This window comes from Pyxidicoccus fallax, from assembly GCF_012933655.1.
Taxonomy (GTDB): Bacteria; Myxococcota; Myxococcia; order Myxococcales; family Myxococcaceae; genus Myxococcus; species Myxococcus fallax.
In genome coordinates this window covers 1-57671 of the sequence record NZ_JABBJJ010000009.1, presented here as the reverse complement: position 1 = coordinate 57671, position 57671 = coordinate 1, and the positions used below count along the sequence as shown (strand labels likewise).

Genomic DNA, 57671 nt, shown 5'->3' with positions numbered 1-57671 from the left:
CATGGCGCGGCACGCACGGCGCTGCACCTTGCCGCTGGAGGTCTTGGGCAGCCCGCCGGGGGGGATGAGCACCACGGTGCCCACCGCCACCTCATGCGCGCTGGCGATGGCGCGGCGGAGGGCGTCGATGGCCTCTGCGGGCTCCGCGAGCTGTTTGCGGTCGACCTCCATCACCACCACCAGCCGCTCCTCGCCCTCGGCCTCCACGGAGAAGGCCGCCGAGCAGCCCGGCCGCATCGCCGGATGGCTGCCCTCCGCGGTCAGCTCCAGGTCCTGCGGGTAGTGGTTGCGCCCGCGCAGGATGACGAGGTCCTTGATGCGGCCGGCGACGAACAGCTCCCCGTCCGCGAAGAAGCCCAGGTCGCCCGTGCGCAGGTAGGGCCCCTCGCCGGTGTCGGCGCGGCGCGCGTGGAAGGTGGCCTGGCTCTCCTCGGGCCGCTCCCAGTAGCTGCTGGCCACGCTCGCGCCGCGCACCCAGATTTCTCCCAACCGTCCTACGGGTGCGGGCTGGTGAGACTCGGGGTCCACGATGAGCAGCTCCTGGTCCAGCACGCTCTGGCCGCAGCCCACCAACGTGCTCACGCCCTCCGTTCCCGGCTGAGCGGCCTCGGCGCGGCCCTGCTGGATGGACTCACGCGAGTACATCCGCTCCACCGGCAGTGCCGCCTTGCGGCCCCCGGAGGCAATCAGCGTGGCCTCGGCCAGCCCGTAGCACGGGTAGAAGGCCTGCTTGCGGAAGCCCGACACGGCGAAGGCCTGGGCGAAGCGCTCCATCGTCTCCGCGCGCACCGGCTCGGCGCCGTTGAAGGCCACGTCCCAGGTGCTCAGGTCCAGCGCCGCGCGCTGCTCCGGCGTCGTCTTGCGGACGCACAGGTCGTACGCGAAGTTGGGCCCGCCGCTCGTCGTCGCCTTGTGGCGGGAGATGGCCTCCAGCCACCGCGCCGGGCGCTTGAGGAAGTCCAGCGGCGACATCAGCACCACCGGGAAGCCACCGGCCAGCGGCTGCAGCACGCCGCCGATGAGCCCCATGTCATGGTACGGCGGCAGCCAGATGACGCCGCGGCTTGCCTCCGAGTGCTCGAAGCACCGGTGGATGGCGAACGAGTTGTGCAGCAGGTTGCCGTGGCTGAGCATGACGCCGCGAGGCGTGCCCGTGGAGCCGGAGGTGTACTGGAGGAACGCCAGCGACTCACGCGTGGCGCCCGGGTCCTTCCACCCGTCCGCGGCCGAGTCCTCCAGCGAGTCGGTGGCCACCCACGTCAGCCCCGCGAGTGCGGCGGACTGCTTGGCCAGCGACTCCGCGACGGACTGGATGAAACCGGTGGTGAGGGCGAAGCGCGCCCGGGCGTCCTGGATGACGGCTTCGAGGCGGGGCAGGGTGCGCGCCACGCGCATCGGATCCGGCGGGTAGGCCGGTACGGCGACGGCGCCCGCGTAGAGGCAGCCGACGAAGGCGGCCACGTAGTCCAGACCCGGCGGGTAGAGCAGCAGCACGCGCTCACCCCGGGCGCCCAGGCCCTGCAGGAAGCCGCCGATGGTTCGCGCCCGCCGGTCCAGCTCCGCGTAGGTGAGGTGCGCTTCCTCTGCGTCACCATCCACCAGGAACGTGTAGGCGCGCTGCTGCGGGTGTTGTTCCGCCCTTCGCCGCGCGAGTTCCACCAACGAAGAAGAGTCGTGAAGCAGGATCATGAAGGCGCGTTCACACGTCCCGGCGAGGGACGCACGGCGGCGGCGAGTGTACCGCACCGGATTGTTGAGACACTAGGTTGGTCGTCATCAGGCCAAATGTTTCGGCTGCATCAGCACTCGCCGGGACTACCTCGGCGGGAGGAAATCGTGGCGCTCCAGCAGCCAGTGCTCGTTGGGCCCGAAGTCGCCGGCTGAAAGAAGGAACGACGGCGGCACGGTTGGATAATCCCTGACGCCGTCGCGTCTTCCCGGACGAGTTTCTTACTTGCGCACAATCCGGAAGCTGAACGTCGTTCCTTCTTCCTGGGTGGACGTGACGTCGAGCGTGCTGAGACGCAACCCGAACGAGATGACGACACAGCCCTGCCTGGAGTGAGGGGACTCGAGCCAACCCACTTTTCTGGCGTGGTATGAAATGCCAGGAAATCAGGGCCGGGAGCGCTGCATGTTGCTGAGATGGCTGTTCCTCCTTGTGTGGGTGGTCCTGCCGGGGTGCAGCGGGCCCACCCGGGTGGTGCGCCTCGACACGGGCCGGGGCTCGCCCACCGTCCACGTTCCCCGCTCGGACCGGGCCTCCGAGCCGGTAGTGCTGGACGAGGATGACGTGAAGGAGGCTGTGGCGCGGTTGGCGCGGACCCTCCGCCCATCCCAGCGGCCCGAGGAGGCGGCGCGGCGCCTGTTCGAGGTGGACTCCCGGAGCGGCTCGTACCTCTTCGACGTGAGGAGCCGGCGCATCACCCCACTCAGGCCCGGTGAGCATCTGGCCGCCGAACTTCCCCAAGCCGAAATCGAACTGACGCGAGCCTACCTGCGCTGGTGTGAGCGGACCGGGCGCGGAGGGGACTGTCTGGGGCTGCTGAAAGAGGGCCCCAGCGTCACAGGGGGTGCGCGCTTCACGCTCGCCTTGTCCCTGGCGAAGGGCGCGGTGCTGGATGAACTGTGGGAGGCCGTGAAGGACATGGCCCACCCGGAGGCGCTGATGCAGGCGGCGCTCTGGACGGCGGCCACCTACGCGTTGCTCTGGACGGTGCCAGAACCTGCGACCAAGGGCGTGGCGGCGGTGCTCACGGCGGCGCTCATCGTCTACGTGGGGGTGGACACGTTCTGGGGGCTCATCCAGGGCTTCCGGCAGTTGATGGCGGAGAGCGACCAGGCCGTGACGTTCGATGCGTTGCGCGAGGCGGGGGAGCGCTTCGGGCGGGTGATGGGCCGGAACGCGGCGCGGGCGTTCGTGATGCTGGCGACAGCGGCCATCGGGAGTACGGGCGCGACGCTAGGGGCGAAGCTGCCGGGGCTGCCCGGGGCCGCTCAGGTCGCGGTGAGGGCCGAGGCGCAAGCGGGTGTGACGTACGCTGGGGTAGCGCAGGTGGAGACCGTTGCCGTGGCTGCGGACGGCTTCACGTTCGCCCTCGCGCCAGGAGCAGTGGCCATGTCGTCGCGTGGCACTCGCGGTGGCGGGAGCACCCCGGGGGGATACCAGGAATGGCAGACGCACGGTGGCCTCTACAAGGGAAGGGGCAGTGCGGGCCCGGGCAGAGAGTGGCACCACATCGTGGAGCAGACGGAGGGGAACGTTCGTCAGTTCGGGCCCGAAGCCATCCACAATACGGAGAACGTCATTGCCCTCGATAAAGCGCTGCATGACCTTGTGAGCGCGTTCTACTCGTCCAAGAGACCACGGATTACGAACTCCAACCTGACCGTGCGTGAGTGGCTGAGCACTCAATCCTACCAGGCGCAACGCGACTTCGGACTCCTGGCCATCGAGAACATCGGGAAGGGGATATGGCGATGACGCTTGAGTCTCTCGTGCAGGAATTCGCAGCGAATGTGACCGCGCAGACCGAGGCCATTCTCCGAGGGGATGCCAAGACCGGCAACAAGCATGCAGACCGCTACATGGCAGCTTTTCGAAAGCTGCGTGCTCATGGGGATGAGGGACGAGAAGCCCTGGCTGTGCTCCTCAAACATCCGAGCGTAGACGTGAGGACGATGGCCGCTGCGTACCTGCTTCGTTACCGGACCGCAGAGGCCAAGGCAGTGCTTGAGGAGGCGGCGCGCGGCGAGGGGGTGATTGCCTTCGAGTGCCAATACACCCTCAAGCACTGGTCCGACGGAACCTGGGCGCTCGACCCGGAGTAGCGCTATACTATACCGGACCCGCAGGGACGCGAACAAGGAGTACCTCCTCCAAGCAGCGCATCGCCTGTGGCCAGGTCGTTCGTGAGTGGCTTTGCGCTCAGTCTTACGATCAACAGCGGGAATTCGGGCTCCGGGTTCTCAAGCAATTCGGTGCCATTCCATGAATGAAAACTGGAAGAAGCTGACCACGGAGGAACTGGTCGGTCGGTACAGGGAGAACTCCGCGAATCACGGCCGCTTGCTGGATGCGCGCAAGACACGGGCTGCGAACAAAGAATACGACCGTGCTACCGCAATCGAAGCAGAGCTGAGATTACGCGGTGCAGAGGCCAATGAGCGCATCTTGAAGCTGCTGGATGACCCAGAACCAGGAACACGCTTCTGGGCTGCCTCGGCTGCGCTGAGGTTCGCGCCCGAGGAGGCAGCGCGAGTGCTTGCCGAGCTTGCAAAGCCTCCAATGAGCATGGTTGGGCTCAGCGCCACCATGACACTGGAGGATTGGCAGGGCGGGACGTACAAACCGGAGTGAGGAGCAGCGGCGTTGCTCGCAGGGGGACTCGACGGCACGGTTGGCTGACCCGTGCCGTCGTCGCGTCTTCCCGTCCGAATGTCCTACCGGGACTTGATCCCGGTGACTACTTCAGCAACTCGCCCTTCTCGGCCTTACCCACGAGCGATGCGGATGGTACGAGGTACTTTCCGGGTCGCTCTACCAGCTCGCGTGCGCGCAGAACGAAGCCGCGAGGCCTCGTGCCGGTCCGCCCCTCGTAGCCGTTGATGTACTGCACCGCGCCCCGGTAAAGGCTTTTGCAGACGTCTGTAAGGTGATGTCCGTACCTCCCACCATGGGGCGCGACTGACTCAGCAGCGGCGGTGGCAGTACTTCCGGTACATTTGTAGCCGCGTGTTTCCTGTCATGCCTGCCCATGAGGAAATGCGACGCTGCTTCGAAAGGAGCGGCCGTGCGGCACCCACAAGGCCGTTTACGAGGAGAGCAGTGACTTGAGACGACACGGCTTCGCAATCTTGCAGAGCGCGCTCGCGGTATGTACGGCCGCATTTCTCTTCACGGCCATGGGGTGTGGTGCGCCCGAGCCCATGGCTGATGAGGGAGGTGCTGTCGCCTCGGCGCGTCAGAAGCTTTCCTCCGTGAGAGTGCCCCAGTCCGTCGCGACCGGCGCCTATCACTCCTTGTTCCTGAAGAAGGACGGAGAGGTCTGGGCGTGGGGGCAGAATGTCGTCGGGCAACTGGGGACTGGCAGCAGCAGTAGCACTCCTCAGCCCCACCCCTCGAAGGTGAATGGCCTCCCGCCCATCAAAGCGATTGCCGCGGGAATCGCCCACTCGGTGGCGCTCGACGTGAGTGGTGATGTGTGGGTGTGGGGGCAGAATGCCAACGGCCAGGCGGGCCTCGGCAGTGCTGGGGGACTGGTGCTGGTGCCGACGAAGGTGGCGGCGCTCTCCGGCATTCAAGCCATCGCGGCCAATGGTAACTACTCCCTCGCGCTGGATGCGAGTGGGCGGCTGTGGGCCTGGGGGCAGAATACGTCCGGGCAGATGGGGACAAGCACCACCAGCACCTCTGTGCCCATGCCTGGAATGGTGCCGGGTTTGCCTTCCCTGCGTTCCATGGTTGCGGGCGTCAATCACGTGCTGGCGCTCGACGAGGAGGGCAGGGTGTGGGGGTGGGGCCTGAATACATCCGGCCAGGTGGGTACTGGAAGCACCAGCGCCGCGGTGCTGGCGCCGGTGCGAGTGGAGAGTCTCCCGCTCGCAAAGGCCGTCGCCGCCGGCGCGGGGCATTCCCTCATCATCGATGAGCAGTTCGGAAACGTGTGGAGCTGGGGGCAGAACACCTTCGGTCAGGTGGGCAAGGGAATTGCTTCCACCACGCCAGTACTGTCTCCTACGCCCGTGGAGGGCGTGTTCGCGGCAACAGCCATCGCCGCTGGCCACAACAGTTCCCTGGTCATCATGGGAGGCGGCTTTGTGAAGGCGTGGGGCCACAATGTCTCTGGCCAGCTCGGCAATGGCACCACGATGAATAGCGCCTCGGCCGTGAATGTGACGGAGCTCGCGGACGCACTGGCCATCGCGGCGGGCGCCCAGCACGCGTTGGCGCTGCGCCCAGGCTGCCCGGTGTGGGGCTGGGGCCACAATGGCCAGGGGCAACTCGGCACCGGTGCCACCAGCACTTCGCCGACGACGGCACCCGTCTCCACGCAGATCGTCAACACCTTCTACTTCGACGGGGACATGGATGGATTCGGAGATGAGTACCTCACCGAGCAAGGGTGCGAGCCGTCTCCAGGCTTCGTAGAAGAGCTCGACTGCGACGACTACACGCCGTCGACCTACCCGGGCGCGCCGGAGCTGTGCAATGGGACGGACGACAGCTGCGACGAGGTGGTGGACGAGGGCAACCCGAGCGGCGGCGAGAACTGCGCGACGGGAAAGCCGGGCGTCTGTGCGGAGGGGACGACGGCCTGCGTGGAAGGCAGTGTGGCCTGCCAGCAGAACGAGGCGGCGTCCGCAGAGCAGTGCGACAGCCTGGACAATGACTGTGACGGGGAGGCCGATGAAGGCAACCCGGGCGGCCTGCAGGCGTGCGAGACGGGACAGCAGGGGGTGTGCGGGGAAGGGGTGACGTACTGCACGCACGGCGCCCTTGAGTGCGCGCCGGTGCGGGGGCCTTCGGCCGAGGTGTGCGACAGCCTGGACAACGACTGCAATGGACAGGCGGACGATGGACTGGCCTTCCTGGACTGGTACCGCGACGGGGATGGAGACAACTACGGTCTGACCTCCCAGTCGGTGCAATCCTGCACCCAGCCCTCCGGGCACGCACCGACTGCGGGGGATTGCAATGATGCAAACGCGAGCATTCACCCGGGCGCTCCGGAGGTTTGCGACGGCGTGGACAACGATTGCGACACCCAGGCGGACGAGGGCCTACCTACCTCAACGTGGTACCGCGATGCGGATGGAGACGGCTTCGGCAACGCGGGACAGGCTGTCCAGAATTGCCGCCAGCCTGCGGGCTATGTCTCGAATACCAGCGACTGTAATGACGCCGATGCGAGCATCCACCCTGGTGCCGCAGAGGTGTGTGACGGCGTGGATAACGACTGTGACACCCAGGTGGACGAGGGCGTGTCGCTCTCCTTCTTCCGGGACGACGACAGCGACACCTACGGCACCGGCCCAGCAACCGCCGCCTGCACCGCGCCCTCGGGCTATGTCCAACGTCCCGGTGACTGCAACGACGGCAATGCGAGCATCAATCCTGGTGCCGCAGAGATGTGCGACGGCGTAGACAATGACTGCGACACGCAGGCGGATGAAGGACTGCCCACGTTGACGTGGTACCGCGACGCGGACGGCGACACGTACGGCACGTCCGCTAGCCCTCTGCAGAAGTGCAGCCAGCCTGCGGGCTATGTGCAGCGCGCTGGCGACTGCAACGACGGCAACGCGAGCATCCACCCCGGTGCCGCAGAAGTTTGTGACGGCGTGGACAATGACTGTGACAGCCAGGTGGACGAGGGCGTGCAGTTCACATTCTACCGTGACGCCGACAGCGACACCTACGGTACGGGTCCGGCGACCGCTGCTTGCACCCAGCCCTCGGGTTATGCCCAACGTCCCGGTGACTGCAACGACGGCAACGCGAGCATCCACCCTGGAGTTACGGAGGTGTGCGACGGTGTGGACAACGACTGCGACGCCCAGGCGGACGAGGGGTTGCCCACGTCGACGTGGTATCGCGACGCAGACGGCGACACGTACGGCACGTCGACGAGCCCCCAGCAGAAGTGCAGTCAGCCTGCGGGCTATGTATCGAACGCCAATGACTGCAATGACGCCAACGCGAGCATCCACCCTGGAGCCACGGAGGTGTGCAACGCAGTCGACGACGACTGCGATGCTCAGATGGACGAGGGCGTGAAGCTCACCTTCTACCGTGACGCGGACAGTGACAACTACGGTAGCAGACAGACGACAACCGCCTGCACCGCGCCTGCGGGCTACGTGTCGAACGCCAGTGACTGTAACGACGCCAACGCAAGCACCTACCCTGGAGCCATGGAGGTGTGCAACGACGTCGACGACGACTGTGACGCGCAGGTGGACGAGGGGTTGCCCACGTCGAGGTGGTACCGCGACGCAGATAGCGACACGTACGGCAGTTTGGCGAGCGGCGCCCAGCAGAAGTGCAGTCAGCCTGCGGGCTACGTGTCGAACAACAGTGACTGCAATGACGGCAACTCGAGTATCCGCCCTGGGGCCACGGAGGTGTGCAACGACGTCGACGACGACTGCGACTTTCAGGTGGACGACGGCCTACCCAGGTCGACATGGTACCGCGACGCAGACGGCGACACTTTCGGCACGTCGTCAACAAGCAACCAGTTTAAGTGCTATCAGCCTGCGGGCTACGTGTCGAACAAAGGCGACTGCAACGACGCTAACGCAAGCATCAATCCGGGGGCGACGGAGGTGTCCGACGCTGTGGACAACGACTGCGACGCTCAGGTGGACGAGTACTGCGGGATGTGGTCGGTCACGGGCCGCCTTTCCACTCCTCGCGAGGCACATGTAATGTCGCTGCTTCCCTCTGGAAAGGTACTGGTGGCAGGCGGGCGTAATGATTCATATGCGGACCTCGCCACTGCGGAAGTCTATGACCCGGGAACAGGTGTCTGGTCCCCAACCGGCACCATGGCCACAGGCCGGATACAAGCTACTGCGACGCTTCTGCCTTCCGGCAAAGTTTTGGTAACGGGCGGCAGTAGACTGGTGGTTAACGGCCCATATGTTACTCAACGTACCGCAGAGGTTTACAATCCGAGTACGGGCACTTGGTCCAGCACCGGCAGCATGGCTGTGCCCCGCAGTGATCACACAGCCACACTGCTACCGTCGGGCAAGGTGCTGGTAGTCGGCGGGGGCAACACAGCGTTTGTTGCATCGGCGGAACTGTATGACCCGGCAACGGGTACGTGGTCCCCAGCCGGCACCATGGCCGCGGCCCGTTCACTCCACACAGCCACGCTGCTGCCGTCGGGCAAGGTGCTGGTGGTTGGTGGGGTCACCACCGGTGGAACCAATGATACTTCGGAACTGTATGACCCGGGAACAGGAACCTGGGCTTTCGCAGGCCTCCCCTCCTCAAAGCGTTACCACCATACAGCGACGTTGCTGCCGTCGGGCAAAGTGCTGATTCAGGGGGGCCCATACTCCGACGAAGAGAACCTTCTTTACGACCCCGGGACGGGGACCTGGACCTCGGTTGGCCACAACACCACGGGTGCGACAGAGCAAACAGCCACGCTTCTGCCGTCGGGCACGGTATTGGTGGCAGGCGGTTCATCTGCGGGTGTCCGCTTGTTCGACCCTGGGACACGTACCTGGGCGCATACTTTCAGCCTTAGTTCGCGCCGCGGGCGCCACACAGCCACGTTGCTGCCGTCGGGCAAGGTGCTTGTAGTAGGCGGGTACGGTAGTAGTAGCAACGGCACGCTCGACACGGCAGAGCTGTATACACCCTGAGTATGTCACATGCCGGATGGCACGGATGGCGAGATGCGCCAAGAGTTGAGCGAGTGGCAGTATATCGTATCTCTTCGCCGTGCCTCGTGCCGGTGCAGGCCTGACCTCGCCGGGGCGTCCGGCGGGCGCGAACGTCAGTCAGTCCTGGCGCTAGACCCTGTCTGATGGGAGCGCGCGCGCCGGTTGTTGCCTCCGAGAGGAGGCGAGCGGGTGTGATGCGCTACGAGTTGAACGAGCGGCAGTGGAGGGCGCTTGAGCCCCTGCTGCCGCACCAGGGCCGGGGCGGAGCCTGGAAGGACCACCGCACCATTCTCAAAGGAATCCTCTGGCGGCTGCATACCGGGGCGCCCTGGCGCGATTTACCCTCGCGCTATGGCCCCTGGCAGACCGTCTACTCCCGCTTCGTGCGCTGGAGAAAGGACGGCACCTGGTTGCGCCCGATGCGCACGCTCCAGACGCAGTTGACGCGAAGAGACGAACTGGACCAAGAGGTCCTCTTCGTTGACTCCTCGGTGGAATGTGGGTCGCGCGCTGCCGCGGGAGGTGGAAAAAAAGCAGCCCAAGCGAGCCCCGAGACCATGCCTTGGGCTGCTCCCGAGGGGGCTTCTCCACCAAGTTCCACCTGACCTGCGAGCGCCATGGTCACCTTCTCAGCGTGGCATTGACGGCGGGGTAGGCCAGCGAGGGCGTCTTCTCCGCGCTGGACAGCGTGCGGGTGCAAGGTACATGGTGTCGAAGACAGACGAGAGCGCGGCAAGCAGCGCGTCCGCCAGCGCCTTGATTCGTCGGATGGGATGGCCCAAAGCTGTAGGCCTTGTCCCCCACCAACACATCCGGGCGCTGGCGAGGACGGCCTTGCGGACCTTGGCCAGGGGCCGCCGATCATTTCGCCCGAGGTGCTGCTCAAGGCCTGCCTGCTCATCGCGCTCTATAGCGTCAGAAACGAGCGGCAGTTCTGCGAGCGGCCGGAGTACGACCAGCTCTTCCGCTTATTCCGGGACATGGGGTTGGTGGAGCCGGGCTTCGATGCGTCCAGCTTGGCGAAGAATAAGCAGCGCCTGCTGAAGGCCGACGTGGCGCGGCGCTTCTTCGAGGGAGTGGTGGGGCAGGCCAAGGGCTAGGTCTGGGCATGAGGCCTCCTCACTTCCGCGCCTCCAACCGGCATATCTGGTTGGAGTTCAGCAACTCGGTTCGACAGCTCCCAGAACGAATGGGGGCGGGAGATGGGCCGTGCCGACCCGCCGCCGACTGGACCGGCGGAGCTGGTGCGTGCCTTCCCGTCTGGTAGGATGAGTTCTGGAGAACCTACCACCTTGTCTCCTGGCTCGGTCACCTGGTCATTGATTCTGGCGTGGTGCCTGTTCGTCGCGGTGGAAGCGAGGGCCCAGTCGCGTCCGGCCGACAATGAGCGCGAGGTGGTCCTTCCCGAAGCGCCCCAGGCTGCGGCGCCCGAGATTCGCTTGCCGGCCTGGGGCACCGTCATCCGCTTCCTCGATGCGAGCATCAACCCGGGCACCATCGAGCTGGAGGGGAAGGGGACGCGCGTTGACCTCTTCGACAAAGGCGAGCGCTCGCTCATCGTGGTGCCCGTAGCGGGCCAGGGCGGTTCGGGACAGCTGCGCCTGGTCGTCGAGTTCACCGGCGGGGACTCCCCCACCCATGCGGCTTTTACACTGGTCCTCGGTGCCCCGGAGGCGGACGAACGCGTCGCGGTGGTGCGGCGGGCACAATCCGCCTCGGTCCTTGAGACGCGTCTGCGCGAAGTGCGCACCCAGCTCGCGGCCCGCGAGGCGGAGCTTCAAGCCTGCCTCACGCGCTCCGAGGCGACCGGACCCGCGGGGCTCGCGCTCCAGGACACTCTCGATGAACTCGGCGTGGTGGGAAAGCCTGCCGTGCAGGTCCTCAGCCAGGACGGGCTGAAGGGTAGGGCTGCCATCAGCTTACGTGCGGCCGCCTGGACGTTGGTCGCTGTAACGGTCAGAAACGACGGTGGGGAGCCCTGGACCCCCACTCAGGCGCGGCTGGTGGACGCAGGGAGGGGGCGGTCCGTGCGCGTCCTCGGGATTCGCATGAAGGTCCCTCGGATTGTGCCCGGGGCAGAGGCGCGGGTGGCGGTCGAGACCGGTGCGCCTGACTGGCTCCCAGGGACCCGATTTCACCTGGAGCTGCAGGACGCAGCAGGCAGGCGCCTTCTCATTCGTGACATGGAACTATAGAAGGGGCTGCCGTGCTGAACCTTCCCCATCCGACCACCCTCAAGCGTGGCGACCAGGTCGATGGTTGGACCGTGTTGAAGCCACTAGGAGCGGGGACCTACGGCGCGGTGTTCCTGGTGGAGAAGGGGGGCCGCCGCTTCGCCCTGAAGTTCGCCATGCACCGGGCGAGCAGCGGGGACCCGGCGCAGACGGCCGCACGGGCGTTGCGCGAGCTGATGTGCCTGCTGCGGGTGGGGCCGCACCCTCATGTCGTCGCCATCCACGGACATGGCCACTGGCCGGACCCGAGAAGCGGCTGGTTCTACATCGTCCTGGACTACGTGGACGGCTACACGCTGGCCGGTTGGGTGGGCAGGACGCACCCCACGGCCCGGGAGGTGGTGCGGCTCTTCGTGAAGCTCTACGACGCCCTGGCGCACCTGCACATGTGCGGCGTCTACCACCGGGACCTGAAGGTCACCAACATCATGGTGGGAAAGGATGGCGAGCCTGTCATCCTGGACTTCAGCACGGGCGACTACACATTCTCGGACGAGCTGACGGACTCGCCGCTGCCCCCGGGCACTGCCCGCTACCGGTCTCCCGAGGCGACGCGCTTCTTTCGCGACAACAAACAGAACGCGGATGCGCGCTATGAGTTCAAGGAGGGTGACGACGTCTACGCATTGGGGGTGTGCCTCTATGACGTGCTGACGTCGCCCTTTCCGGAGCAGCGCCACCAGCCCCTGGTGGCGAGCCTCATGCCCCCCGCCGCCTGCGACGTGAACCCGCGTGTCCCCGTGCCGCTGAGCAACGCGGCCATGACGCTGATTGCCCGGAGCCCGGAGCAGCGGCCTCCGACGGCGGAAGCGGCCCGGCGGATTCTGGAGGGGCTGGCCCAGGAGCCGGGCGACGCGTGGAAGATGCCGCTGCACAGGCCCGAGGAGGCGGTCCAGGCCGAGCCGCAAGCGGCATCCGTGGTGCGCCTCCCTCTTCGTCGGCCCGTCGAAGACACGCCGGCACGGACAGCCCGCTCGCGGAGATGGCGCGTATCCGGGGGCCTGTTGGTGGCTGCGCTCGTGGCAGCGGTGTGGGCCGCTCTGGCCCAGCATGGCCCCCCTCCCTCACAGGCGACACCTGAGCGGCCCGTTGTTTCCGCGGCGCCCGGCCGCCCCCCTCGGGCCGAGATTCCCGAGGCCCCCTCTGCGAACCCCTCGCCCCAGCCAGTCCCACCGCCCGTCGTCTCTCCTCAGAAGGAACCCCTCACCGTGAAGCCCGAGCCTGCTCCTCCGAATCCCCCCGCTGCCGTGACCAGGAAGAAGCCTGGGCAGCCTCCAGCGGCCAGCAAGAGCCCATCCTCCCCCGTGATGAAGCCCCAGCTCGAACTCTCTGCGGCCCTCCTCAAGCAGTGCGCGACCGCGACGGCCGCCGTCGCAATGGCGCTGGGTTGCACCGGTGCCCAGCTCCGACCCGAACCGGCGGATTGCGCCCAGGAAGCGCTCGACATGATGTTCACCCCCCGCAGGGACGGTGGGTTGGGCATCTTTCAAGGCACGGCCCCTTCGATTTCCATCGACAGACACAGGCGGTGGAGAGAGTCGGACCCGCTCATCATCTTCACGGATGGCTACATCGAGAGCTACGTCGAGACGGCGAGAGGGGGCATGCCCGAAGGCACCATTCTCAAGGGGCGGCTGTGGACGGGTACGGGCGCGTTGGTGGGCCGTTACTACGAGGCACAGCTGCCGGACGGGCGTAACGTGCCCGTCTGCATGGTCCTGGGAGGCAATCGAGCAGGCGTTCCCCTCGCGGGCGAGGAAGGCTCCAAGCCCGGTGCGGTGGTCTTCTTTTCCAGTGCCTATGCGTTCGTCGTAGACCGGTATCCCTGAGAGGGGTGTATCGGTCCTTTACGTTCAGCTTCACTGTTGGTGAATGGAATTCGCTGCGACGCAGAACCTGTGACGTCGTTCACCCCGGCATTGCTCGGGAAGTAGGGTCCGTCTGCCTTTGCGCAATACCTCTCGCGCGGGCATCCAGGAGCCACATCCATGTCCAGCGGTCAGGGTTCACGCCCTGTGGAAGGCAGTGTCCTCTTCACGAATGGCGACACCCGCTACGAGTTCATTCAGGACCTGGGGACAGGGCGCCACGGGGAGCTCCTCCTCGTTGTCCGGCCCCGCACCCCGGCGGGTGCTCAGGCCCAGGTACTTCTCAAGTGCCTCGCGCTTCCGGCGCTCGCGAGCAGCTCGGAGAAGTACCAGCGGACGCGCGCCCGGTTGGAGGAGGAGGTGCGGCTGGCCCGGTACCTCCGGCATCCCGGCATCGCGCGCGTCCACGGCCTGTTCGAGATGGGGCACGGGCTGTGCGTCGCGGTCGAGAGCGTGGAGGGCCTCTCGCTGAACACACTGTTGGCCATCGCCCAGACGCGGGGCCGCTACTTCTCGGACGCCTTCGTGCTGTACGTGGCGGCGCAGGTGGCCGAGGCACTTGCCTACGCCCACGCACGCACGGACGAAGCAGGCATTCCCCTGGGCATTGTCAACCGCGACATCAACCCGGACCGTATCCGGCTCGAGCCTGGCGGCGGCGTGAAGCTGACCGACTTTGGTGTGGCGTTCTCTCGTCTGGCGGGGCGGCTGAACACCACACTGCCCCGGCCTCAAGGCGAAGTGATGTACGCCGCACCCGAGGCTCTGCTGGGAGCAGTCGTGGACGCTCGCGCCGACCTCTTTTCCCTGGGGCTGACGCTGCTGGAATTCTCGACGGGCCGCCACCTCTACGACCCGGCCGACCTGAGAATCGAGGAGCTGGAGGCACGGCTCTCGAAGGAGGAGCGGGAGCAGGTGCTCGCGGCCTCGGTGGCGTCCATGGTGACGGAGCTGCCTCCGTCCGCAGAAGACGCCATCTGGTGCGCCATGAGCTACCGCTCCGAGGACGTGGAGCGCGCGGCGGCCGGGCTCTCTGTTCCACTCCGCGACATCCTCCACACGCTCCTGCGGCGCAACCCTGCGGAGCGCTTCGCGACGGCCGCCGAGCTGGAGGCGGTACTGCGCACGGCGCTGGCCCGGTTCGGCGCCTACGGAGGCGAGGAGGCGGTGCGGGAGGTCCAGCTGGCGCTCGTGGAGTCGGGGGAGAGACTGGCCGAGCTGGAGTTGCCCGGCGGCGAAGGAGGAATCTCACTCCCACTCGGCATCAACTTGGGTGGGCCGGACGCCATTCCGACACGGGATGCGACCCCGGAGCCCCGCCCAGACGTCGCCCGGTTCGTGAAGCGCAATCCGGATGAGGTGACGACACAGCCCTCCTCGGAGTGACGGGACATGAGCCAGCCAGCTTTTCTGGCGTGGTATGACATGCCAGGGAAATCAAGGCCGAGAGCGCTGCATGTTTTCGAGAGTGGCTGAGCACGAAATCCTACGCAGCTCAACGCGACTTCGGCTTGCTCGCCATTGAAAACATCAAAAAGGGAGTCTGGCGATGACTCTGGAGGAACTGGTCAGAGAATTTGCAGAGAACGTCGCGACACAGACGGATGCGATCTTCCAGGCAGGTGCGGATCCGGAAGACAAGCACGGCGACCGATACGTCGCAGCGTTTGAAGAGCTTCGTGCCCGTGGTGATGAAGGAAGAGCTGCGCTATGCGTCCTCTTGAAGCATCCCAGGGTGGATGTACGGACCACGGCTGCAGCGTTCCTGCTTCGTTACCGCACTGCCGAAGCCAGAGCAGTATTGGAGAAGGCGGCCAAGGGAGAGGGACTTGTCGCCTTTGGGGCCCAACAGACATTGAAGGGGTGGGAAGAGGGCACGTGGGAGCTAGACCCTGAGTAGCTTCATGCCCGAATCTGGCGCCGGTGAATGGGAAGGGTTTGCATGCCCTGAGACGCCGGCTGAAAGAACGACGGCGGCACGGTTGGGTGACCCGTGCCGCCGTCGCGTCTTCCCGTCCAGATTTCCTACGGGGACTCAGGTCCCCGTAACTACTTCAGCAGCTCGCCCTTCTCGGCCTTCGCCACGAGCGACGCGGGCGGCAGGAAGTGCTTGCCGTACCGCTCCGCCAGCTCGCGCGCGCGGAGGACGAAGCCGCGAGGCCCCGTGCCCGTGGGCCCCTCGTAGCCGTTGATGAACTGCACCACGCCGCCCGTCCACGCCGGGAAGCCGATGCCGAGGATGGAGCCCACGTTCGCATCCGCCGCCGAGCGCAGCACGCCCTCGTCGAAGCAGCGCACCGTGTCGATGGCCTCCGCGAACATCATCCGCTCCTTCATGTCCTCGAACGGAATCGTGTACCCGGGCTTCGTGAAGTGCTGCGTCAGCCCCGGCCACAGGTTCGTGCGCTTGCCATCGACGTAGTCGTAGAAGCCGCCACCCGTGGAGCGGCCCTTGCGGTCGTGCTTGTCGATCATCGCGTCCATGACCGCGTAGCTGCCGTGGTCATCCCACTGCTTGCCGGCGGCAATCACGGCGGCCTGCGTCTCCTGGCGGATCTTCCGGGGCAGCGTCAGGGTGAGTTCGTCCATCAGCTGCAGCGGCGCCGCCGGGTAGCCGGCCTGGAGCCCCGCCTGCTCGATGGACGCGGGCGAGATGCCCTCGCCGACCATGGCGATGGCCTCATTCAGGAACGTGCCAATCACCCGGCTGGTGAAGAAGCCGCGGCTGTCGTTGACGACGATGGGCGTCTTCCCAATCTGAGCCGCGATGTCCATGGCCTTCGCCAGCGTCGCGTCGCTCGTGCCCTTGCCGGCGATGATCTCCAGCAGCGGCATCTTGTCCACAGGCGAGAAGAAGTGCAGGCCGACGAAGTCCGCCGGCCGCTTCACGCCCTCGGCGAGCAGGGTGATGGGCAGGGTGGAGGTGTTGGACCCCAGCACCGCGTCCGGAGCCACCACGTCCTGAATCTCCTGGAACACCTTGTGCTTGAGCTTCACGTCCTCGAAGACGGCCTCGATGACCAGGTCGCAGCCCTTGAGCGCGGCGGCATCCGCGGCGGGGGTGATGCGCGCCAGCAGCGCCTCGCCCTTCTCCTTGGTGACCTTGCCCTTCTCGATGCCCTTCTCCACCAGCTTCACCGAGTACTGCTTGCCCTTCTCGGCGGCGGCGAGGCTCACGTCCTTGAGCACCACCTCGATGCCGGCCTTCGCGCACACATACGCGATACCCGCGCCCATCATGCCCGCGCCGAGCACGCCGACCTTCTTCGCCGTGTGCTGCGGGTATCCCTTCGGCCGCCCACCACCCGAGTTGATGTGCTGCATGTCGAAGAAGAACGCCTGAATCATGTTCTTCGCGACCTGGCCCGTGACCAGCTCGGTGAAGTAACGCGACTCGATGGTGAACGCGGTGTCGACGTCCACCTGCGTGCTCTCAACGGCCACGGCCATGATGGCGCGCGGCGCCGGCATGTTCGCGCCCTTGAGCTGCTTGCGCAGGTTGGCGGGAAACGCGGGCAGGTTCGCCGCGAACGCCGGGTGCGTCGGGGTGCCGCCCGGAATCTTGTAGCCCTTCTGGTCCCACGGCTGCTGCGCGCTCGGGTTCGCCTTCACCCACGCCTTGGCCGCGGGCAGCAGCGCCTCCACCGAGTCCACCACCTCGTGCACCAGGCCCAGCTCCTTCGCCTCCTGCGGCTTGTAGCGCTGGCCCTGCATCAGCACCTTCATCAGCGCATCCACGATGCCGAGCATCCGCACCGTGCGCACCACGCCGCCGCCACCGGGCAGCAGGCCCAGCGTCACCTCCGGCAGGCCCACCTGCGCGCCCTTCACGTCCGCGATGATGCGGCGGTGGCACGCGAGCGCGATCTCCAGGCCACCGCCCAGCGCCGCGCCGTTGATGGCGGCAACCACGGGCTTGCCCAGCGTCTCCAGCGCGCGCAGCTGCGCCTTGATCTCCTGGCCCATCTCGAAGACCTGCTTGGCGTGTTCCTTCTTCACGTCGCGCAGGTCGTTCAGGTCGCCGCCCGCGAAGAAGGTCTTCTTCGCCGAGGTGATGACCACGCCCGTGATGCTGGCCTTCTCCTTGACGAGGCGGTCCACCGTCGCGCGCATGGACTTCATGTACGCGGCGTTCATCGTGTTGGCGGACTGGCTCGGGTCATCCATCGTCAAGACGACGATGCCGTCGGCGTCCTTGTCCCAGCGGATGGTGTTCTGTTCGCTCATGGGTTCGCTCGAAGCTCGTTCAATGGAAGTAGGGGAGGACAATCAGACGCGCTCGACCAGGGTGGCCACACCCATGCCGCCGCCGACGCAGAGGGTGATGACCGCGCGACGCGCCTTGCGACGCTCCAGCTCGTCCACCACGGTGCCCAGAATCATCGCGCCCGTCGCGCCCAGCGGGTGGCCCATGGCGATGGCGCCGCCGTTGACGTTGAGCTTCTCGTCCGGAATGGCGAAGTCCTTCTGGTACTTGAGGACCACCGAGGCGAAGGCCTCGTTGAGCTCGTACAGGTCGACGTCCTGCGGCTTCACGCCGGCGATGTCGAGCACCTTCCGCGTGGCCGGCGTGGGGCCGGTGAGCATGATGGTGGGGTCCGCGCCGGACGTGGCGGTGGCGACGATGCGCGCGCGGGGCGTCAGGCCCAGCTCCTTGCCGACCTTCTCCGAGCCAATCAGCACCAGCGCCGCGCCGTCCACGATGCCGGACGAGTTGCCCGGCGTGTGCACGTGGTTGATGCGCTCCACGTGGTGGTACTTCTGCAGCGCCACCGCGTTGAAGCCGCCCATCTCACCGATGCCGGCGAAGGACGCGTTGAGCTGGCCGAGCGACGCCACGGTGGTGTCCGGGCGCATGTGCTCGTCGCGGTCCAGGATGGTGAGGCCGTTCTGGTCCACCACGGGGATGATGGAGTTCTTGAAGTACCCGCCGGCCCACGCCTTGGCGGCCCGCTCCTGCGAGCGCACCGCGTAGCGGTCCACGTCCTCGCGGGTGAAGCCCTCCATCGTCGCGATGAGGTCCGCGGAGATGCCCTGCGGCACGAAGTACGTGTCGTAGTTGGTGGCGGGGTCCATGGCCCACGCGCCGCCGTCCGAGCCCATGGGCACGCGCGACATGCTCTCCACGCCGCCCGCGATGACCAGGTGCTCCCAGCCCGAGCGCACCTGCTGTGCGGCCATGTTCACCGCCGTCAGGCCCGAGGCACAGAAGCGGTTGAGCTGCACGCCGCCGGTGGTCTCCGGCAGGCCCGCCGCCAGCACCAGCGTCCGGGCGATGTCCGCGCCCTGGTCACCCACGGGGGACACCACGCCGAGCACCACGTCGTCGATGCGCTGGGGGTCCAGGTGGGGGTGCCGCTTCTTGAGTGCGTCCACCAGCCCCACCAGCAGTGAAAGGGGCTTGGTTCCGTGCAGCGAGCCCTTCTTGCCCCTGCCGCGGGGGGTGCGAACGGCGTCGAAGATGAATGCTTCCTGGCTCACCGGGAGCCTCCTTGGGAGAGTCGGTTGAGGGTTACAGGGAACGGGCGACGAGCTCTTTCATGACCTCGTTCGCGCCGGCGAGGATCCGCAAGACGCGGGTATCGGCAAAGAGGTGGGCAATGGGGTACTCCTTCATGTACCCGTAGCCTCCAAACAGCTGCAGGCATCGATCCGCGACGATGCACGCCTGGTCGGTCACCCAGTATTTGGCCATGGCGGCGGTCGTCACGTCGAGCCCTCCTTTGAGGTGGGACTCGATGCAGTCGTCGATGAACGACCGGCAGACCCGCCGCAGGGTCGCGCACTCGGCCAGCTCGAAGCGCGTGTTCTGCAGGGCGAAAAGCGGCTTGCCGAAGGCGTGCCGCTGCTTGGTGTACTCCACCGTCAGGTCCACGGCCCGCTCCAGGCTCGCCATGGCGATGAGGGCGGTGCTCAGCCGCTCCTGGGGGAGCTGCTGCATCAGCTGGATGAAGCCCTGGCCCTCCTCGCCGCCCAGGACATTGGTGGCGGGGATCTTCAGGTCGTCGAAGAACAGCTCCGTCGTGTCCTGCCCCTTGCCTCCGAGCTTGTCGAGGATGCGGCCCCGCTCGAAGCCGGGCGTGGTGTCGGAGACCTCGGCACACAGCAGGGAGATGCCGGCGTGGCCCTTCGCGTCTCCCGTCCGCGCCGCGATGATGAGGAAGTCGCACACGCGGCCGTTGGAGATGAACGTCTTCGACCCGCTCACCCGGTAGAAGTCGCCGTCACGCACCGCGCGGGTGGAGATGGCCTGGAGGTCCGAGCCCGTGCCCGGCTCCGTCATCGCGATGGCGCCCACCCACTCGCCGCTCGCGAGCTTCGGCAGCCACCGCTTCTTCTGGGCCTCGGACGCGTACGCGAGGACGTAGTGCGCGACGATGGTGCAGTGGACCGCGAAGCCCATGGACGGGTCTCCGGCGCGAACCTGCTCCTCGATGAGCACCGCCTCATGGGCGAAGGTGCCGCCACCGCCGCCGTAGGCCTCCGGGATGGACATGCACAAGAGCCCCAGCTCGCCCGCCCGACGGTAGAGCGCCTTGTCCGGATATCCCTGCGCCACGTGCTTGGGGACGTTGGGGAGGACTTCCTTCGTGAAGTAGCTGGCCGCGAGGTTGCGCACCTGCTCGAGCTCGTCCGAGCTCCATCGTGAACGTGCCGCCGTCATGTCTGTCTCCTTCAGAGCCCGAGCGTCTTGCCGATGATGTCGCGCTGGATTTCGCTGGTACCGCCGTAGACGGTGGAGATGACCGTGGCGCGCAGGTGCGACTCCATGTCGTATTCGAGCGCGTAGCCGTAGCCGCCCATCATCTGCATGCCTTCGAGCGCCACGCGCTTGGCCGTCTCGGTCGCCTTCAGCTTGGCCATGGAGGCCTCGCGCGGGAGCATCCGCTCCGGGGCCTCGTCCGCCATCGCGGCCACGCGGTAGAGGAGCAGCTCGCAGCAGTCCAGCTCCATGGCGAGGTCCGCGATGCGGTGCTTGAGCGCCTGGAAGGAGCCCACCGGCTTGCCGAACTGCTTGCGCTCCTTCACGTAGGCAACGGCGTCATCGAACGCGCGCCGGCCCCGGCCGAGCATCGACGCGGCGAGGATGAGCCGCTCGCTGTTCAGCCCCGCCATCAGCTGCGGCCACGCCTGGTCCACGGCGCCCACCACGGTACTCTCCGGCAGGAAGCAGTCGGTGAAGTAGACGTCGTTGACCTCCTTGCCGCCCAGGGTGGGGATGCCGCGAATCTCCATGCCCGGCGTGCCCGCGGGGACGCAGAACATGGTGAGCCCCTCGTGCCGTGAGCCCGAGTTGCTCGTGCGCGCCACGAGCAGCAGGTGGTCCGCGAGGTGCGCGTTGGAGCACCAGGTCTTCTGCCCGTTGATGACGAAGCCACCGGACGTCCGTGCCGCGCGGCAGGTGATGGCCGCGGCGTCCGAGCCGGCGCCGGGCTCGGAGATGGAGATGGCCTCCACGCGACCCCGGATGATGCCGCCGAGCACCTTCTCCCGCTGCTCCCTGGTCCCGAACTTCATGTACGGGCCCGCGGCGACCGCCGTGGTGACGTAGCCGCCCACCGGAGCGAGCCCGTACGACGTGCGCTCGGCGAAGAGGCAGATGTCCGTCATCCCGCCGCCCGAGCCGCCGTACTCCAGCGGGATGCCCACGCCGAGCCAGCCGAGCTCGGCCATCTGCGCATAGAGCGGAGGGCTGTGGGCTTCGGTGCCGTTGCGGGTCAGGGCGTCGCGTTGCGCGCGCGTCCCCGTCTTCGCGCGGCAAAAGGCATCGATGGCCGCCGCGAACGCGGCCTGCTCCGGTGTTCTCGCATGCATGTGGAGGCTTCCTTGAGGACCTGGCGGTTGAGGCGTCAGGCGTTGGCGTAGAACCGCTCGATGCGGTCGGCGTACCGGTCGAGGAGCACGCGGCGCTTGAGCTTGAGGGTGAGCGTGATTTCCCCCGTCGCGGGGGACCACGCCTCGGGCACCGTCTCGAAGCACTTGATCTGCTCGGCCCGCGAGAGCCGGGCATTGGTCGCGGCGACGAGCGACTCCAGCTCGGAGAGCACGGCCGGATCGCGCGCGAGGTCGGCCAGTGACTTCGCGGTGATGCCCCGGGCACCGGCCCAGAGCGGCGCGACCTCCGGGTCGAGCGAGACGAGCGCCGTCACGTAGGGGCGACGGTCACCAATGGCCATTGCCTGGCCGACGAGCGGGTGCGCGCGCAGCATCCCTTCGATCTTGGAGGGCGCGATGTTCTTCCCGGTCGACGTGATGAGCAGCTCCTTCTTCCGGTCGGTGATGGAGAGGAAGCCATCGGCGTCCACCGTGCCGACGTCGCCGGTGGCGAGCCAGCCCTCCCGGTCGACGGCGCTGGCAATCTGGCCGCTCTCGTCGAGGTAGCCGAGGAACACGATGGGCCCGCGGACGAAGATCTCCCCATCCGCCGCCAGCCGGATGTGGACTCCGGGGAGGGGCCGGCCCACGGAGCCCAGGCGGAAGTTCGAGGGCAGGTTGATGGTGGCACAGCCCGTCGTCTCGCTCATGCCCCAGACCTCCAGCACCTTGATGCCGAAGCCTCCGAGGTACTCGAGCACCTCCACGGGAATGGGCGCCGAGCCGCTGCTCGCCCACTCGGTCATGTCCAGGCCGAACGACTGGCGCAGGGGCCTGAGGACGCGGGCCTCCGCCTCCGCCGCCTTCTGCTGGAGCTCCGGGGGCACGGGCTTGCCGGCGCCCTCCAGTCGGAAGGCCTCCATCGCCACCGCGTGGGCGGCCAGGATGGGGTCGCGCCGGGCGGGTTCGAGCGCGGCCAGCTTCGCCTTCAGGCCTCCGGCGAGCTTCTCCCAGAGGCGCGGTACGCCGAAGAACGCGGGCGGACGCACCTTGCCCAGCAGCGGCATCACCCCCGCCGGGTCGTTGCAGACGTGCACGTGCAGCGCCTTGTAGAGGGCGCGGTAGATGCCCAGCTCGCGCTCCGCGATGTGCGCCAGCGGAAGGTAGGCGATGGACGCGGTGCGCATCGGCACGGGGACGGCGAGGTCCACCGAGATGGCTTCATAGAAGACGTTGCGGTGGCTCAGCACCACGCCCTTGGGCTCACCCGTGGTGCCCGACGTGTACATCATCGCGACGGGGTCCTCGGGGCGGATGGCCTTCCAGCCGTCCTCGAAGACGCCGGGCGCCTCCTGGTGCAGCGCGCGTCCCGCGGCCTCCACCCGGGCGAACGGGGTGAAGAGCGGGTCCCCCGTGGGGATGGCCGCCGCGTCGAGGACGATGATGCGCCGGAGCGCCGGCAGCGTGTCGAGGATGGGCCGCCACCGGGTGACTTCGTCCGCGCCCTCCAGGACGACCACGGTGGCGCCGCTGTGCCGCGCGACGTAGCCCACCTGCTCGGTGCTCAGTGTCTGGTACGCGGTACAGGAGATGGCGCCCAGGTGGGCCGCGGCGAGGTCGATGAGCCAGTGCTCGGGGCGGCTGGACATCATGATCATCATCCGCTCGCCACGCTTCAGCCCGAGCGTCCCGAGCCCTCGCGCGAGGGCGGCGGTCCGCTCTCGCATCTGCGCCCAGGTGAGCGTCGTGTCTCCGGCACTCAGGGCAGGGGAGGTCGCGTATTCCTCCGCATTGCGCTTGAGGAGCAGCGGGACGGTGAGCTTCTCCGCCTGAGATTGGCACTGCGCTTCCAGCTCAGCGAGCAACGGACCCATGGGCACACCTCCTCCGTTTCTGTTGCCAGACGTGCTTTTCGTGCTGTGTGCTGCTTCCTCGTCAGGGGTCGACGTAGAGGTCGAGCAGGACGTCCGGTCCGCCCCCGTAACGGCTGAAGTCGGTGAGGCCCTCGGCGCGCAGGACGTCCTCGTCGATGAACGTGTGTCCGGTGCAGTCGCGCGGCGGGCGCTGGAGGATGGCCATGGCCGCGTCCGCCATGATTTCCGGCGCGCGGGCCCGCTGCATCGAGTCGTCACCGCCGAGCAGGTTCTTCACGGCGGCGGTGGCGATGAGCGTGCGGGGCCAGAGGGCGTTCGCGGCGATGCCCGCCTCGGCGAACTCCGCGGCCCAGCCGAGCGTCAGCAGCGTCATCCCGTACTTGGCCATCGTGTACGCCGGGTGCCGCCCCATCCAGTGCGGCGCGAGGTTGACGGGCGGCGACAGCGAGAGGATGTGCGCGTGCGGCGAGCGGTACAGGTGCGGCAGGGCCGCGCGCGTCAGCAGGAACGTCCCCCGGAGCTGGATCTGCTGCATCAGGTCGAAGCGCTTGACGGGCAGCTCCGCCGTCTTGAGCGGGGCGAGGGCGCTGGCGTTGTTCACGCAGAAGTCGATGCCGCCGAAGCGAGCCACCGTCTCGTCCACGGCCCGCTGCACGTCCGCCTCGTCCCGCACGTCACCGACCACCGCGAGCGCCCGGCCGCCCGCGGCCTCGATTTCCGCGGCCGCCGTGTGCACCGTCCCCGGCAACCGTGGGTCCGGGGTGTCCGTCTTCGCCAGGAGGGCCACGTTGGCGCCGAGCCGGCCCGCCGCCACGCCAATGGCGAGCCCGATTCCGCGGCTTCCTCCGGACATCAACAGGGTGCGTCCCGCCAGCGGCCTCGGTGTCATCACTCGTCCTTTGTTCGCTTGGGTCCGGTCCGCGGGGCCTTGGACTCGTCGGGCTCGGTGCGGGCGGGTTGGAGTTGGGGGAACACGTCGCGCACGATGGTGATGAGCGCTTCGCTCAAGAGCAGGTGCGCGTCCTCTCGGGACAGGGTGCCGCCGCGAATCCACTCGCGGATGGTGGCCTTCACCAGGCCGCCGTAGGAACGCATCATCGCCCGGTGCCGCGCGTCGCTGCCGACCTCGACCTTGAGGCCGAGGAACTCCAGCGTCTTCGCGGCGGCCACGTCGTCCGCCGTCGCGATGATGCGCTCGACCTCCGGGTCCGCGCCGATGCCTCCCGGGCCGGTGACGGCCACGTACATCTTTCCGTGGGTCGCCACCGTGTCGAGGTACCACTCGACGCTGCGCTCCACGCGCTGTCGCAGCGAGCCGGTCATGGGCACACGCTCTTCCAGTCCTGGCATGAGCAGCATTCTCTTGACGACCTTCAGGTAGAGGTCGCGCTTCTGCCCGAAGTAGTGATTGAGCAGTCCCCTGGCGACACCTGCTTCCTGGGCGATGTCCGTGGTGGAGACTTCCGCGTAGGGGCGCTCACCGAACAGCCGCATGGCGCACTCGAGAATCTGTTCCCTGCGGGTGTCGGGTTCGAGTCGCTTCCTGCTACGAGGGGAGGTCGCTGAGGTCATGGCGTATGCTCACGCCAGGGCAGGAACGTGGGCAAGTCCTGCCGCACCGTCCGGGTGAACCGGGCCGGTCGCTTCTCCATGAAGGAAAGGATGCCCTCCAGGGCGTCCGCGTTCTCTCCCAGGCTCGCGATGAGCTTGCTGTCGAGCGCGAAGGCGGGCTCGGGCGAGGGCAGGGCGCTCATCCGGTAGAGCGCCTGCCGGATGACGGCCACGGACACCGGCGCGGTGGTCTCCACCAGGTCGCGGGCCAGGGCCTGGGCGGCGTCGAGCAGGGCGTCGGGCTCGTGGAGCGACTTGACCAGGCCCGCTTCCAGCGCCTCCTGAGCGGGAATCAGCCGGCCGCTCACCATCCAGTCGAGCGCGCGCCCCATCCCGACGATGCGCGGCAGGAACCAGCAGGAGCCCGCCTCCGGGTAGATGCCGCGGCGGCTGAAGACGAAGCCGAAGCGGCTGTCCTTCGCGGCGAGCCGGAAGTCCGCGGGGAGGATCATCGTCGAGCCCACGCCCACCGCGGCGCCGCGAATGGCCGCGATGACGGGCTTGCGCAGGTTGAACATCTGACGCGCCACCCGTGTCGCAGGCTCGACCCAGTCATTGTCCGAAGCGGGGGTGTTGGACACCTCGAAGGAGCGGCCGCTCAGGTCGGCGCCCACACAGAAGTCCTTGCCGGCCCCGGTGAGGATGACGACGCGGATGTCCTCGTTCGCGTCGGCCTCGCCGAGCGCGGCGCTCAGCTCATCCGCCATGGTGATGGTGAAACCGTTCCGCGCTTCGGGACGGTGCAACTCCACGGTGGCGACCCGGTTCGCGACGGAAAACCGGATGTGCTGATAGCTCATGACGGGGCCTCGCTCATCCTGTGAAGCCGATGATGCGGGCCTATTGGCAGAGTGTCAATAGCGAGAGTCATTGATTCCAGAGATTGAACGAGTGGCAGGATTTCGACCTGCCGCGTCAATCATGGGATGGGAAATGACAAAGCGCGTCGACGGCCACGCGAGCGCGGGCCGTGACGCGCGTCACGGGCTTCGAGAGGGGGAGGCGTGTCTGGCTACAGGTAGCTCATCCACGCGCTGTTGCTGCGGGCCTTGACCCCCACGAACCAGCGGCAGGCGAACCCCAGCGGCACCGCGACCACCGCCGCGAGCAGCCAGAGCGACGCGATGTTGGGGACGCTGAAGAGCGCGCCCTGGTTGGGGCCCAGCGCGAGGAGCGCCACGCGGTTGAGCGCGTGCAGCAGGTAGAGGTGGGCCAGGTAGAAGAACAGCGGCGCCGCGCCGAAGATGGTGAGCAGTGCCAGGGCCCGCGTGGGCAGGCGCTCGAAGGCCACGAGCAGCAGGGCGCCCACGCCCAGAGTCAGCAACAGGAAGTCGAGTGACGGTGGGTACTTGGTGAGGTTCAGGAAGGAGATCACCGTCTGCAGCGGCGTGGCGCCGTGAACCCAGGGCACGGGCTCGCCATAGAGGTTGACCCACCGCAGGACGAGGAAGAGCGTCAGCGACGCCGCGCCCAGGAAGGCCAGCCTGCGCCGGCGCGTCGCCGCGTCCACCGCCTGCGCGAACCACGGACCGATGGCGTGCCCCAGGGCAATCACGCCAATCCACGGGAGCACGGGATAGGACGTCCGCGCGCGAGCGTCCCAAGGCAGGGCGATGTAGCCGCGGTCATGGAGGATGGCCCACAGCGTGGCGCCGGGCTGCCCGGGCTGGACGGTGATGGGGTCCAGCAGGTTGTGCCCGAAGACGATGGCGAGGCCCACGGCGAGCAGCGCGTACCGAGGCAGCCACAGGAGCCCGGCGAGGACGACCATGGACCCGCCGATGGCCCACATGACCTGGAGGAAGTACGTGGCCGGGGTCAGCGAGAACGTCCAGGCGAAGTTGACCAGCGTCAATTCCAGCACGATGAGGAACAGGCCTCGCTTCAGCAGGAACTCGGAGGCGGCGCGCTTGCCGCCCCGGCGCTGACCGTAGAGCCAGGCGGACAGGCCCGTGAGCGCGACGAACACCGGGGCGCACAGGTGCGCGGAAAGCCGGGTGAAGAAGAGGTCGGCCGGCGTGGTGGCCAGGTTCACCGGGTCGCTGACCTGCGCGTGCATGTAGAAGAACTCGCGCGCGTGGTCGACGAGCATCAGCAGCATGACGAAGCCGCGCAGCGCGTCGATGGTGACGATGCGCTTCGCCGTGGCCGACTTCGTCGCTTGTGCGCCGGCCGGAGAAGCAACCGCCTGATTCATTGAGAGCGAAGCCGTGGACACCTGAGTCCTCCTTTCCGGCCACCGTGCGGGAGCAGCCCCCCTTCGTCAACGGAGGCATTTCTCGCAACTCGATTACGGGAAGGAAGGACTGCGCGGAGGGATAAGCAGGGCTCCCGCCGCGACGCGGCTGTCGGACTATCCGGGCTGCAGGCGAGGCTGTGCGCTCGGCTGTGGCAGCGTCCGGTCCTCCATGGCGCGCAGGGCCTGCGCCAGCCCGAGCGCCGGGTACATGAAGGCATCGAGCTCCATGGGCGTCTTCGGCACGTCCGTCAGCTCGACCGTCAGGAAGCCGGCCTCGATGGAGAAGTCCGTGTAGGTGCGGACCTGCGTCAGCAGGAGCTTCCTGATGGCCGGTCTGGAGAGCACCGCGCCCATTTCAGCTGGGACGTTCTTCAGCTCCAGCATGTTGTCGAGCGCCGCGTCCCCCACCTCTTCGCCCTTGTCCTTGATGCCGACGAGCCTGAGTACCTTGTCGGTCAGCCGCGCGGGCTTCACGCTCATCCCGGGCGGTAGCGCGTCTCCGAGCGCCACCCGCATGATGGTGACGACGTGCCAGTCGTTGCCACTGCCCCGGTGCTCCGTGAAGAGGGAGACCGGAAGCTCCGGGTTGGGGCTCTCCATCTGGAGGACCCCCACCCCGTACATGGCCCCTGGCGTCGCACGGAAGCTCCAGCCATTGTGGTCCGCGAAGGCCTGCCAGGCGACGGCCTGCCGCTTCCATTTCCGCCAGCGGAAGACGCGCGCGATGGACCACAGGGTGCTCGCGGCGCCGAGGAGGGCCAGGCCGCTGCCGATGGTGATGATCCACGGGTCGAACATGATGGAGGGCACTCTACAGGGGGCGGTTGGCGTGCGTGCGCAGGGCGCGCGCCAGTCCGAGCCCCGGGGACATGAAGCCCTCGAGTTCCACCGGGGTCCTCGGCACATCCATCTGCTCGACCGTCAAGGTGCCGGACTCAATCGAGAAGTTCGAGCAGGCGCGGCCCAACTTCAGCAGCGGCCCCTTGACGCCCGGCTTGAAGAACAAGGCGCGCACCGCGGGGGTGACGTGTTGCAGCACCAGCGCGTCATCGAGCGCGGCATCCCCCACCTTCTCGTCCTCGACGCCGAAGAACTTGCTCATCATTGGGCCCATCCGCGAGGGCTTCACGGACAGCCCGGGCGGCACCACGTCCCCGAGCGGCAGCCGCAGGATGGTGACGACGTGCCAGTGCCTGCCGAAGTCCCGGTGCTCGGTGAGCAGCGAGACCGGAATCCCCTGGTCGCGACCTTGCATCTCGAGGGTCCCCGTCGAATACATGAACCCCGGGGTCACGCGGATGGTCCAGTCGTTGCGGTTCGCGAAGTCCTCCCAGGTGGCGACCTGTTGCTGCCATCGCCGCCAGCGGACGAACCCGATGATCGTCGCCACGAAGAGGCCGGCGCCGATGACCGACAGGAGGATGGGAATGGACATCTCGGACATGACCAGCAAGTAGCAGTGCGGCTCGCGTGATGTCCACCGCGCGCCCTTTTCGCGGGCCAGGGTGGAGGCACGCCGCGAACGGCAACGGGGTGGAAGGCTCCCGGCGATGCCGGACCCTCCACCCCGCGAAACCGCTGAAGCGCTGCTGTGCGTCAGTGCCCGCGGGCGGACGCGCCCATCAGCGCGCGGGCCTGGGTGACCAGCCGGACGAACTCGTTGCGGTCGGCGTCACCGCTGGCGGCGCCCTCGGCGAGCTTCTGGGCCGTCGTGAGGCTCCAGCTCTCGGCGGCGGGGTTGCCGCGGAGGATGTCGGCGGTGGACGCCACGGCCACGGCGAAGCGGAAGTCCGGCGAGGCGGCCTCCAGCGTCGGGCGCAGCTTCGAGCGCTCGAAGGGGAACGCCTGCTCCGCGGCCTCGGTGCCATTGGGCGCCTTGGCGCGCACGCGCACCGTGGCCAGCGCGTCCTTCGTGTCACCCGTCAACTCCACCTCGTACACGGCGGTGACGTTGTGGCCCGCGCCAATCTCGCCCGCGTCCACCTTGTCGTTGCGGAAGTCGTTGTCCGCCACATCGCGGTTCTCGTACCCGAGCAGGCGGTAGCGGCGCACGGCCACCGGGTTGAACTCCACCTGGAGCTTCACGTCCTTGGCGATGACCTCCAGCGTGCCGGTGAGCTGCGTCTCGAAGACCTTCTTCGCCTCCTTGTAGCTGTCCACGTAGAAGCAGTTGCCGTTGCCCTTGTCCGCGAGCTTCTCCATCAGGTCATCGCGGTAGTTCCCCATGCCGAAGCCCACCGTGGTGAGCGTGACGCCCTCGGCCACGTACTTGTGGATGCTCTCCAGCATGGACGAGGCGCCCAGGTTGGGGCCGATGTTGGTGTCGCCATCGGTGAGGACGATGACGCGCGACACCACCTTGCCGGACGCCTTCTTCACCGCGTGCTTGTACGCCAGCTCCATGCCCGAGCCCATCGCCGTGCCGCCCCCGGAGCGCAGCGAGTCGATGGCGGCGAAGATGCGCGCGTGGTCCGTGGCCGGCGTGGGCGCGAGCACGTCCTGCGTGCCACCGGAGTAGGTGACGATGGCCACCGTGTCGTTCTCGTTGAGGTTCTTCACGGCCAGCTTCATGGCCTCCTTGGCCAGGGGCAGCCGGTCCTGCGGCTGCATGGAGCCGCTGGTGTCCACGAGGAAGACCAGGTGCGCGGGCTTGCGCTGCGAGCGCGAGACGACCTTGCCCTGCACGCCCACGCGCACGAAGTGGCGCTTCGGGTCGAACGGCGAGGGCGCCCCCTCCAGGTGCACCGTGAAGGCCCCCGTCTCCGGCGGGGTGTAGCGGTACTTGAAGTAGTTGATGAACTCCTCCACGCGCACGGAGGAGGCGGGCGGCAGCGTGCCCTGGACGAGGTAGCGGCGGGCCACCGTGTACGAGGCGGTGTCCACGTCCGCGGCGAAGGTGGACAGCGGGTCCTTCACCGTCTCGGTGAAGGTGTTGGGCTTCCACGCCTCGAACGTGTTGCCGCGCTCGGCTGAGGCGCGGTCCGCGTCGTCCATGCCGTCCTTCGGGGCCATGAGGGGCCGGCCCTTGGCGGGGGCCGGACGGCGCATCGCAGGGGGCGGCGGCGCGGTCGTGGGTTCCGCCCGGGCCATCATCGGGGCGCCAGCCGAGGCCATGTCCATGATCCCCGCGGGGGCGGGCGCGCTCGCGACCTGCGCCCTGGCGGCGGGCTCGGGAGCAGCCAGCTCTCCCTCGATGGCTTCATCCTGGAACTCGACCGACTTCTCCTCCTGGGGAGCGGGCCGCTCCTGCGCCACGCTCTCGGACTGTGCCTTCTGGAGCCCTTGGGCCTCGGGGGCATGGGACTTCATGCAACCGGGCAGCGTGCAGGTGACGAGAAGTGCACTTCCCCACACGGACAGGCGGCGCTTCAGGGAGGACGGCGTCATTCGGTCTCCAAGGAAGACAGGTAGGTCGCCGGCTCGAAACGCATGACCTTTGGAAATAGGTCTATTCGCGCGGATTTTTCCGAACCCGACCCGGTGGCCTCGGTGTCCTTGTCCTGGCGCGGCCCGTTTGGCAGGGTGCCGGCCCATGCAGACCGCGAGACCGTTCCGCATCCTGGGAGTGCAGCAGATCGCCATTGGCGGCGCCGACAAGGGCCCGCTCCGCAAGCTCTGGGTGGACCTGCTGGGGCTGACGCCCCACGGCACCTACCGCAGCGAGCGGGAGAACGTGGACGAGGACATCGTCGTCGCCGGCGCCGGCCCCTTCAAGGTGGAGGTGGACCTGATGCAGCCCATCAACCCCGAGGGCAAGCCGCGCGTGCACGAGACGCCGCTCAACCACGTGGGCCTGTGGGTGGATGACCTGCCCGGCGCGGTGAAGTGGCTGGAGGGGCAGGGGCTGCGCTTCGCCCCGGGCGGCATCCGCAAGGGCGCCGCGGGCTTCGACATCTGCTTCGTGCACCCCAAGGGCAACGAGCAGTTTCCCTTCAGCGGCGAGGGCGTGCTCATCGAGCTGGTGCAGGCGCCTCCGGAGGTCATCGCCGCGTTCGACAAACTGTCGGCTGGCGGGCACTGAGCCTGCCCCGCGGGGCAGGGGGCGCCGCTATGTGAGGACACGGCGCCCGGGCCGGACGCGCTCCATTGCCGCTCGGAGCGCGGGCCGCACCACGCGCTCCACGCGGTCGGTGAGGATGCACAGCAGCCACGTGAGGACGATGAGCGCGGCGAGCAGCACCCCGAACTGGAGCCACCCGCTTCGGTCCCCCCAGAAGCGCTGGAACGAGAAGACACCGCCCGTCTGGTAGAACAGCAGCATCTCGTGGAAGAAGTAGGCGGACAGCGACGACGTGCCGAACACCTCGATGAACCGCCTCGCCCGGGACGGCGCCGCGCCCACGGGGACGCGCCCCTCCAGCCACAGCAAGCCCAGCAGCACGGTGCAGACCCACGCGAACCGCGTCGCCGAGTTCGACGGGTTGGCGACGAAGAAGCGGTGCGACGGGTACAGGCCGTAGAGGAAGTCCGCGGCCAGCATCCCCGCGAAGCCCAGGGCCATCAGCCCCACCAGGGCCCGAGCGAGCCCGGCCCGTCCCCACGCGCCCGCCATCGTCCCGCAGAAGGCACCGAGCCACGCGAAGCCCAGCCACGGCAACAGCGGGAAGGGCGCGAAGGAGGACTTGTTCGTCAGCGTGGCCCACGGCCCCGTCACCAGCTCGCCCAGCGGCGCCACCGCGAAGACGGCCATTGCCAGCACGAACGCCACCGAGGCCAGCACGCGCGGGCGCGACGCCAGCGCGGCGGCCACCGGCAGCACGATGAGCAGGCACACGCCCACGCACTGGAGGATGTCCATCCGCAGAATCCAAACCGGCTCGCGCAGCAGCGGGAACCACGCCCAGTTGACGAGCGTGGCCACCGCGAGCACCTCGCCCGCGCGGCGGAGGTTGCGGCTCACGCGCTCGGGCAGGACGCCGGCGGCGGCGCTGCGCACCATCAGCAGCGCCGTGGCGAAGCCCGCGGAGAAGATGAAGGCCGGGGCCACCAGCCCGTCCACCTTCAGCAGGCGACCGACCCACACGCTCTTGCGCAGCTCCGGTGTGAGCAGGGCCAGCGCGTGGGTCTGGATCATGAAGAGAACCGCGATGCCGCGCAGCCAGTCGATGGCGCGCACGCGGTCCTGCGAGACGGGAGAGACGGAGCGGGAAGGAGAGGGTGCCACGGCGGGCTCACCCTACGGCAAATCCCGCCCCGGTTGCACGGGCCGAGCGGGCTCAGCGAACCCAGGACACGTTGCTGACAGTGAACTTCGAGCCGTCCGTCTTCTCCGTGTTCGTGTAGGGCATGTACACGCGCGTGGAGAAGGTGTTGGCGGCCGTGTCGACCTCGATGAGCCGCGTCGGGTTGTTCGCGGAGTCGTGGTAGGTCGTCAGGATCTGGTGGATTTCATTGCCCTGCGCGCCGGTGGTCTTCCGGTAGCCGTGAGAGCCCACGTGGCCGGAGAAGATGAACCGCACGTTGGGGTACAGCTTGAGCGCGTTGTCGAAGACGTACTGCGGGCTGTTGTTGCCGTAGCCGCCGTTGCCCTGCTCGATGTTGCTGCTGCTGTTCAAGTGCGAGTGGGTGATGACGATGACGTTGTGGTTCGGGTGCGCCGCCAGGACGGACTTCGCCCAGGCCACCGCGCCCGTGCGGGCCCACAGCTCGATGCTGAGCACCAGCCAGTTCAGGCCGCCCGCGGTGAACGTGTGGTACGCGTTGTCGACCTTCCCCGCCTCGTACACGCCGTGCAGCGACGGGAACCGCGTCGTCGGGAAGTAGGTGTTGAACGTGGTGGTGTTGCGCAGGTTGGTGTTCACGTTGCCCGGGCAGGCGCCGCCGCCGGTGCACGTGGCCGCCGTGTCGTGGTTGCCGATGGCGAGCGCGTAGGGCATTCCGGCCGCGTCCAGCTTCTGCAGGGCGTTGCTGGCGCGCACGTACTGGATGTGGTCCGGCGTGTCCCAGTTCATCAGGTCACCGGTCTGCATGACGAAGCGGATGTCGAGCGCCTCGCGGTTGTTCACGAGCCACTGCATCCGGTGGTCGATGAGCGTGGAGTTGCTGACCACCTCGTTCTGCGTGTCCGGGATGACGACGAAGGTGAACTTCGTGTCCACGGGCGCGGTCGTGACGGGCGCGGCGTAGAGCTTGATGCCCTCGTCCGTCCAGCCCGCGGCGCTCAGGCTGCCGCGCTCGGCCGCGGTGATGGCGAAGCGGTGCTTGCGCAGCGTCGTGTTGGAGTAGCGGTAGACGGGGACGAGGCACGGGTCCGCCGTCTTGGACGCGTAGAAGCCGATGCCCTCGTCGGTGGTGAAGCCCCCGTTGGTGACGAGGTCCTGCTTCTCCGCCAGGTCGATGGTCCAGAAGTGCTCGCCGCGGCTCGGGCTGTAGATGCGGTAGACGGGGGACAGCCCCGTGCCGGTGGCCGTGGCGGCGCGGAAGGCCACGCCGCGGTCATCGGTGTAGCCGTAGGTGGTGGCCGCGTTGGCCGCCTCGTTCGAATTGGTGGTGTAGAGGCTGTCGCCCGAGGTCGGCCGGATGCGGTGGTACACCGGCTTGCTCATGGCCGCGCAGTCGAGCGCCGCCTCCACGGTGGCGAGCTCGGCGGTCTCGATGGACGCGTCCGAGGGGCTGCCGCCACACGCGGCGAGCCCTCCCGCAAGCACCAGGGATGCGACGAAACGCAGGGTCTTCAAGGGGGATTCCTTCCAGGATGGAGCGACACGGGGCCCGGGGGAGCCCCATGTCGTGTCTGACCGTTTTCTCAGGTAAAGCGGTGTTACCCGGCGCAGATACCATCGGCTGAGAAATCAGGAAAGACCCATCTGTCAGGATTGACCCTCTTAGCGCGCGGCGGCGCTCTTGAGGGACGCGATGTCGATGACGAAGCGGTAGCGCACATCGCCCTTCATCATTCGCTCGTAGGCCTCGTTGATCTGCTGGACGGGGATGACCTCGATGTCGGAGACGACGCCCTTGCTGGCGCAGTAGTCGAGCATCTCCTGCGTCTCGGCGATGCCGCCAATCATCGAGCCGACCAGCCGCTTGTTGCCGCCGATGAGGGAGAAGGCGGCCACGGACGTCGGCTTCGGCGGGACGCCGAGGAGGACCATGGTGCCGCGGGGGCGCAGCGTCTTCAGGTACTGGTTGTAGTCGTGCGGCGCGGAGATGGTGTCGATGATGAGGTCGAAGCGGCCGGCCAGCTTGTCGAAGATTCCCTCTTCCTTGGTCACCTCGAAGCCCTTGGCGCCCAGGCGGCGGGCATCGGCCTCCTTGTCGCGCGAGGTGCTGAGCACCGTCACCTCGGCGCCCATGGACGCGGCGAGCTTCACCGCCATGTGGCCGAGCCCGCCCAGGCCCACCACCGCCACGCGGTCACCCGCCTTGCAGTTCCACTGGCGCAGCGGGGAGTAGGTGGTGATGCCGGCGCACAGCAGCGGCGCCGCGGCGGCGGGGTCCAGGCCCTCGGGGACCTTCAGCGCGAAGCGCTCGGTGACGACGAGCTGGGTGGAGTAGCCGCCGTAGGTCGGCGTCTTCCGGTCCATCAGCGTGCTGTTGTAGGTGCCCGCCATGCCCTTCTCGCAGCACTGCTCCATGTCCTCGCGGCACGGCGCGCACTCGCGGCAGGAGTCCACCATGCAGCCGACGCCGGCCATGTCGCCCACCTTGAACTTCGTGACGTGGGCGCCGACGCGCGTGATGCGGCCGACGATTTCGTGGCCGGGGACCATGGGGAAGATGGCTCCGCCCCACTCGTCGCGGGCCTGGTGGATGTCGGAGTGGCAGACGCCACAGTAGAGGATGTCGATGAGCACGTCGTGAGGGCCGACGTCGCGCTGCTCGAAGGTGAAGGGGGCCAGCGGCGCTCCAACGGAGGCGGCGGCATAGGCGTGAGTCTTGAGCATCGTGTTCTCCAGGGGTGAACGAGGAGGAGATATGCGCGCCACCTTCTTGTTTCGAAACTGGCAGGATGTGGATGGGTCTTTAAGGAATTCTTCACGATGGCCAATATCCCGCTGAATGCCCTGAACGCCTTCCTCGCGGTGGCCCGCCGGCGCAGCTTCACGGCGGCGGCGGTCGAGCTGGGCATCTCCGCCTCGGCGCTGAGCCAGTCCGTCCGTCAGCTCGAGGAGCGCCTGGGAGTCGCCCTGCTCACCCGCACCTCTCGCAGTGTGTCGCTGACGGACGCCGGGCGCCGCCTGCTGGAGAACGCAGGGCCGGCGGTGGACCAGGCGGTCGAGGCGCTGAAGACGGCCTCGGCGCAACCGGGCGAGGTAACGGGCCGGGTCCGGCTGACGGTGCCGACCATCGCCGTGCCCTTCATCATCAAGCCCCTGCTGCCCCGGCTGCTGGCGCTTCACCCGAAGCTGGAGGTGGAGGTCAACGTCGAGGACGGGTTCGTGGACATCGTGGCCGAGGGCTTCGACGCGGGCATCCGCATGGATGAGTCCATCGAGCGCGACATGGTGCAGGTGCGGGTATTCGGTCCGTGCCGGTTCGTCGTGGTGGGCTCCCCCGCGTACCTTGAGCGACGGGGCACGCCGGAGAAGCCGAAGGACCTGCTGGCGCACGACTGCATCGGCATCCGCTCGCGGACGACGGGCGGGCTCTACCAGTGGGAGCTGGAGCAGGGCCAGCAGAGCTGGCGCCTCCCGGTGCGTGGGCCCATCATCACCAATGACATCGACTTGCTTTACACGATGGCCGAGGCCGGCATGGGGCTCGCGTATGCCTTCGAGCCGCTCGTGGAGGACGCGATACGGCGAAGCACACTGCGCGTGGTGTTGGAGCCCTTCGCGGCCCTGGTGTCGGGCTTCTTCCTCTACTTCCCCAGCCGCGCGCAGGTCTCCCCCGCGCTCCGCGCATTCGTGGACGTGGCCCGGGAGGACGCGGCGCGGCGGATGTCCGAGGCCACCTCGCGTCCGCCTCGAAGACGATAGGGCGAGCGGGCAGGGGAGCGGCTCGGCGGCGTCCTGGGTTCGCGGTGGCGGGCGCGGGGGCCGTCGTGCGCCCGAGCGGAGGCGTCCCCATCTTGAGGGCTGCCCATGACACGTCCGACACCTCTCATTCCCACCGCTCTGGCCACCGGCACCGGGCTCGCCTTCGCCGCGCTGGCCCGCGTCGTTCATCGCCGTCCCGACAATCCCGTGGATGAAAAGGCGCGCGACGAGGTGCTCGAAAGCACCAACGGCACGGTGCAGGAGGCGCACAAGTACCTGAAGCGTCCCGGCAAGTGGTACGTGCTGGTGCCGAGCGCCGTCGCGGCTTCCGCGCTGCTGGCGCGGGTGCGGGGATGGGTCGCCGGAGTGCCGGTGGCGCTCGCGTCGGTGCTGGCCGCCGCCGTGGCCGAGGGCTCCGAGGCGTGGCTCCCATCCCGGCCGCCACCGCCGAGACGCAATGACCCGGAGGAGCCCAGCTTCCCGAGCGGCCACACCCTGCAGCCCACCGCGCTGTCGCTCACCGCGGCCTACGTGCTGTCGCGCGAGGGACTGGTGCGGCCCCAGGTCGCGGCCCCGGTGGCGCTCGCGGTGCCGCTCGTGTTCGGGTTCATCCAGCTCCCGGGAGACCGCCACTGGTTCACCGACGTGGCCGGAGGCTGGCTGGCCGGACTATCGGTGGCCGCGGCGTGCGTGGCCGTGTACGAGGCGCTCGCGGAGCGCTGAGGACTACTCGAAGCGCAGCGACGCGCCACCGCTGAGCTCCTGGGAGCGCACGATGGGCCGGCCGAGGATGGTGACATCGCTGCCGCCCGATGCCGTGACTTTCAGGAGGAGGTCCGAGACCTGAAGCTCGGCCGTGCTGCCGCCACTCACGACCAGCGAGGCCTCGCGGGAGGTGAGCTGACGCGCGCGGAACTGGCTCGCCCCCGAGAGCGTGTTCGTCACCCGGTGGGCATACCCCCGCGCGGTCGCCTCGGAGGCGCCGCTGAGGACCAGCGTGAGCTCCTGCGTCTCGAGCCCGTCGGCCCGGATACGGGAGGCTCCGCTGGCCTCGAGCGAGAAGGCGTCGGAGGTGATGGCGCCGCTCAGCTCCACGGAACTGGCTCCCGAGGCCACGAGCGCCGTCAGCTCGGGCAGCGTCACCTCCGCGCGCAGGGGCGTGTCCGAGGACCAGTCGTCCGCGTCATCCGTGGGGAGGTGGACCCGCAGGGTGGTGCCATTCCCGGTGCGAACCTCCGTGCGCACCCGCTCCACGAGGTTGTCGTCGCCGATGATGCGCACCTTCCGGGGCTGCGTGGGGTCCACGACGATGATGGCCTGGATGCCGTCATCGACCTCGACGGCCGCGAAGTCTGGCGTCTGCCGGTCCTCGTCGATGACGTTGCCGCTTCCCTTCAGCTGAGGGCCACAGCCCGTGAGCAACCCCACGAGGAGGGACATGCCCAACCAGCGCGCGCGGTGCTTCGCATCCATGCTCTCGACTCCCAGGTCCGGGCCGGCGGGTTCCGGCGTCGGAGCGTGGAACACCACGCCCCGCCGGAACTGTCACCGCGTCACCGATGGGAGTCGTCCCGCGAGGCCCGTACGTACATGCAGGGCCTCGCATGGAATCGTGGGCCTGGAGACGGCCCGTGCTGACAGTCCCGCCCGGAATGGAGATTCCGTTCCGGATGGTGGGCCGGGAGCCGGCGGGGCCCACGCGGAATGGAGATTCCATTCCGACGGAAGCGGGCCGGGGCCAGCAGGCCCCTCCTACTGTGCAGGGCGGGCCCGCTCCGCTGCAGGACGCATCCATGTCCTGATTCAGGGGAGCGCGCCCCCGGCCGGACTACCAGGAGATGCCGTCGACGTAGACCGTGCCCGTCCAGGTTCCGCTGGTGGTGAGCTCCACGCCCAGTTGGTACAGCGGCGAGGTGCTCGCGGACGGTAGCGTCACCGTCACCGTGTTCCAGGCGTTGGGCGTCAGGCTGCCGATGGCGGTCCAGCGTCCCGTGAAGCGCCAGCTGGCCGTCGCGCCTTCGAGGCCATAGGGCTGGATGGAGGTGATGCTGCTACCGGAGGGAATCCAGATGCGGAAGGTCACCGTCGCGCCGCGCGGTACGGGGGCATTGGAAACGACGGCCATGCCGGTGCCGGACGTGCCGCTGAAGGACACCGCGAGCGAACGCGTGCCCGCGTAGGCCCGCGTGGTGGAGGTGCTCACCGCCTTGATGGCACTCCCGGAGGCGACCCAGCCCTCGGTGCTGGACTCGAACCCGTAGCCACGCGTCGTGCCGCCGCCGGTGCCGCCATCCGTGCCCGCGTCCGGGCCCCGAGTTCCGCCGTCGGTACCGGCGTCGACGCCGCCATCCCGCGTGCCCGCATCGACGCCGCCATCGCGAGTCCCTGCGTCGACACCGCCATCCCTCGTCCCTGCGTCCGTGCCGGCATCGACGCCGCCATCCCGGGTCCCCGCGTCCGTCCCCGCATCGGTGCCACCGGTGCCGCCATCCGTCCCGCCGCTACCCGGAAGGGGCAGGGTGGTGCCCGCGGCGGGCAGCGTGAGGCCACCGGCGCGCAGAAAGGCCCCGGCACGGTTGCGAATGTACGGCTGGCCATCGCTGGCGAGGTCATTCTGGTAGGAACTCTGCCCGCCAGCGCCCGCGCCGAAGAGGAGCGCGATGACGCCCGAGTTGGCGAACTTCCTCCGGTGCAGGTCTCCCTGCGACCCGAAGAAGTACTCCGGCCGGTTGTCTTTGTAGCCCGCGCTCGCGGAGCCATCGTTGTGGATATTGCGGTGGTTGGCGTTGCCCAGCGGAATCTGCCACAGCACCCAGCGCTTGCCGGTGCCGACGTTCATCAACCGCAGCCACTCCGCGTAGCGGTTGAAGGACTTTGTGGAGATGGACGCGTTGTCGTCCATGTTCCACCAGCGGTCCTCGCCGCGCGTCAGCCGGTAGAAGTCCGCGTCACGGTCGAGCGGGTCACCCACCAGCACGTCGTAGGTGGTGCCGGTGACGTTGGCCGCCACGCCCGCGGGCTTGAGGAAGTTGACGACCTTGTCCACCTCGGGCCCCAGCGGGTCTGTCACCGAGAAGGCGGAGATGTCCTTGCCGCTGGCCCACGCCGACACGTGGATGCCGAGGATGACGTTGTTCGCGCCCACGGCCTTGCGCATCTGGAGGAAGGCCAGGCTCCAGCCGGCGACGGTGTTCGGCAGGCCCGCCAGCTCCGGCAGGCCGGTGGCCGCTACCGCGGCGTACGTACCCGGGGTGGAGTTCGTCTGTTGCTGGAGGAAGCCGATGGCGTCCGGCTCGATGAGCACGAGCACGGGCTGGCCGTACTCCTTCGCGCGCTGCATCAGCACCTTGAAGTCGCTGAAGTAGCTCTTCATCGTCGTCGCGTTGCCCACCTTCGCGAGCGACTCGCCCTCGCCACCGCCGGGCTCTCCGAAGAGCTGGTAGAAGACGGGGGCCGGGATGAAGCCCTGGGTCTTCGACTCCTGCATGAAGGTCGCGCCCCAGCTCCCATCGCGCTGGCCCCAGCCCCAGTTGTCCACCCAGCCCTTGGTGAAGTAGCGATAGCGCACGTCCCAGGGCACGCCGCTGTCTCGCATCCAGTTCTGTCCGGCCTCCTCGAAGAGACCGATGAGCAGTCGATTGGGAAGCCCCGGAGGCACGGGCCCCTTCACACCCGAGTCCGTCTGGGCGGAGGCCGGCACCGTGGCCAGGGCAGTCAACGTCAGCATCAGCGCCGTGAGGGCGCGGTAGAGGAACGTTCTCATGGCACCCTGGATACAAATGGGCGGCGTCCCGTACGCCGCCCGCCGGGGCAGGTGCCGACATTCCAACCGCCCTGCCTGCTCCATGAGCCGCCGCCGGACACCTGCTCGTGAGGATTCAGGACAGGCGGGTGTTCAGGCGCGCAAGCGAGTGCTGTGCCTCACCGCCAATGCAACAAGTGCGTGCGATTGAAGACTCACAGTGATGCCCACGGAAGGATGCGGATTCACTGTCCAGGGCAGCCCAGCCCGGGCTCCGGGGCCTCGGCGTCCTGCAGCCTCAGCAGGCACTGAAGCGCCTCCGGGTCCGCCGAGTCCGTCAGGTACGCGCGCCGCCACAGCATCGCGGCCACGCGCGTGGGCATCTGCGGGTCCTGCGCCACCAGCGCCCGGCGCACGCCGTTGGCACCCGCAGGCACCGAGGCCGCGGCGGCCTCGAGCCTGGCGACCTCCTCGGGGCAGCCGTCCGGGCAGTTGTAGAGGAACACGGCGTGCCCGTGCTCCAGGTTGTGGATGTAGAGGCAGCGCGAGACGGGCTCGGTGTAGACGCCGCACCGGGCCACGCTGCCGCAGTGCAGGCCGGAGCGCGGCGGGTTCTCCGTGGGGATTCCTCCCGAGCCACAGGCGTCGCTGCTGCACGAGCTCACGTGGCGCGCCTCGGTCTGGGCCGACAGCGGGAAGTCGAACCGGTCACAGCCCTGGGGGTCGGGCTCGGGGTCCGTGGAGCCGCAGGCGGTGAGGGAGAGGAGGGCGACGAGGGAGGGGACGAGGACGCGCGAACGGGTCATCACGTCCTCGTCATATCGCAACATCAACCGGGGAACGCGCCCCGGCGCTCCACGTCGAAGGTGCGCAGCCCCGGGAAGCCCGCCGCCTCGGCGAAACGGAGGAAGTCCTCCTGCGTGAGGCTTCCGCCCGTGGCGCGCGCGTGGCCGTTGGCGAACTCGCCCCCCATGGGCGGCAGGTCCAGGTCCTTCAGCCAGGCGATGAGGTCCACCGGGGCGCGGCTGCGCATGGCGAAGTTCACCCGGCCCGGCAGGTAGCCCGCGTTGGCGGCGATGACGATGTGCTCGGGCAGCCGCTGCGCCCAGCGCACCGCCACCAGCGGATGCACCTGCGCCTCGGAACTGAACAGCAGCAGCGCCACGTTGCGCGCGAAGCGTGGCGGCGTCTTCGCGCACCGGGCCACTTCGTACTGCACCTCCAGCCGACAGTCGCGCAGCGTGTCCACGCCGGGCACGCGGCCCTCCGCGATGTCGGCGGCGCTGCCGGCGCGCAGCAGCACCTCCAGCGCCTGCGGGGCGGCGAAGCGCGACGAGCGCCGCGCCGCGTTCAGCAGCGCCACCGCCTCCGTCACCGCCTTGCGCCCCGCGCGCTTGAGCGCGTCCTTGAGGAACGGCATGGGCGCCGTTGCTCCCAGGTCCGCCACCGTCCCCATCACTGCCAGCCACTCCAGCGGGCCGGGCACCACCAGCGGAGACACCAGCACGTACGTCAGCAGGCTGCTGTTGGCGATGGGCTCGTGCCCGTTCGCGGTGAGCACCCGCGCGCCGGGCGGGAAGACGTCGGACAGGTGGTGGTCCACCACCAGCGTGGGCAGCCCCGGGACGATGGGCTCCCCGCGGCTGCCCATGTCGAGCACCACCAGCGCGTCCCACACGCCGGAGCGCAGCCGCTCCTGGAACGCTGGCGAGTGAGCGTGCTCTCCCTTGCCGGGCACCCGTGCCAGCGGACGGGCGCCCACCGACTCCAGCGCCTTCAGCGCGAGCACACCCGAGGTGAGCCCATCCACGTCGGTGTGCGGCGCCACCAGCACCCGCTTTCCGCGCTGCTCCTGGAGGAATTGGCGGGCCTCGGCCAGCGCCTGCTCGGGCGCGGGCCAGTTCGGGTCCTTCGTGTGTCCCAGCAGCATGGTTCGAAGCTGTAACGCCGGCCGGGCTCGGGGGAGGGTGGGGCCGGAGTGCCCGCAAGGAGTACGGCCGGGCTCACGTGCGATGTCGGCCTCGTGTGAGACGGCCCCTGTCATGCCGAATCTCAAGAGCATGGAAGGCCTCACCACCTATCGACTGGGCTACGTGGCCAACTGCCTGACACTGGGCGTGGGCGCCAGCCACACGTGCCGCCTCGCCACCGCCACCCCGCAGCGACTGGAGGCGCTCACCGCGCAGAACCTGGAGGAGCTGGAGCAGATCCTCCTCTTCAACGAGGCGCGCGGCATCGAGGTGTTCCGCATCGGCTCGTCGCTGGTGCCCTTCGCGTCGCACAAGGTGAACACGCTGACGTGGTGGAAGACCTTCGCGAAGACGTTCGACCATCTGGCGCGCATCGCCCGGCGTTCCAATCAGCGGCTGTCCATGCACCCGTCACCCGCGGGGGCCTCGCTGTCCTCGCGCCACCCGCACGTGCGCGAGGCCGCGCTGGTGGAGCTGCGCTACGGCGCCCGCGTGCTGGACCTGCTGGAGGCGGGACCCGAGGCCCGCGTGGTGCTGCACGTGGGCGGCGCCGCGCCGACGCGCGAGGAGGCGCTGGCCGCCGCGCACCGCTTCCTGGACGAGATGCCGGAGGACCTGCGCAACCGCATCACCATCGAGCACGACGACAAGGTGTGGAGCGCGCGCGAGGTGCTGCCGCTGGCGCGCGAGCACGGCGTGCCCATGGTGGGCGACAACCTGCACAACGCCGTGCTGCCGTCGGACCCGGAGATGTCGCTGAAGGAGCTGGTGCGCGAGGCCGCCGCCACGTGGACGGCGCTGGACCTGCGGCCCAAGTTCCACCTGGCCAGCCAGAAGGCGGACGGGCGGCCCGGAGCGCACTCGGACTTCGTGGACCCGGCGGACTTCCGCGCCATGGTGTCCGCGCTGGTGGGGCCCGCGGACTTCATGCTGGAGGCGAAGGAGAAGGACCGCGCTCTTTTCGCCCTGCGTCAGCTTGGCGTGAAGCGTCAGCAGGTGAAAGGGCAGGGCGCGGCGGCTCCCTGAGGGCCACTTTCGGGATGCCATCGGGCGGCGCTTCTTCTACGGTCCGCCCCCATGAACCGGAAACTCCCCCTGCACCCCCTGCTGCGCACGGCCCTCGCGGCCGTGGCGCTGCCCGCCTTCCTGGGCGGCTGTGCCCAGGATTCGCAAGTGACGCGTGAGACCCCGGCCACCACCGGTGCGTCCGCGCCCCAGGCCCAGGCCGCTACCTCCCAGGCCACTCCCGAAGAGGCGAAGCAGTTCGTCGCCAAGGTCAACGCCGACCTCAAGCGGCTGTGGACGAAGCAGGCCACCGCCGAGTGGATCAAGAACACGTACATCACCGACGACACCGAGCGGAACGCCGCCTACGTCAACGAAGAGGTGCTGGCGTACGTCAACGGCGCGGTAAAGGGAGCGCGCCGCTTCGACGGCCTGCAGCTCGACGCGGACACCGCGCGCATGCTGCACCTGCTCAAGGTGTCGCAGACGCTGCCGGCGCCCTCCGAGGCGGAGAAGCGCTCGGAGCTGGCCGCCGTCGCCGCGAAGCTGGACGGCATGTACGGCAAGGGCAAGTACTGCGGCGCGGACGGCAAGGGCAAGTGCCGCGACCTGCAGGAGCTGTCCGACGTCATGGCGGAGAGCCGCAAGTATGACGAGCTGCTGGACGCGTGGCAGGGCTGGCACTCCACCTCGCGCCCCATGCGCCCGCTGTACGAGCGCCTGGTGAACATCTCCAACGAGGGCGCCAAGGACATCGGCTTCAACGACCTGGGCACGCTGTGGCGCTCGGCGTACGACATGCCGGCCGCCGACTTCGAGAAGGAGGCCCAGCGCCTGTGGGGCCAGGTGAAGCCCCTCTACGACGAGCTGCACTGCTACGTGCGCGGCCGCCTCGCGAAGCAGTACGGCGAGGACAAGGTTCCCGCCGGCAAGCCCATTCCTGCGCACCTGCTCGGCAACATGTGGGCCCAGGAGTGGAACAACATCTACCCGCTGGTGGAGCCCTTCCCCGGCCAGGCCAGCCTGGACGTGGACGCCGAGCTGAAGAAGCAGGGCTACGACGCCATGCGCATGGTGAAGCTGGGTGAGAAGTTCTTCACCTCGCTGGGCCTGAAGGAGCTGCCGCAGACCTTCTTCGAGCGCTCGCAGTTCACCAAGCCCAGGGACCGTGAGGTCGTCTGCCACGCCAGCGCGTGGGACGTGACCTACGAGAACGACCTGCGCATCAAGATGTGCATCAAGCCCACCGAGGAGGAGCTCATCACCATCCACCACGAGCTGGGCCACAACTACTACTACACGTACTACTACACGCTGCCGGTGCTCTATCAGTCCGGCGCCAACGACGGCTTCCACGAGGCCATCGGCGACGCCCTCACGCTGAGCATCACCCCCGCGTACCTGCAGCAGGTGGGCCTGCTGAAGTCGGTGCCGAAGAACGACAAGAACCTCATCAACCTCCAGCTCAAGGACGCGCTGGAGAAGGTGGCCTTCCTGCCGTTCGGCCTGCTCGTGGACCAGTGGCGCTGGGAGGTCTTCTCCGGCCGCATCCAGCCGGCGGACTACAACAAGTCCTGGTGGACGCTGCGTGAGAAGTACCAGGGCGTGGCCGCCCCGGTGGCGCGCTCCGAGGCGGACTTCGACCCGGGCGCCAAGTACCACGTGCCCGCCAACGTCCCGTACACCCGGTACTTCCTCGCCCGCATCCTCCAGTTCCAGTTCCACAAGGCCATGTGTGAGGCAGCCGGCTTCAAGGGCCCCCTGCACGAGTGCTCCATCTATGGGAACAAGGAGGCCGGCAAGCGGCTCCAGGCCGTGCTGGAGCTGGGTGCCAGCAAGCCGTGGCCGGACGCGCTCCAGGCCATGACGGGCACCCGCGACATCGATGCAACCCCGTTGCTGGACTACTTCGCCCCCCTGCGCACCTGGCTCCAGACGCAGAACAAGGGCCAGAAGTGCGGGTGGTGACGCTCTTGGGTGGACTCCCCCCACGACCCGCGCATAAATTGCGTGGGTCTTGGCGGGTTCGCTCGGTAGGACCGGACGACGGATTTTCGCGTCCGTGACGAAAGAAGAAGAGAGCAAATGGCAACTGGTACCGTGAAGTGGTTCAACGATGCGAAGGGCTTCGGCTTCATCACCCAGGACGGCGGTGGTGAGGACGTGTTCTGCCACCACACCGCCATCAACATGGATGGCTTCCGCACCCTGGCCGAGGGCCAGAAGGTGGAGTTCGAGGTCACCCGCGGCCCCAAGGGCTTGCAGGCGCAGAACGTCCGCGCGGCCTGACGCGAACGTCGTTCGAACGTCTTCCTGATGCATCATGAGGGTCCGGCCCATCCGTGGGTCGGACCCTTCGTTTTTTCTGGAGCCCCCACCGTGTCCTCCCCGATGAAGCCCCGGGCCTCGCGCGCCCGCTTGCTGCCGCTGCTGGCCATGCTCGGCTGCTCCTCCCAGACCGCCGTGGTCCGGGAGTCGAGCGAGGGCCAGCCGTCTCCCGCCTCGACGCAGGCGCGCCCGTCCGAGTCCGCCCCGAAGGAGTCCCGTCCCATGTCGGAGCTCGTGGATGTCGCCGCCCTGAAGTCCGCCCTGGTGTCCAAGCACGGCGAAGCCCAGCGGGCCCGCATCGAGCGGGGCGTGGACCAGGTGCTCGCGCAGTGGCGGCCGGAGGACGGCGACGTGGCGGCGTTCATCCACGAGCAGTTCATCACCGACCCGAAGGTGCTGGACGCCACCTTCGCGCGGCTGGAGCGGCTGTTCGAGCAGCTCGACGGCCACATGAACGAGCTGGGCCGCGAGCTGAACTGGTACACGGACCTGGACCTGGGGCCGCTGCTGACAGTGGAGCCGCTGCTGGCGGCGTATGACCCGTCCTCCAACGTCACGTCGGACCTGTTCCGCGCGAAGGTGGGCTTCGTGGTGCTGCTCAACTTCCCGCTCACCACGCTGGCCGAGCGCATGGAGCAGGGCCCGACGTGGACGCGGCGCCAGTGGGCGGAGGCGCGGCTGACCTCGCGCTTCAACCGGCGCGTGCCCGCGGAAGTCGAGCAGGAGTCCTCGCGGGCCATCGCCGCGGCGAACCTCTACATCGCCGAGTACAACATCTGGATGCACCACCTGGTGGACGCGGCCGGCAACCGGCCCTTCCCCAAGGGGCTGCGGCTCATCAGCCACTGGAACCTGCGCGACGAGCTGAAGGGGGACTACGCCGACCCGAACGGGCTGGTGAAGCAGCGGCTCATCCTCCAGGTGATGGAGCGCATCGTCACCCAGACGATTCCCGCGGCCGTCATCGACAACCCGCGGGTGGATTGGGATCCGTTCACCAACACGGTGAAGGCGGCGCCGCCGGAGACGGTGGAGGAGGACGCGCCGAAGCGCGAGGTGACGGCGGACGCGGCCTCGGAGCCGGACACGCGCTACGCGCGGCTGCTGGCCACCTTCCACGCGGCGCGCAAGGCGGACCCGTACGTGCCGGTGGCGCCCACGCGCATTGCCCGCGCCTTCGAGCTGGCGCGCGAGCTGCCGGAGGAGCGCGTGAAGGCGCTGCTCACGCAGGTGCTGGAGTCACCGCTGGTGCCCCGGGTGGCGAAGCTGATGGAAGCGCGGCTGGGCCGGAAGCTGGAGCCGCAGGACCTCTGGTACCCGGGCTTCAAGCCGGGAGGGAAGCGGCCGGAGTCCGAGCTGGATGCGCTGACGCGCAAGCGCTACCCCACGGCGGAGGCCTTCGCGAAGGACATGCCCCGCATCCTCCTGGGCCTGGGCTTCACGCGCGCGAAGGCGGAGTGGCTGGCGGCGCGCATCCAGGTGGATGCCTCGCGCGGCGCGGGCCACGCGCAGCAGGCGATGCGGCGCGGAGACTTCCCGCGCCTGCGCACGCGCGTGGAGAAGGGGGGCATGAACTACAAGGGCTACAACATCGCCGTGCACGAGCTGGGGCACAACGTGGAGCAGGTGTTCAGCCTCTACTCGGTGGACCACACGCTGCTGGCGGGCGTGCCCAACAACGCCTTCACGGAGGCGCTGGCCTTCGTGTTCCAGGCGCGAGATTTGGAGCTGCTGGGCCTGGGCAAGCCGGACGCCGTGGCCGAGCGCGAGCGGGTGCTCAACGACTTCTGGCAGACGTGGGAAATCGCCGGCGTGGCGCTGGTGGACATGGCGGTGTGGCACTGGATGTACGAGCACCCGGACGCGAAGCCGGCGGAGCTGCGCGACGCGGTGGTGGCCATCTCGCGTGACGTGTGGAACCGCTACTACGCGCCGGTGCTGGGCCGCGAGGGCACGCCGCTGCTGGGCATCTACAGCCACATGATCAGCTACCCGCTCTACCTGCCGGACTATCCGCTGGGGCACCTCATCGCGTTCCAGATTGAAGAGCACCTGCACCGCAAGGGCCCGCTGGGCGCGGAGTTCGAGCGGATGGCCACGCACGGCGCGGTGACGCCCGACCAGTGGATGATGCACGCCACGGGCGCGCCGGTGAGCGCGGAGCCGCTGCTACGCGCCACGGAAGCGGCGCTGAAGCAGTAGGCCGTGGCCGGGTCCGGGGCTCCCGTCTCGTGGAGCCCCGGAGTGAAGCAGGACGCTACGGCGCCTTGGACGTATCGCCGGGGATGTCCACCAGCTCCACGTCGAAGATGAGCACGGCGTTGGGCGGGATGCGCGAGCCCGGGGGCGGGCGCTCGCCGTAGGCGGTGTTGCCGGGGCAGGTGAGCTGCGCCTTGCCGCCCACCTTCATCTTCGCGACGCCCTGGGTCCAGCAGGGGATGACGCCGTTGAGGGGGAACTCCACGGGGATGCCGCGCTTGGCCGAGCTGTCGAACACGGTGCCGTCCACCAGCCGGCCCTCGTAGTGGACCTTGACGGTGTCGGTGGCGCGGGGGCTCTTGCCGGTGCCGGCCTGCGTCTCCAGGTAGATGACGCCGGAGGAGAGCTTCGTGGCGCCGGGCGCCTTCGCGGCGCGCTCCAGCGCGGCGGTGTTGGCCTGGGCCTGCCGGGCCTTCGCGAACGCTTGAATCTTCGGCCCGTACTCCTTCGCGTCCACCGCGGGCGCGGTGCCGGCGATGCTGTCCGCGATGCCGCGCTGGAGGAGCTGCACCTCCTCGGGGGTGAGCGCGAAGCCGGAGAGGTCCCGGCCCACGGAGACGCCGAGGGCGTAGATGGTCTTCGCGTCCTCGGAGGAGAGGTCGGGGGGCGCGGCCGGAGCCGTCGTCGCCGCCGGAGGCGCCTTGGCCGCGGGCTTCGTCGCGGGCTTCGAGGTCTGCGCCTGGGCCACGGAGGCGCCGAGCGCCAGCACCAGGGCCGACATCCACATCGTTCGCATGCTTCCGCCTTTCACGGGAACCGGTGAACTGAAGGGCCGCAGCATTACGGCGAGGGCGGCCGTCCGTGCAAGCCAGCGCGAAGAATGCAGCGAGAAAGCACAGTCGGCGTTCGCTTCGCGGCCTACCCTGCCAGGACCCGGTCGTTTTCTTGCGCGTTCATCGCGCGCCTCTACCCTGAGTCCAGGCTGCATCACCCCCGAAGCAGCCTGTTGCACCACTGGAGACGAAGCGATGAGCGACAAGCGGAAGGCCAGGCGGGCGCCCCTCGACATCTACCTGAACAAGTACATGGGTGGCGTGCCGTACATGTCGCGGGCCGCGGACATCAGCCAGGAAGGGCTGAGCCTTGCTCGCCTGCTCGAGCCCCAGCACGAGGCGAAGCGCGTGGGCCTCCAGTTCCAGCTCCCCGGCTCGGAGGAGATCATCTACGCCGAGGGCGAGGTGGTGCGTGAGTGGGTGGAGGCGGCGAACACGAAGCGCGAGCGCTCGGGCGTGCGCTTCACGCTGCTCACCGAGCGTCACCGTCGGATGATCGACGCCTACGTCGACCGACACGGGCAGGAGAGCAGCCGGGAGAACTGACGCGTCGCGGCGCCTTCCGCGGGGCGCCTTGACTTCATTGGAAGCGGGCTCCTTGAATTGCGGATCATTCTGTCCCGTGACTACCCGCGACGTCGGGTGAGGGCTGGAGGAGTTCCCGTGAGGCGTTCGCTGTGGGGGATGTTGCTGGCCGTGCCGCTGACGGCGCTGGGCCAGGGCAAGGAAGCGAAGGCCCCGGCACCCGCCGCGGCGGAGGTGGCACGCTCCGCGTTGCCGGGCGTCAACTGGGAAGGGCAGGTGCTTCGCGCCACGGGCGCTGGAGCGCCGGACCTGAAGGCGGCCAATCCCGCGCAGGCGCGACTCGGCGCGGAGCGGGCCGCGAAGCTGGACGCGTTCCGCAACCTCCTGGAGCAGGTGAAGGGCATCCAGCTCAGCGCGGGCCGCACCGTGGCGGACGAGATGGCCCGCGACGAGGTCCGGGGCCGCGTGGAGGGCGCCATCCGCGGCTTCAAGGTCGTGGCCAAGCGGTACTTCTCGGACAGCGGCGTGGAGATGGACGTGGAGGTGCCGCTGGCGGCCATCACCGCGTCGCTGGTGGCTCCCGCGCCGGACGCGACCATTCTCCTCAACTCCGAGGGGGCGCCGAAGTACACGGGCCTCGTCGTGGATGCGCGCGGCCTGGGAGCGAAGCCGGTGCTGGCACCCCGCCTGCTGGATGGCGCGGGCAAGGCGCTCTACGGCGCGGCGGCGCTGTCGGCGGAGAGCCGCGCGGCCACGGGTGTCGCGGCCTGGTTCAACAGCCTGGAGGCGGCGAAGAAGGCCACGCTGGTGGGCGAGAAGCCGCTGGTGGTGAAGGCCACGGGCCTGAAGGGCTCGGACCTGGTGCTCTCCTCGGATGACGCGAAGGCGCTGGCCGAGGCGAACACGCGCTTCCTGGCCGAGGGCCGGGTCGTCATCGTCACGCAGTAGTTCCCTGACAAAAGGCATCGCCATGGCGAGGTCCCTGAAGCTGACCGCGGTGTCCCTGCTGCTGGCGTCCGTGGCGTTCGCCGCGGCCCCTCCGCCCGCCACCGTCGTGAAGGAGGTCACCGGCGAGGCGGCCATCGTGGACGACAACCGGGACAAGGCGTTCGCCGATGCGAAGGCCGCCGCCCTGCGCGAGGCGGTGGAGCAGGTGGCCGGAGTGCTCGTGTCCTCGGACACGCTCACGGCCAACAGCCAACTCATCCACGACCGCATCCTCACGCACAGCGCCGGCTACGTGCGGACGCACGAGGTGCTGGAGCGCAAGGAAGAGGGCGGGGTGGCGAAGGTGAGGGTCCGCGCGGAGGTGGGCACGGCCCAGCTCGACAAGGACCTCCAGGCGGTGCGGGCGCTCATCGGGCGGCTGGGCAACAGCCGGTTGCTCATCGTCCTGCAAGAGCAGGCCATCACTCCGGACAAGGTCATCACCAGCAGCTCGGTGCTGACGCAGGTGCTCACGGAGGCGTTCCGGAACGATGGCTGGCGGATCATCGACCCGTCCTTCGCGGCCGGGAAGCTGGAGGTGGCCCCGGGCGTGTCGTTCATCACGCCGAACGCGAAGGTCATCCAGGAGTTGAAGGTGGCGGACTACATCGTCACGGGCACGGTGACGTTCCGTCACGAGAAGTCGAGCCGCGATGGGGACGCGCTCTCGGCGCACCTCAAGGACCTGTATCTGGTCTCCGGGACGTGGGAGCTCGCGGTGTTCGCCACGGACTCGGGCACGCAGATCGCCCGCGTGGCGGACGCGTTCGACAGTGGCCCCGAGAGCCGCGGCTCGAACTACCCGAACATCTCCTACGAGCGCACGTCGTTCGAGATCGCCCGGCACCGGGGGAAGAAGATCCTCGGCGACGTGCGCAAGGCCGTCATCGACCACCTCTCGCAGGCGGAGCAGAACGGAACCCAGGTGGTGATGAAGGTGCACGGCCTGCGGGACTACAACGCGGTGAAGACCTTCAAGACCGTGCTGACGCGGGCGCTGACCGGCGTGAGCGAGGTGAAGCAGGGCCACTTCGCGAAGGAGGAGATCCAGTTCGACCTGCGCTACCAGGGCAGCACGGAGACGCTGGCGGAGACGCTCGGCGAGAAGGCGTTCCAGAAGAAGCTCGCGGAGGCGTTCGGCGGCAAGGCTCCCCCGAAGGCCAGCGTGACGGGCGTGACGAGCAACACCGTCGAGCTGACGCTGGCCCCCTGATGCGTGGAGCGTGGCTGGCAGTGGCGCTGGTGGCATCCGGCTGCGCGGGACGCGAGCGGGAGCCGGAGACCCTGGCGCGGGCGCGCGAGCTGATGGCGGGCGCGGAGACGCCGAGCGGGAACCTGGCGCTGCGCTGCGAGCCGCAGGACGCGGAGGTGTACCTGGACGGCGTGCTGCAGGGGCTGTGCAGCGACTTCTCGGGCTCGCCGAAGTCGCTGCGGGTGGGCGCGGGGCTGCATCACATCGAGGTGAAGAAGCAGGGCTTCTGGCCGTACACGACGTACTACGAGCCCAGCGGGGCCCGGGCGAGACTGACCATCCAGCTCCGGTCCGCGGCGGCCCCTGGCGGAGGGACTCCGTGATGCGACGGGACAGGTGGTGTCCGAAGGCGGTGCTGGCGGCGTTGGTGGTGCTGTGCGTGCCGGGGCTCGCGGCGGCGTCGGTGGGCCGGGTGGAGACGGTGGAGGGCTCGGCCTGGCGCACGCCCGAGGGCGCCGAGCGGCAGCCGCTCCAACCCGGCGTGGAAATCGAGCAGAAGGACACGCTGGACGTGGACGCGAAGTCCGGCGTGAAGCTGGTGCTCAACGACGGCAGCGTGTTGATGCTGAGCGCGGACAGCCAGCTGGTCATCACCGAGGCGGAGTTCGCGGGCCAGGAGCGCAAGGGCTTCGTGGGCTCCCTCAGGCTGGGCAAGGTGTGGGCCTCGGTGAAGAAGGCGCTGTCGGGCTCGCAGGCGAAGTTCGAGGTGAAGACGGACCGCGCGGTGGCGGGCGTGCGCGGCACCACGCTGCGCGTGGACGTGGCCCCGCCGGCCGTCGCGGGCGCGCTGTCGCCGAGCACCGTGGTGCAGGTGTATTCGGGGCTGGTGCGGGTGGCGGCCCGGGTGCCGCCTCGGCCCGGAGGGAGTCCAGGCCCGGTGCCGAAGCCGGGTGAGCGCGTGGAGGTTCCCCCTCCCCGGGAGGTCTCGGTGGAGGAGTGGGAGGAGATCGTCCGCGAGCTCCAGAAGGACCGTCAGATTGAAGTAGGCAAGCGTGTAGGCCCGGTGACCCGGGTGGACCCGAAGCGTCGCGACGACGAATTCGGTATTTTCGTGAAACGAAATCAGGGCTTGAAGAAGCCGTAGCCCGATCCGACGCAGAAGAGGAGAACGCCATCGGACGCCGTAAGAAAGCCGCTGCCCGCCCCACGGTGACTCCCGCCGCCAGGCCTTCCGCCCACCCCGAGCCCGTGCTCCACGCGGTGGCGGCACCGGGGGCCTCCGCCGTCCCAGGGCCAGCCGGGCAGCCGAGCGCTCCGCCGTCGGGAAGCGTTGCTCCCGCCGTGCCGGAGGTCGGGCTGACGGAGGTGGAGGCGCGTCGCATCGACCTGTGGTGGTCCGCGGTGATGGTGGGCTCGCTGGCGCTGGTGTTCGCGCTGCTCTCCGTGTTCGGCGGGGTGGCGGTGCCGGTGCTGCTGGCGCTGGCGGGGGCCTATATCTTCAACCCGGCGGTGACGTCTCTGGAGAAGCAGGGGCTCGACCGCACCTGGGGCACGACGGTGGTCTTCGTGGCCGGCACGCTGCTGATGGTGGGCGCGGTGCTGTACCTCATCCCGGTGTTCCGGGATGAGGCGGCGAAGCTGCCGCACTTCTTCAGCCGGGCGAGCAGCGAGGTGGTGCCACGGGTGGAGGCGCTCCTGGGCCGGTCGCTGCCGGACCTGGTGCGGCAGCGCGCCGCCGAGCTGGGGCAGCAGGCGTCGGACCTGGTGCAGAGCGCGGGGCCCGCGGCGGCGCGAATCCTCGCGAGCTTCGCGGGCAACACGGCGCGTTTCGTGGCGACGCTGCTGGGCCTCACGGTGGTGCCGGTGCTGGCCTTCTTCTTCCTGCAGGACTACCCGCGGCTGACGGGCATGGTGAAGGACCTGCTGCCCCGGCGCTCGGTGGCGTTGATCAGCCGGCGCTTCCTGGAGGTGGACGAGGTGCTCTCCGCCTTCGTGCGCGGGCAGCTCACGGTGGGCGCGGTGCTGTCGGTCATCTACGCGGCGGGGTTGTCGATGGGCCGCATCGACATGGCCATCGTCATCGGCGTGATTGCCGGGTTCGGCAACATGGTGCCGTACCTGGGCACGGGCGTGGGCATCCTGCTGTCGCTGGTGGGGCTGATGCTGTCCTGGCAGGGGCCGTGGCAGATTGCCGTGGTGGCGGGGACCTTCGTCGTCGGGCAGATGCTGGAGGGGCTCGTCATCACCCCGCGCATCGTCGGTGAGAAGGTGGGCCTGTCGCCGGTGGCGGTCATCATCGCCATCCTCGCGTTCGGCGAGCTGTTCGGCTTCGTGGGCATCCTCCTGGCGGTGCCGGTGGCGGCCATCCTCAAGGTGGTGCTGCGCGTGGTGATTCAGCGCTACCGCCGCACGTCGATGTACACGGGAGAGGCCTCCTCGCCGTGACGGCCGTGGCGGTGTTGCTGGCGGCGCTGCTGGCGCAGGCGCCGTCCGAGCCGGGGCCCTCGGGGCTGACGCTCCCGGGCTACCGGCTCCACCTGGTGGTGGACGAGTCGGTGGACGCGGACACGCTGCGCGCATTGGCCGGTAGCGGCACGGTGCTGTGGCTGCGCACGCGCTCCAACATGCTGCGCGACTCCACGGTGGAGGCGGTGGCGCTCTTCCCCGAGGCCTATGTCCTCTTCCGTCCTCCGCTGCTGGAGGCCCATGCGGACCAGTTCCGCCGGGCGCCGCGCGCCGGGGTGTGGGTGGGGTCGGAGTCGCTGGGCAAGGGTGTTGGTTGGCACTCCCGGCTGGGCCCGCGTCGGGTGGCCGTGGAGGTGCGGGGGCCGCTGGACACGGAGGTGGCCCGGAAGGTGGCCGCGCTCCGGCCCGCCCGGGTGACGTGGTTGCCGGGCGAAGCGGACGCGACACTGGCCGGGTGGGGCGAGCTGGCGCAGCTGCCTGGGACCAAGGTGCTCGCCCTGGCTGGGGTGGCGGGAGTCGCCCAGGCAGCAGGGAGCCTCTCTCCAGGACCTCGGGGCGAGCGCGCGGAAGCCTCTGCCTCCGAAGCCGCGCCCAGGCCCCGGCCGTGCGTCGAGGAGGAGGTCCTCCCAGGCCTCCTGCGAGCCGCCCGCTCGCGGGTCGCACTGCGCGTGGACATGGGTGCACCCGTGGATGGGCCACCCTGCGGAATGACGAGGCGGGTCCGGGTGTCGGGTGCGCCGGACGACGCGGCCCTGGTGGCGCTGTTCAGTCGGGCACCGGACTCCGAGCTGGAGCTGGACGTGGGCGCGGACCCGGCGGCGCTGGCGAACGCGCGCCGGTGGGTGGAGCGGCTCGAGGCGGCCGTGCGAGGCGACGGGAGCACGCGGTGACGAAGCTGGAGAAGCTGCACAAGGAAATCGTGGACTGCCGGGCCTGCCCGCGGCTGGTGGAGTGGCGCGAGGAGGTGGCGCGCGTGAAGCGCCGGGCGTACCGCGACTGGAACTACTGGGGCCGGCCGGTGCCGGGCTTCGGAGACCCGAAGGCGCGGCTCATCATCGTGGGGCTGGCGCCGGCGGCACACGGGGCCAACAGGACGGGGAGGGTGTTCACGGGAGACCGTTCCGGGGACTTCCTCTTCGCCGGGCTGCATCGTGCCGGCTTCGCCAACCAGCCGACCAGTGAGCACCGCGAGGACGGGCTCATCCTGAAGGACGCCTTCATCGTGGCCGCGGCCCGCTGTGCCCCGCCGGACAACAAGCCGCTACCGGAGGAGCTGGCCCGGTGCGCCCCCTTCCTGGACCGGGAGATGTCCCTGCTGCCCGGCCGGGTGCTGCTCGCGCTGGGGGCCATCGGCTGGAACGCCGCGCTCTCCTCGCTGGAGCGCTCCGGGGTGGAGCTCGCCTCGCCCCGGCCCGCCTTCGGCCACGGGGCCGAGGTGCTCCTGCCGGGCGGGCGGACGCTCATGGGCTGCTACCACGTCAGCCAGCAGAACACGCAGACGGGCCGCCTCACCCCGGCCATGTTCGACGCGGTGATGGCGCGGGTCCGCGTGTTGCTGGAAGGGAAGAGGTGAGGGGTCCGACGTGTTTGCTTGACAGTCGCGGGAGCCCGCTGCTATTCCCGCCGCACTTCGGCAGCAACGGGTCGTTAGCTCAGCGGTAGAGCACTACCTTGACACGGTAGGGGTCAGTGGTTCGATCCCACTACGACCCAACAGTAGAAGATTCATCCAGCGGGCGGCACGGCTTCTCAAGAGCCTGCCGCCCGCTTTTTTTCCTGAGGTCTCGCATGTCCGACATGATCACGGTGACGCTCCCCGACGGCAGCCAGAAGCAGACCGCCCGGGGCACCACCATCGCGGACTTCGTGCGTGAGAGCATCGGGGCGGGCCTGGCCAAGGCCGCCCTGTTCGCCCGGGTGAACGGCCAGGACATGGACCTGGCCCGGAAGCTCGAAGAGGACGCGAAGCTCCAGATCTTCACGCCGAAGAGCCCCGAAGCCCTGGAGCTCATCCGCCACGACGCCGCCCACGTGGTGGCCAGCGCCGTGCAGCGCCTGTTCCCCGGCACCCAGGTGACCATCGGCCCGGCGACGGAGGAGGGCTTCTACTACGACTTCTTCCGCGAGAAGCCCTTCACGCCCGAGGACCTGGAGAAGATCGAGGCCGAGGCCAACAACGAGCTGAAGCAGGACCTCCCCTTCGTCCGCACGGAAATCTCCATGGACGAGGCCGTGCGCCTCTTCGAGGAGAAGGGCGAGAAGTTCAAGGTGGAGATCGTCAAGGACATCGCCGCCAAGGGCGCCAAGACGCTCACCCTCTACAAGCACGGCGACTGGGTGGACTTCTGCCTGGGACCCCACGCCCCGAGCACCGGGAAGATCGGCGTCATCAAGATCCTCTCGTCCAGCGGCGCCTACTGGCGTGGCGACCACCGCAACCCGATGCTCCAGCGCGTCTACGGCACGGCCTTCTTCGACAAGAAGGCGCTGCAGGAGTACCTGACGCGGATTGAAGAGGCGAAGAAGCGCGACCACCGCAAGCTGGGCAAGGAACTGGACCTCTTCCACTTCCACCCGTACGCGCCGGGCGCCGCCTTCTGGACGCCCAAGGGCACCGCGCTCTACCAGACGCTCTCCGACTGGATGCGCAATCTCACGGCCGAGGACGGCTACGTGGAGATCAAGACGCCCCTGATGTTCAACAAGGGGCTGTGGGAGACCAGCGGCCACTGGGGCAAGTACAAGGAGAACATGTTCCTCGTGCTCGACAGCGAGTCCGGCGAGCATGACTTCTCCCTCAAGCCGATGAACTGCCCGTCGCACCACCTGTTCTACGGCTTCAAGAAGCACAGCTACAGAGACTTGCCGCTGCGCTTCCACACGCAGGACGTGCTGCACCGCAACGAGGCGGCGGGTTCGCTCGGCGGCCTCACGCGCGTGCGCCAGTTCGCCCAGGACGACGCGCACATCTACTGCATGGAGAGCCAGATCACCGACGAGGTGCGGCGCTTCGTGAAGCTGCTGGACCGCGTCTACAAGGCGGTGGGCCTCACCTACGCGGTGAAGCTGTCCACGCGCCCCGAGCAGCGGCTGGGGGACGACTCCCTGTGGGACCGCGCCGAGGGTGGCCTCAAGGCGGCGCTCGAGTCGCTGGGCCTCCCGTACGAGCTGGCCCCGGGTGACGGCGCCTTCTACGGCCCGAAGATCGACTTCGCGGTGTCGGACAGCATCGGCCGCCGGTGGCAGCTGGGCACCATGCAGCTGGACTACCTGGCCCCGGAGCGCTTCGACCTGACGTACGTGGGCGAGGACAACGCCGAGCACCGCCCCGTGGTGCTCCACCGCGCCATCTTCGGCTCCTTCGAGCGCTTCACCGCCATCCTCATCGAGCACTTCGCCGGCGCCTTCCCGGCGTGGCTCTCTCCGGTGCAGGCGACGCTCGTCACCGTGGCGGACCGTCAGCTGGACTACGCCCGGAAGGTGCGGGACGACCTGCGCGCCAAGGGCTACCGGGTGGAGCTGGACGAGCGCGGCATGACGCTCAACGCGAAGATTCGCGAGGCCCAGCTCCAGAAGGTCCCCTTCACCCTGGTGGTGGGCGACAACGAGGTGGAGGCGGGCGCGGTGGCGCCGCGCCGGTACGGCGGCGAGGACCTGAAGTCCATGAAGCTGGCGGACTTCGAGGCCCTCCTGGCGAAGGAGGCCGCCCTGCCGTGACGTGAACGGGAGGTCAGACCCGGCCGCTGAGTGCCGGACGGGTCTTGACTCCGGGTCGCACCTGGATATGGTGCCGGCCCTTCGGAGGATTCTCCAATCGTTCGCGACCAGAGAACGAACCGTCGAATCCGTGCTCGTGAGGTCCGGGTCGTAGGCCCGGGGGGCGAGCAGCTTGGCGTATTGCCGATCGAAGCAGCGCTGGAACGCGCTCAGTCAGAGGGGATGGACCTCGTCGAGGTCAGCCCGATGGCGAAGCCGCCGGTCTGCAAGATCATGGACTACGGCAAGTTCAAGTACGAGGAGAAGAAGAAGGCCTCCGAAGCGAAGAAGAAGCAGGTCGTGGTTCACCTCAAGGAGGTGAAGCTCCGCCCGAAGACGGAGGAACACGACTACGAGTTCAAGGTCCGCAACGTCCGCCGCTTCCTGGAAGAGGGCAACAAGGCGAAGGTGACCATCACGTTCCGCGGGCGCGAAATCACGCACAAGGAACTGGGCAGCGCCATCCTGGACGACGTGACGAAGGACCTGAAGGAAGTGGCGGTGGTGGAGCAGGCGCCCCGGATGGAGGGGCGGCAGATGTTCATGATCCTGGCTCCCAACCCGAAGGTGGCGGCGAGGGCGCGCGAGTTGGTCCGGCAGCAGGCCGAGGCGGCGAGCAAGAAGGCGGACGGCAAGCCGGCGGAGGGGCGGAACGAGGTGGTGGCGGTGGGTGGCGTGCCGGTGGCGGGTAGCACTCAGGG

The 57671-nt window shown here is 68.6% G+C and carries 48 protein-coding genes and 1 tRNA gene (1 of these 49 running past the window's edge); 28 read left to right on the top strand and 21 right to left on the bottom strand.

Annotation, left to right across the window (positions count from 1 at the left end; all coding sequences use genetic code 11):
• Positions 1–1689 carry the start of a condensation domain-containing protein gene (locus tag HG543_RS03335; protein WP_169343173.1) on the bottom strand. 1854 nt of this gene lie to the left of the window's left edge, so only the first 1689 of its 3543 coding nucleotides appear in the window; the start codon lies at positions 1687–1689; its stop codon lies beyond the left edge, outside the window.
• A gap of 445 nt (positions 1690–2134) precedes the next feature.
• On the opposite strand from HG543_RS03335, the gene sitA5 reads away from it, so the two are divergent.
• The 10 genes from sitA5 to HG543_RS03285 all read left to right on the top strand — a co-directional run bounded on the left by sitA5 (position 2135) and on the right by HG543_RS03285 (position 15407).
• The gene (sitA5, locus tag HG543_RS03330) at positions 2135–3484 is read left to right on the top strand and encodes a SitA5 family polymorphic toxin (RefSeq protein WP_169343172.1); all 1350 of its coding nucleotides are present in this window, start codon (positions 2135–2137) and stop codon (positions 3482–3484) included.
• Positions 3481–3831: a DUF2019 domain-containing protein gene (locus tag HG543_RS03325; protein ID WP_169343186.1), complete on the top strand. Its 351-nt coding sequence runs from the start codon at positions 3481–3483 to the stop codon at positions 3829–3831. The genes sitA5 and HG543_RS03325 overlap by 4 nt, the downstream gene beginning before the upstream one ends.
• A 160-nt stretch (positions 3832–3991) precedes the next feature.
• A complete protein-coding gene (locus HG543_RS03320) occupies positions 3992–4360 on the top strand; it encodes a DUF2019 domain-containing protein (RefSeq protein WP_169343171.1) in 369 nt (122 codons plus the stop codon).
• A 626-nt stretch (positions 4361–4986) separates the two neighbouring features.
• A complete protein-coding gene (locus tag HG543_RS03315) occupies positions 4987–9384 on the top strand; it encodes a MopE-related protein (protein WP_169343170.1) in 4398 nt (1465 codons plus the stop codon).
• A gap of 164 nt (positions 9385–9548) precedes the next feature.
• Positions 9549–10010, top strand: a complete 462-nt coding sequence (locus HG543_RS56965; protein ID WP_366935100.1) for an IS5 family transposase — start codon at positions 9549–9551, stop codon at positions 10008–10010.
• 168 nt (positions 10011–10178) lie between these two features.
• Positions 10179–10505, top strand: a complete 327-nt coding sequence (locus HG543_RS03305; protein WP_281404355.1) for a transposase — start codon at positions 10179–10181, stop codon at positions 10503–10505.
• A 192-nt stretch (positions 10506–10697) separates the two neighbouring features.
• On the top strand, positions 10698–11600 hold the full coding sequence (locus tag HG543_RS03300) for a DUF2381 family protein (RefSeq protein WP_169343167.1): 903 nt from the start codon (positions 10698–10700) through the stop codon (positions 11598–11600).
• Between the two features lie 11 nt (positions 11601–11611).
• Positions 11612–13468, top strand: coding sequence for a serine/threonine protein kinase (locus HG543_RS03295; RefSeq protein WP_343073262.1), 1857 nt, complete (start codon positions 11612–11614; stop codon positions 13466–13468).
• Between the two features lie 159 nt (positions 13469–13627).
• Complete coding sequence (locus HG543_RS03290; RefSeq protein WP_169343166.1) at positions 13628–14893, top strand: serine/threonine protein kinase; 1266 nt, start codon at positions 13628–13630, stop codon at positions 14891–14893.
• A gap of 163 nt (positions 14894–15056) precedes the next feature.
• The gene (locus tag HG543_RS03285) at positions 15057–15407 is read left to right on the top strand and encodes a DUF2019 domain-containing protein (RefSeq protein WP_169343165.1); all 351 of its coding nucleotides are present in this window, start codon (positions 15057–15059) and stop codon (positions 15405–15407) included.
• Between the two features lie 149 nt (positions 15408–15556).
• On the opposite strand, the gene HG543_RS03280 is transcribed toward HG543_RS03285, so the two are convergent.
• The 12 genes from HG543_RS03280 to HG543_RS03225 all read right to left on the bottom strand — a co-directional run bounded on the left by HG543_RS03280 (position 15557) and on the right by HG543_RS03225 (position 30433).
• Entirely contained in the window at positions 15557–17734 is a 2178-nt protein-coding gene (locus tag HG543_RS03280; protein ID WP_169343164.1) for a 3-hydroxyacyl-CoA dehydrogenase NAD-binding domain-containing protein, read from the bottom strand.
• Between the two features lie 42 nt (positions 17735–17776).
• Entirely contained in the window at positions 17777–18988 is a 1212-nt protein-coding gene (locus tag HG543_RS03275) for an acetyl-CoA C-acetyltransferase (RefSeq protein WP_169343163.1), read from the bottom strand.
• A gap of 31 nt (positions 18989–19019) precedes the next feature.
• A complete protein-coding gene (locus tag HG543_RS03270; protein WP_169343162.1) occupies positions 19020–20171 on the bottom strand; it encodes an acyl-CoA dehydrogenase family protein in 1152 nt (383 codons plus the stop codon).
• Positions 20172–20182: 11 nt separating this feature from the next.
• Positions 20183–21322: an acyl-CoA dehydrogenase family protein gene (locus HG543_RS03265; protein ID WP_169343161.1), complete on the bottom strand. Its 1140-nt coding sequence runs from the start codon at positions 21320–21322 to the stop codon at positions 20183–20185.
• A gap of 35 nt (positions 21323–21357) precedes the next feature.
• On the bottom strand, positions 21358–23196 hold the full coding sequence (locus HG543_RS03260; protein WP_169343160.1) for an AMP-dependent synthetase/ligase: 1839 nt from the start codon (positions 23194–23196) through the stop codon (positions 21358–21360).
• Positions 23197–23257: 61 nt separating this feature from the next.
• Positions 23258–24088 (bottom strand): SDR family oxidoreductase, encoded by an 831-nt coding sequence (locus HG543_RS03255; RefSeq protein ID WP_371876490.1) that lies wholly within the window; start codon positions 24086–24088, stop codon positions 23258–23260.
• The gene (locus tag HG543_RS03250) at positions 24085–24768 is read right to left on the bottom strand and encodes a TetR/AcrR family transcriptional regulator (protein WP_169343158.1); all 684 of its coding nucleotides are present in this window, start codon (positions 24766–24768) and stop codon (positions 24085–24087) included. The genes HG543_RS03255 and HG543_RS03250 overlap by 4 nt, the downstream gene beginning before the upstream one ends.
• Positions 24765–25607, bottom strand: a complete 843-nt coding sequence (locus HG543_RS03245; protein WP_169343157.1) for an enoyl-CoA hydratase-related protein — start codon at positions 25605–25607, stop codon at positions 24765–24767. Before HG543_RS03245 ends, HG543_RS03250 begins: the two co-directional genes overlap by 4 nt.
• Before the next feature lie 212 nt (positions 25608–25819).
• Positions 25820–27025, bottom strand: a complete 1206-nt coding sequence (locus HG543_RS03240; protein WP_343073261.1) for an acetyltransferase domain-containing protein — start codon at positions 27023–27025, stop codon at positions 25820–25822.
• 135 nt (positions 27026–27160) lie between these two features.
• Positions 27161–27844, bottom strand: a complete 684-nt coding sequence (locus HG543_RS03235) for a hypothetical protein (protein ID WP_169343156.1) — start codon at positions 27842–27844, stop codon at positions 27161–27163.
• A gap of 13 nt (positions 27845–27857) precedes the next feature.
• Positions 27858–28490, bottom strand: coding sequence for a hypothetical protein (locus tag HG543_RS03230; RefSeq protein ID WP_169343155.1), 633 nt, complete (start codon positions 28488–28490; stop codon positions 27858–27860).
• Positions 28491–28642: 152 nt separating this feature from the next.
• Entirely contained in the window at positions 28643–30433 is a 1791-nt protein-coding gene (locus HG543_RS03225; protein ID WP_169343154.1) for a vWA domain-containing protein, read from the bottom strand.
• Positions 30434–30578: 145 nt separating this feature from the next.
• On the opposite strand from HG543_RS03225, the gene HG543_RS03220 reads away from it, so the two are divergent.
• Positions 30579–31067 (top strand): VOC family protein, encoded by a 489-nt coding sequence (locus HG543_RS03220; RefSeq protein ID WP_169343153.1) that lies wholly within the window; start codon positions 30579–30581, stop codon positions 31065–31067.
• A 27-nt stretch (positions 31068–31094) separates the two neighbouring features.
• Here the strand turns inward: HG543_RS03220 and HG543_RS03215 are convergent, their stop codons facing one another.
• From HG543_RS03215 to HG543_RS03205, 3 genes are all read right to left on the bottom strand, one after another.
• Positions 31095–32210 carry a heparan-alpha-glucosaminide N-acetyltransferase domain-containing protein gene (locus HG543_RS03215; RefSeq protein WP_343073260.1) on the bottom strand — a complete coding sequence of 372 codons (1116 nt, stop codon included), beginning with the start codon at positions 32208–32210 and terminating at the stop codon, positions 31095–31097.
• Positions 32211–32262: 52 nt separating this feature from the next.
• A complete protein-coding gene (locus tag HG543_RS03210) occupies positions 32263–33723 on the bottom strand; it encodes a metallophosphoesterase (RefSeq protein WP_246356718.1) in 1461 nt (486 codons plus the stop codon).
• A 147-nt stretch (positions 33724–33870) separates the two neighbouring features.
• Entirely contained in the window at positions 33871–34932 is a 1062-nt protein-coding gene (locus HG543_RS03205) for an NAD(P)-dependent alcohol dehydrogenase (protein ID WP_169343152.1), read from the bottom strand.
• Positions 34933–35028: 96 nt separating this feature from the next.
• Here HG543_RS03205 and HG543_RS03200 point away from each other — a divergent pair, with 96 nt between their 5' ends.
• Together HG543_RS03200 and HG543_RS03195 are read left to right on the top strand one after the other, a co-directional pair.
• Positions 35029–35967 carry a LysR family transcriptional regulator gene (locus tag HG543_RS03200; RefSeq protein ID WP_169343151.1) on the top strand — a complete coding sequence of 313 codons (939 nt, stop codon included), beginning with the start codon at positions 35029–35031 and terminating at the stop codon, positions 35965–35967.
• 105 nt (positions 35968–36072) lie between these two features.
• On the top strand, positions 36073–36690 hold the full coding sequence (locus tag HG543_RS03195) for a phosphatase PAP2 family protein (RefSeq protein WP_169343150.1): 618 nt from the start codon (positions 36073–36075) through the stop codon (positions 36688–36690).
• 3 nt (positions 36691–36693) lie between these two features.
• Here the strand turns inward: HG543_RS03195 and HG543_RS03190 are convergent, their stop codons facing one another.
• The 4 genes from HG543_RS03190 to HG543_RS03175 all read right to left on the bottom strand — a co-directional run bounded on the left by HG543_RS03190 (position 36694) and on the right by HG543_RS03175 (position 41639).
• Positions 36694–37440 carry a head GIN domain-containing protein gene (locus tag HG543_RS03190; RefSeq protein ID WP_169343149.1) on the bottom strand — a complete coding sequence of 249 codons (747 nt, stop codon included), beginning with the start codon at positions 37438–37440 and terminating at the stop codon, positions 36694–36696.
• 355 nt (positions 37441–37795) lie between these two features.
• Positions 37796–39730, bottom strand: coding sequence for a carbohydrate binding domain-containing protein (locus tag HG543_RS03185; protein ID WP_169343148.1), 1935 nt, complete (start codon positions 39728–39730; stop codon positions 37796–37798).
• 224 nt (positions 39731–39954) lie between these two features.
• On the bottom strand, positions 39955–40515 hold the full coding sequence (locus HG543_RS03180) for a thioredoxin-like domain-containing protein (RefSeq protein ID WP_169343147.1): 561 nt from the start codon (positions 40513–40515) through the stop codon (positions 39955–39957).
• Between the two features lie 23 nt (positions 40516–40538).
• On the bottom strand, positions 40539–41639 hold the full coding sequence (locus HG543_RS03175; protein WP_169343146.1) for a DHH family phosphoesterase: 1101 nt from the start codon (positions 41637–41639) through the stop codon (positions 40539–40541).
• Between the two features lie 112 nt (positions 41640–41751).
• Here HG543_RS03175 and uvsE point away from each other — a divergent pair, with 112 nt between their 5' ends.
• From uvsE to HG543_RS03155, 4 genes are all read left to right on the top strand, one after another.
• Complete coding sequence (gene uvsE / locus HG543_RS03170) at positions 41752–42705, top strand: UV DNA damage repair endonuclease UvsE (protein ID WP_169343145.1); 954 nt, start codon at positions 41752–41754, stop codon at positions 42703–42705.
• Between the two features lie 51 nt (positions 42706–42756).
• Positions 42757–44652, top strand: a complete 1896-nt coding sequence (locus HG543_RS03165; RefSeq protein ID WP_169343144.1) for a M2 family metallopeptidase — start codon at positions 42757–42759, stop codon at positions 44650–44652.
• 117 nt (positions 44653–44769) lie between these two features.
• Positions 44770–44973, top strand: a complete 204-nt coding sequence (locus HG543_RS03160; RefSeq protein WP_141332297.1) for a cold-shock protein — start codon at positions 44770–44772, stop codon at positions 44971–44973.
• A 261-nt stretch (positions 44974–45234) separates the two neighbouring features.
• Positions 45235–47214 carry a hypothetical protein gene (locus HG543_RS03155; RefSeq protein WP_169343181.1) on the top strand — a complete coding sequence of 660 codons (1980 nt, stop codon included), beginning with the start codon at positions 45235–45237 and terminating at the stop codon, positions 47212–47214.
• A gap of 55 nt (positions 47215–47269) precedes the next feature.
• On the opposite strand, the gene HG543_RS03150 is transcribed toward HG543_RS03155, so the two are convergent.
• On the bottom strand, positions 47270–48007 hold the full coding sequence (locus HG543_RS03150; protein ID WP_169343143.1) for an FKBP-type peptidyl-prolyl cis-trans isomerase: 738 nt from the start codon (positions 48005–48007) through the stop codon (positions 47270–47272).
• A gap of 232 nt (positions 48008–48239) precedes the next feature.
• On the opposite strand from HG543_RS03150, the gene HG543_RS03145 reads away from it, so the two are divergent.
• The 11 genes from HG543_RS03145 to infC form a co-directional block, all read left to right on the top strand.
• Complete coding sequence (locus HG543_RS03145; RefSeq protein ID WP_169343142.1) at positions 48240–48590, top strand: PilZ domain-containing protein; 351 nt, start codon at positions 48240–48242, stop codon at positions 48588–48590.
• A 117-nt stretch (positions 48591–48707) separates the two neighbouring features.
• Positions 48708–49517 (top strand): TP0624 family protein, encoded by an 810-nt coding sequence (locus HG543_RS03140; RefSeq protein ID WP_169343141.1) that lies wholly within the window; start codon positions 48708–48710, stop codon positions 49515–49517.
• Between the two features lie 22 nt (positions 49518–49539).
• Positions 49540–50769 (top strand): hypothetical protein, encoded by a 1230-nt coding sequence (locus HG543_RS03135; protein WP_169343140.1) that lies wholly within the window; start codon positions 49540–49542, stop codon positions 50767–50769.
• A complete protein-coding gene (locus HG543_RS03130; protein WP_169343139.1) occupies positions 50769–51131 on the top strand; it encodes a PEGA domain-containing protein in 363 nt (120 codons plus the stop codon). Before HG543_RS03135 ends, HG543_RS03130 begins: the two co-directional genes overlap by 1 nt.
• Positions 51131–51892 carry a FecR family protein gene (locus HG543_RS03125; RefSeq protein WP_169343138.1) on the top strand — a complete coding sequence of 254 codons (762 nt, stop codon included), beginning with the start codon at positions 51131–51133 and terminating at the stop codon, positions 51890–51892. Before HG543_RS03130 ends, HG543_RS03125 begins: the two co-directional genes overlap by 1 nt.
• Before the next feature lie 197 nt (positions 51893–52089).
• Positions 52090–53193 carry an AI-2E family transporter gene (locus tag HG543_RS03120; protein ID WP_343073259.1) on the top strand — a complete coding sequence of 368 codons (1104 nt, stop codon included), beginning with the start codon at positions 52090–52092 and terminating at the stop codon, positions 53191–53193.
• A complete protein-coding gene (locus tag HG543_RS03115; protein ID WP_169343137.1) occupies positions 53190–54104 on the top strand; it encodes a hypothetical protein in 915 nt (304 codons plus the stop codon). The genes HG543_RS03120 and HG543_RS03115 overlap by 4 nt, the downstream gene beginning before the upstream one ends.
• On the top strand, positions 54101–54787 hold the full coding sequence (locus HG543_RS03110) for a uracil-DNA glycosylase family protein (protein ID WP_169343136.1): 687 nt from the start codon (positions 54101–54103) through the stop codon (positions 54785–54787). The genes HG543_RS03115 and HG543_RS03110 overlap by 4 nt, the downstream gene beginning before the upstream one ends.
• Positions 54788–54855: 68 nt before the next feature.
• Positions 54856–54927, top strand: a tRNA-Val gene (locus HG543_RS03105).
• Positions 54928–55002: 75 nt separating this feature from the next.
• On the top strand, positions 55003–56931 hold the full coding sequence (thrS, locus tag HG543_RS03100) for a threonine--tRNA ligase (protein ID WP_169343135.1): 1929 nt from the start codon (positions 55003–55005) through the stop codon (positions 56929–56931).
• Positions 56932–57027: 96 nt separating this feature from the next.
• Positions 57028–57671: translation initiation factor IF-3 (gene infC, locus HG543_RS03095; RefSeq protein WP_343073263.1), on the top strand; the 644-nt coding region annotated here is incomplete at its 3' end.

Coding starts and splice junctions, on each gene's coding strand:
- HG543_RS03200 (WP_169343151.1), top strand. CDS start 35,029: ATGGCCAATATCCCGCTGAATGCCCTGAACGCCTTCCTCGCGGTGGCC.
- HG543_RS03285 (WP_169343165.1), top strand. CDS start 15,057: ATGACTCTGGAGGAACTGGTCAGAGAATTTGCAGAGAACGTCGCGACA.
- HG543_RS03280 (WP_169343164.1), bottom strand. CDS start 17,734: ATGAGCGAACAGAACACCATCCGCTGGGACAAGGACGCCGACGGCATC.
- HG543_RS03155 (WP_169343181.1), top strand. CDS start 45,235: ATGTCGGAGCTCGTGGATGTCGCCGCCCTGAAGTCCGCCCTGGTGTCC.
- HG543_RS03230 (WP_169343155.1), bottom strand. CDS start 28,490: ATGTCCGAGATGTCCATTCCCATCCTCCTGTCGGTCATCGGCGCCGGC.
- sitA5 (WP_169343172.1), top strand. CDS start 2,135: ATGTTGCTGAGATGGCTGTTCCTCCTTGTGTGGGTGGTCCTGCCGGGG.
- HG543_RS03135 (WP_169343140.1), top strand. CDS start 49,540: ATGGCGAGGTCCCTGAAGCTGACCGCGGTGTCCCTGCTGCTGGCGTCC.
- HG543_RS03320 (WP_169343171.1), top strand. CDS start 3,992: ATGAATGAAAACTGGAAGAAGCTGACCACGGAGGAACTGGTCGGTCGG.
- HG543_RS03260 (WP_169343160.1), bottom strand. CDS start 23,196: ATGGGTCCGTTGCTCGCTGAGCTGGAAGCGCAGTGCCAATCTCAGGCG.
- HG543_RS03250 (WP_169343158.1), bottom strand. CDS start 24,768: ATGACCTCAGCGACCTCCCCTCGTAGCAGGAAGCGACTCGAACCCGAC.
- HG543_RS03245 (WP_169343157.1), bottom strand. CDS start 25,607: ATGAGCTATCAGCACATCCGGTTTTCCGTCGCGAACCGGGTCGCCACC.
- HG543_RS03305 (WP_281404355.1), top strand. CDS start 10,179: ATGGCCCAAAGCTGTAGGCCTTGTCCCCCACCAACACATCCGGGCGCT.
- HG543_RS03165 (WP_169343144.1), top strand. CDS start 42,757: ATGAACCGGAAACTCCCCCTGCACCCCCTGCTGCGCACGGCCCTCGCG.
- HG543_RS03290 (WP_169343166.1), top strand. CDS start 13,628: ATGTCCAGCGGTCAGGGTTCACGCCCTGTGGAAGGCAGTGTCCTCTTC.
- HG543_RS56965 (WP_366935100.1), top strand. CDS start 9,549: ATGGGAGCGCGCGCGCCGGTTGTTGCCTCCGAGAGGAGGCGAGCGGGT.
- HG543_RS03205 (WP_169343152.1), bottom strand. CDS start 34,932: ATGCTCAAGACTCACGCCTATGCCGCCGCCTCCGTTGGAGCGCCGCTG.
- HG543_RS03180 (WP_169343147.1), bottom strand. CDS start 40,515: ATGACCCGTTCGCGCGTCCTCGTCCCCTCCCTCGTCGCCCTCCTCTCC.
- HG543_RS03145 (WP_169343142.1), top strand. CDS start 48,240: ATGAGCGACAAGCGGAAGGCCAGGCGGGCGCCCCTCGACATCTACCTG.
- HG543_RS03220 (WP_169343153.1), top strand. CDS start 30,579: ATGCAGACCGCGAGACCGTTCCGCATCCTGGGAGTGCAGCAGATCGCC.
- HG543_RS03130 (WP_169343139.1), top strand. CDS start 50,769: ATGCGTGGAGCGTGGCTGGCAGTGGCGCTGGTGGCATCCGGCTGCGCG.
- HG543_RS03265 (WP_169343161.1), bottom strand. CDS start 21,322: ATGCATGCGAGAACACCGGAGCAGGCCGCGTTCGCGGCGGCCATCGAT.
- HG543_RS03185 (WP_169343148.1), bottom strand. CDS start 39,730: ATGAGAACGTTCCTCTACCGCGCCCTCACGGCGCTGATGCTGACGTTG.
- HG543_RS03225 (WP_169343154.1), bottom strand. CDS start 30,433: ATGACGCCGTCCTCCCTGAAGCGCCGCCTGTCCGTGTGGGGAAGTGCA.
- thrS (WP_169343135.1), top strand. CDS start 55,003: ATGTCCGACATGATCACGGTGACGCTCCCCGACGGCAGCCAGAAGCAG.
- HG543_RS03160 (WP_141332297.1), top strand. CDS start 44,770: ATGGCAACTGGTACCGTGAAGTGGTTCAACGATGCGAAGGGCTTCGGC.
- HG543_RS03190 (WP_169343149.1), bottom strand. CDS start 37,440: ATGGATGCGAAGCACCGCGCGCGCTGGTTGGGCATGTCCCTCCTCGTG.
- HG543_RS03325 (WP_169343186.1), top strand. CDS start 3,481: ATGACGCTTGAGTCTCTCGTGCAGGAATTCGCAGCGAATGTGACCGCG.
- HG543_RS03175 (WP_169343146.1), bottom strand. CDS start 41,639: ATGCTGCTGGGACACACGAAGGACCCGAACTGGCCCGCGCCCGAGCAG.
- uvsE (WP_169343145.1), top strand. CDS start 41,752: ATGCCGAATCTCAAGAGCATGGAAGGCCTCACCACCTATCGACTGGGC.
- HG543_RS03235 (WP_169343156.1), bottom strand. CDS start 27,844: ATGTTCGACCCGTGGATCATCACCATCGGCAGCGGCCTGGCCCTCCTC.
- HG543_RS03270 (WP_169343162.1), bottom strand. CDS start 20,171: ATGACGGCGGCACGTTCACGATGGAGCTCGGACGAGCTCGAGCAGGTG.
- HG543_RS03195 (WP_169343150.1), top strand. CDS start 36,073: ATGACACGTCCGACACCTCTCATTCCCACCGCTCTGGCCACCGGCACC.
- HG543_RS03150 (WP_169343143.1), bottom strand. CDS start 48,007: ATGCGAACGATGTGGATGTCGGCCCTGGTGCTGGCGCTCGGCGCCTCC.
- HG543_RS03125 (WP_169343138.1), top strand. CDS start 51,131: ATGCGACGGGACAGGTGGTGTCCGAAGGCGGTGCTGGCGGCGTTGGTG.